Consider the following 57,433-nt stretch of genomic DNA (forward strand, 5'->3'; position numbering starts at 1 on the left):
CCTCGAGGACGTGCTTCGGGAGCGCACCGCGGACGAACTGCAGCTGGTAGGGGGCATAGGGCTCGCGATAGTGCACGACCGCTGTCAGCGAATCCGGTGTGTCCACCGACGCGATACGGTCGAAGCCGTCGGTGCTCTCCGGGTTGTAATCCGGGGAGTTGATCGCGTCCACGGTGAACTTGAGGTCGGCGGAGGTGAAGGGCACGCCGTCGTGCCACCGGATTCCCGGGCGCAGCCTCCAGGTGACGTCCATTCCCCCGTCCGCACGCAATACCACGCCGCCATTGGCAATGGTCGGCACCTCTGTGGCCAGGACGGGGACGATGTTCATCTGCTCATCGTTGGTCACGAGCCCTTCGATGATGCAGGTCTGTACGTCCTCGAGGATGTGTGTGCTGAAGCGGTTCAGGGTGTCGGGCTCCCGATCGTAGCCCACGACCAGGAGGTCGTTGCTGGCGGCGTTGCGTGACGCCGATCGTTCAGCGCACCCCGTGAGCAGGAGGCAGGCGAAAAGGCGAAGGGGGGTGCGGATCACGAGGAGAGGCCGTTCGGGAAGGCGGGACAATGGGCGAACGTTGGCTTGCTCCGCGCTGTGCGGGAAGGGAGACCAAGCCGCCTCCGCGTCGCCAAGGCTGAACGTCTGGCCTGCCAGCTGGCGCCCCGGCGTTTCAGCCTGTACGGCGTTCGCCCTCCGCGGCGACCAGTCGCTGGACCAGGGCCACCGGCAGGGCCCCGTGTGCGAGGAACCGGTCATGAAAGCTGCGCAGGGAGAATGCACGTCCCTCACGGGTCGCCGCCGCCCGGCGTGCCTCATGGACTCCTTGCGTCCCAAACCAGTACATCATGGCGGTCCCAGGGAACATGCTGTTCTTGGTCGCCTCGGCCCGCGCCATCTCCGGCGTCATCCCCACGGTATCGACGTAGAGGTGGATCGCGTCGTCGAAGGAGCGGCGCCCCGTGTGAAACTCCAGGTCCACGAGGGCACGGGCCAGCATCCGCACGCGCGTGTGCTGCTCGGCGACGCGCTCCTCTAGTGTGAGGAACCCGACCTCTTCCATGAGGTCGGTGGCGTAACACGCCCAGCCCTCGGCCATCGTGCCACCCTGGAGCATGGCAATTCGGCTGGCGCAGTCGGCCGCCGCGATGCGCCCGACCCGCGTGGGCGCGCGGTAGGCATACCAGTTCTGGACGTGGTGGCCCAGCGCCCCATGATGAACGACATGGTTGAGCTTGATCGTCGAGTGGTTCCACGCGCGGAGGTGCCGCGCGCGGGAGTCATCGTCCAGGCCGTCGACTGGCGTGACCACGTAGTCGTAGACCGGGTAGGTGTCGAAGGGCGCTGGGGAGCGGTAGTACAGGTAATACAGGGACGGAGCGGCCATCCGCGTCCATTCGGGGATGGGCACGTACTGGATCGGGGCATCCGGCCAGGTGACGAGGTCGTGGGCGTCTGAGGCAGCGCGACAGGCGTCCCAGCATTGGTGGAATGCGGCGAGGTAGTCTTCCGCGGACGGATGGTCCTGCGAGAGTCGCTCTTGCACCTCGGCCAGGGAGCTGGCACCAGCCTCCCGGATGCGCGCCGAGAGGAGCGCCTGATGCTCCGGCAGGGCGCCCAGGACCTCGCGGCGCAGCTCGTCCGCGGATCGGCCGATCCAATGGCCCCGATGAATGCAGGCGTCGAGCAGTTCCTCCCCGGCGGGTCGGGCCACATCGCTGGTGCGCGTGACGTCGTCGAGCGCAGCGGCGGCGGCGTGTACGGCCCCCGCGGCGCCCTGGGCGGCGTCTACCAGTGCCTGGGTGCGATCGTCCGCGAATGCCATCGCCTGACACCACCGCGGGATGCCGTCGGTCAGGAGGCGTTCCATCGCCGCCGCCTCGCGACGTGCGCGGTCCGCCCACGTGGCCGGGACGGGGTGTGCGGCGACGGTGGCCATCGCCCCGGCGAGGAACCGGGGGATGGCACGGAGGCGCTGCAAGAGGAACGAGGCGCGCTGGGTGGGTGGTGCGAAATCTCGGGTCACCAGGCCAACGACCGAGAACGCCGCTTCACCGATAACCAACGATGGATTGCCGCGCGTGAAATGGGGCGAGGCCAGTTCTGCGAGCGTGAGGTCGACGTGGGAGCGAGCGACCGCGCGATCGATCGCCGGCCAGTCTTCCGGCATCAGGTGGCGGTCGAGAGCGTCGGGCTCGCCGAGCGCTTGTCCGACCACCCGCCACCGGTGGATCGCCCGCTCGTGCCCGTCCGGGGACCAATCCGGGAGCCGGTGGTCGTGGGCATGGACGCCGATGAACGTGGCGTCGACCGGGCGTAAGTCGTAGAGCGTCTCGAAAAACGTATCGAGCGCGTCTGGTGAAGGGGACTGCGCGGTGGTCACGCGATCCGGCCCTGGTGGTGCGCTCACTGCGGCAGGGGCAGGGAGACCCATCGTCGCTGCCGGAACGACACCTCGACGGCGTTGATCACTTCCTGCACGCGTGCCCCGTCCATGAAGTCGCCCTCGTTGATTGGGTCTGGCGACTGGATCTCGCCGAGGAACGAGGAGATGAGGTTGGCATAGAAGAGCGTGCGCCAGGCCTCGCGCTTGTGCCCGCCGACCGGGTAATACGCCGCGGGAACCTCGAGCTCCTTGAACTCGACGTCGTCCGGACGCGCGGCCTTGAGCACCTCGCAGACCCCGAATTCCTCCACCAGGCGACAGATCAGCGCGCCGTGGCTTCCGTAGACCCTGGCTTCGATGCCGGGGTAGTTGCCGACGGTGACAAAGGACGTCTGCACGCTGCCTAACGCGCCGTTGGCGAACTCGCCGATGAAGATGTCGCCATCGTCAATGTTCATGCGCATCATCCGCCCGGTCGCGCGCACCATGCGTTCGGGGATGAAGTTGCGCATGGTCCCGACCACCTCGCGGTAGGGGGCGCCCACCGCCCACATCCCAATGTCAATGATCGGCGCGCCATAGCCTTCGAGGGACGACACCTGGATGACGGCGGGATCGGCGTCCGGATCCACCTGGCGGAGGGGGTTCATCGGGTCGAGCCACTGGGAATTCTGCTCGTACCCGTTGAAGATGAACGGCGTGCCGATAAAGCCATCGTCGATGAGCGCCTTCATGTACCGCATGGCCGGCGCGTATCGAAAGGTGAAGCCGAGCTTGGTCTTGAGCCCCTTGGACCTGGCGAACTCGGCCGCCCGAATGGTCTCGCGAAAGTCGTAGGCGACGGGCTTCTCGCAGAGAACGTGTTTCCCTGCGTCCAGGGCCCCCCACGCCAGGTCGAAGTGTGTGGCGGACGGCGTGCAGACGTCGATGAGGTCGATGTCCTCGCGGCGAAAGAGTTCGGTATGATCGGTCGTCACCACCGGAATTCCCATGTCGGTGGCGAGCGCGTCGGCCAGGTCACGCTGCGGGTCGCAGATCGCGACAACCTCGCACCGCGGGTCCCGCTTGAAGCCGGGCACGTGGGCCAGTCGTGCCCATGCACCAGCGCCAAGGACGGCGACACGGACCTTTCTCGAGGGATCGACGTATGTCATCAGGGGAGGGTGTAGCGTGGCGGCCAATGTATTCGTCTGTGGGGGGCGGGGCCAGCGAGCTCCCGGACTTGCCTTACCGATACGACGTTCACGAGACTACAGCATGACTCTCCTACCTCGATTCCTCCGCTACTTGCCGGCCTTCGCGCTTGTCGTAGGCTGCATCGACTACGAGGCCAAGAAGCGCAACGAAGCGGATGTCCGGGCCCAGCGAGCCACCAATAGCATCGAAGCCAAGCGAAGTGGCGCGGGCAAGGCCGGTGGGTCAAACGCGAAACTCCAGGGTATCAATCGCGCCACCGGCGAGGCGCTCTCGCCCAAAGGCGAGGCGCCGTTCGAGGAGGTGCGCGGCTACATCGTCCGCGGAACGGACGAGTCCTCATTCCGCCGCTGTGGATCGTCGCGGGTGTACTACACGCGCCTGGCTCCACCTGCCGCGGCCCAGGTGGCGCAGCGCTACCGGTTTCGCGCGAACGCGCTCCTTTCACCCGTCTACTTCGCGGTGATGGGACGCATGGTGGACGATACCGTGACGGTCGGTACGCACACCTACACCGCGGTCATCGAGATCTCCGATATCCTGGGGGACAAAAGCGAGGGCACCCCGGCGTGCGCGCCGCCCCCACGCGGCAGCATGATCGCGAGTCGTTAGGCTTCGGTCCGGCCGGCCTCGCCGAGGAGCACCAGCACCTGGCGCCGCTGCAGGTAATACAACCATCCGCCGTAGACGCCGGCCAGCGTGACCAGCACCCCGCGCGCCAGGCTGGCGCCGTGCCCGATATGGAAGCCGCGCAGGGACTCGACGAGCAGTGCCCCGGCCAGGGAGAAGGCCAGCAGGCGGGGCGCACCGTTCGAGAAACGCTGCAACGCGCGACCGCGATGTTCCGCCACGGCGTATCCGCCAAGGGTGAACGCGGCCACCAGTTCGAGGAGTCGCAGGATCTCCGTTCGCGTCCACTCGGACGCCACGCCGGGAAATCCGATCCCGATCTGCCACGTGCCAACGCCTTCGATCAACGGGCCGGCCCCCAGCAGCAGGGCGTACGCCACGAACGTCGGCACACACGACAACAGCACCAGCACCTCATACCGACGCTCGCGCCCGTCCACGCGCCCACTGTCCAGTCGTCCCCGCGCGAACGTGGCCAGGACCGTGCACACGAGACCAACGGCCACAATCACCCCGTGTCGTGCCAACAGCGGGAACGCGCCCGCCAGATACCACATCCCGGTGAATAGTGCGGTGGTTCGTGACGAGACCCGTCGGTCCGGCCCGAAGTGATGTCGCTGGAGCCCGCCGGCGACCAGCGCGCCGGTCAACCCGACGAGCAGTGAGAGGGCGGCGTGCTCAGGGGCGTCGCCACTCGCGAGTGCGTTCAGCCACAACAACGGCACCATCAGGTAGATCAAGCCCATCAGGGGCAGCTCCAGTGACAGCCGGCCGACCAGGTCACCTTCGCCTGCGAGGCGCCGGAGCGTGAGGTCGCTGAGGGCTGCCCCCAACCACGCCCCCATCGCGTTCGCCGCGACGTCTGCCACGGACGAATACCGTTCGACTTCGAACAGCTGGGCCACCTCGATGGCCGTGGAGACCAGCGCCCCGAACCACAACACGCGAAATGCCGAATGCCGTCGGTGATGTTCGCTGGCCACCCGGTACAGGAAGCCGAGGGGGACGAACAGCAGGACATTCGCCGTGATGTCGAGCGCACTGCCCGTGAACAGCACCCGCCAGGCGAGGGGACGGGAAAACTGGAACGGGAGCAACGTGATGATCAACGTCACCGCGAACAGGTACCCCAGGACAGCGAGCCCGAGCTGGGACAGGGACCGCCGCGGCACGCCGGGGTGCGTCAGAGGGGCCGCGTTCGGGCCAACGGACGGAGTCCCGGCGGGGGTCGCCAGGCGCGCGGGGGGTCGGTGGAATTCAGGCATACGGCAGCCGTGAGTATCGGCGCCTATGATCGTCAATATTGAGTAGCCACCTTCCGGCTTAATTCCGGACAGAATGACCGCGCCAGCCTTCCCGACCGCACCGAGAGTAGAGTTGCCTGGTTCCCCGGCCCACCTGGGGATCACGGCCGTTCTGTTTGCCGCCCTCTTCTGGGCGCCCTTTGCCAATACGGCAGCGGCATGGTGGAACGATCCCGATTCGTCACACGGCCTGCTGCTCGCCCCGCTTTCCGTCTGGCTGGCGTGGCGCGCGGGGCGCGTGCCCAATGCCAAGGGGCAACGCGCCCTGGGCCTCGCGCTCATCGTCGTCGCCATCCTGTTTCGGTATGTCGCTGCCCTCGCGGCCGAGGCCTTTGTCGGTCGCGCAGCGATGCTGCTCGCCCTCGGCGGCCTCGTGACGTGGGGTTGGGGGCTTCGCCAGTTGATGCACTGGTGGCTTCCCGTGCTGCTCCTTGGGTTGAGCATGCCGCTCCCTGAGATCGTCCTGGGTTCCCTCGCGCTCCCGCTGCAGTTCCAGGCGTCCAAGCTTGGCGCCGCCCTGCTGGCCACTCGGGGCATTCCAGTCCATCTCGACGGCAATGTGATCCGGCTCCCGGGGCATGATTTGTTTGTGACCGAGGCGTGCAGCGGACTGCGGTCATTGACTGCCTTGTTGAGCCTTGGAGTGCTGCTTGGTGGGCTGGTGTTGCGTCATCCAGTCTCGCGCGTGGCAATCGTTGCGCTGTCGATCCCCGTGGCCGTCGTCATCAATGGCGTGCGGGTGTTCGGTACGGGTTTCCTGGTGGCCTTCGTGGATCCAAAGCTCGCGGAGGGGTTCTCTCACATGACCGAGGGCTGGCTGCTGTTCCTGGTCGCGTTCGGTATCCTCGGAATCATCACCTGGGGCGCCCTGAAAGCCGAGGCGCGCTGGTTGGGAGCGCCGCGTCGAGAGGAGGCAGCCCATGTCTAGGTCTGGTGCGTGGGTTCCAGCGGGACTCTTGGGCCTCGGGCTCGCCCTGGTCCAGTCCGCTGGCCGACAGGAGACCGCGACGCTTGCACGTCCCCTGGCCGAGCTCCCGCGGCAAATTGCGGGAGCCGCTGGAGACGAGCGCCCACTGACCCCGGAGGAGATTCGCGTCGCGGGGGTTTCCGACTACCTGTTCCGAATCTTCCGTCGCGACTCGACCAGTGCGTTCTCCGTGTACGTGGGGTACTACGCGTCGCAGGCGACAGGCAAGACCATCCACTCGCCTCGCAACTGCCTGCCGGGGGCCGGGTGGCAGGTGGTGGAGTCGGGGACGCAGCAGGTGGCGCTCCGCGGCGCCCCCGTCACGGTGAACCGGTACATCATCGCGAACGGCCCGCTGCAAGCGGTGGTGCTGTATTGGTACCAGGGACGCGGGCGTATCTCACACTCGGAGTACGGGGTGAAGTGGGAACTGCTCCGTGACGCAGCAACGCGCGGCCGGACCGAGGAGGCGCTCGTGCGGGTGATGGTGCCCATCGCCCCATCGAAGGCCTTCACCGAGACAGATTGGCGTGAGCGCCGCCTGACCGCCGAGGGGTTGGCGCTCGAGGTCGCCGGCGAAGTCCTGCCCCTGCTGGACGGCGCCCTACCGCCGTGGGTGACGGCAACCTAGGTCGGGTTAAACAGCGCCATCCCGGGGCCGATACTCCCCGGCATGAAGTCCCGATCCTTCGTCCTCTCGGCCGGTGCGGCGCTCCTCCTGACTTCGTGCGGGAAGGAAGCCGTGGTGGTACAAACCCCCGGGTCCATCAGCCTGGTGCAGGGGAACCTGCAGTCGGTCCAGGGGGGGCTCGAGCTTCCCAACCCGATCGTCGTCCGGCTGCTCGATACGGAAGGGCTGCCGATCGCGAAAACGGCGATCGGATTCTCCGTGGTTATTGGTGGCGGCGCGGTGGCTCCGGGAAGCGCCATCTCCGATGAAAACGGGGAAGCCAAGACCAAGTGGATCCTGGGTACGTCCGATGCCAACCAGACATTGCAGGCTCGGGCCCCAGGACTCGACCCATTGAGCATCAACGCGATTGCCCTGCTGCCCACCGACATGCTCGTGGCCCAGGGTGGCAACCAGACAGCCAAGCCCTCGGCCGCGCTGCCCAACCCGATCGTGATCCGGGTGGTTGGCCCGAACAACGCGCCCATGAAGGGCGTCGCCGTGGCGTTTCAGGTGATCGTCGGCGGAGGGCTGATCTCGCCGCAGTCCGGCTTGACCAATGCGTTAGGCGAGGTCACTGCGCGGTGGAGTCTCGGTTCAGCCGTGGGCGCACAAGCCCTGGCGATATCGAGCGGTAACCTGCAGCCGATCACGCTCAACGCCATTGCGGTGCCGTGAGCGCAAACCTCCCCACAACGACACGAGCGGCTGCCGGAAGGCAGCCGCTCGTGCGTTGAGGCTCCAGCACTGATGAACTGCGCCGATCAGAACGAGTACTGCAAGCGCGTCAGGAAGAGCCGACCGATCAGCGGCGCGCCCGGCATCGTGCGGTAGCCCTGGTCAAAGACGTTGGTGCCGTTGACGGAAAGCATGACTTCCTTGGCGCCCGCGATCGGCAAGCGGTAGTTGAAGCCGACGTCAAACACGGTGGCGGCCTCGACCTCATCGTACCGGTACGAGGTGGTGGTTCCCGGGCGCTGGAAGGTGATCGGGTTGCCCTGCAGGTTCGGCCCCGCGGCATACACGCCGGAGTTCACCGGGTAGGCGTCGTTGAATCGCGTGCGCGCTTCGAATCCGATCCCCTTGCCCTCATTGCGGTACTTCAGGGTCAGGGAGCCCTTGTTGCCCGGGGAGTTGAGCATCAGCGCCGTCCCATTGCTGCTGGTCACGTCCTCGAAGATGGTCTTGCTGACGTAGCTGTACATGCCGGCGACGGTGAACTTGTCATTCAGGACGATGTCGAGCGCCGCATCGAGCCCGCGCACCGTGATCTCCTGGTCGCTCTGCGAGGTGTAGGTCGCGTAGAGGTCGGTGCCGTTGGCAAAGCGGTCGTCGTTGAACTGCACGATGCCCACCGGCAGCGAACCGGCCAGGGTCGCGATCTGGGTTGCGATCTGGGTCGCGGCCGCGGCCGCCTGCTGCGCCGGGAGGCCGGCTGCGATCAGGGCCTGGGCGATGTTCGGGCCCAGGAACGCACCGAGCTGTGGACCGTTGAAGAAGATGTTCGGCGTGGACAGGCCGGCCGGGTTGCCCACGTCACCACGCTGCTGGACCCACGCGTCGATGGCGAGCCGGGCACGGTTGCCCAAGATCCCCTTGTAGCCGAGTTCGTAGGTCTTGTTGTACGAGGCATCCAGCGGCCGAATGTCACCGATCTGGGCTGGCGTCAGGGCAGCCGTAGGCGCGTTGAGGAACGACATGCGCGAGCCGACCTGTGCATCGGTCGGGCGCAGCGTGCCGAGGAAGCTCACCAGCTGGTTGGCCACGGTAGCGCCGACCGCTGGGGTCAACTGGGCCACCAGGGTCGAACGCAGCCCGGCGACCACGCCCGGGAACATTGCGGCGGCGGAGGACGGGACCCAGTTGTTGCCGCCGGAGAAGCGCGACTTCATGCAGAGGCCACCGTTGGTCGCGCCGCAGGTCCGGTTGAACGTCCATCCTTCCTTGGGCGGGTTGCCCAGCGCGCGGATGTTGTACCCGGAGTTGCCGATGTTGCGCGCCTGGATCAGGTCCAGGAAGTAGGAGAAGTTCGCCGGGGTCGAGAACGCGCGGTTGAACGTGGCGCGGAAGTTCTGCGTGGCGCTCGGCTTGAAGATGAGGGCGACGCGCGGCGAGATCTGGTTGCCGTCGATGCGGTTGTTGTTGTCGGCCCGGAGTGCAGCGATGAAGTCGAACTTGCTGGTGAGGTTGGTCGTGGACTGCACGTACCCACCCATCTCCGTGATGCCATCGTTCTCCTCGTTCCGCCCGTTAATGGTACCGCCGGTGCGAGCGTCGGTCTTGATGTAATCGAGGCCGTAGACAAAATCCTGCTTGCTGCCCCAAGCGAAGCCATGCTGCAACTGCGCGGCAAAGACGCGCGACTGGTCCACGATCGGCTGGCCGGAGCGCAGGAGGAACGTGCCGTCGGTGTCGAGCGAATCCTCGTTCCCGGCGTTGTTCACGTTCAGGAAGGCCTGGGCGAACCAGCGGCCCACACGTGCCCGCTGCTGAATGCTCCGGTACAGCCAGTTCTTGATCTGGCCCGTACCGTTGGCACCGGTGTAGTCCAGCCCGCTGGCGAACATGTTCACGCCGGCCGTCGTGACGAACTCCTTGTCTGCCGATGGGCGGTAGTCGATGCGCGCTTCACCGGTGTACTTGCGCAGGTCAAAGTCCCGGATATTGGGCTGGCCGCGACGCGCCGCCGGCGCCTCTGCCGGGAACACGTCGGGCTCGCCCGGATCGTAGACGGGACGGCCACCTGCACCAACGATGCGGTTCCCCAGCGTATCGCGGGCCGTCTCGCCGGCCCACTCGTTCGCCGTGAACGCTTCACCAGAGATCTTGTAGCCGAGCTTGGGAGTAAAGAGCCCCGCCGTCCGGAAGGAGCCACGGAGCAGCGACCGTTCGCCGCCGTCGATGGTGACCGTGGTCCCCTGCGAAGAGAACGGCGATTTCGTGATCACGTGCAGCACGCCGTTCGCCGAGTTGGGGCCGTAGAGCGCAGAGGCCGGTCCGAGCAGCACCTCGACGCGCTCGATGTCCTCGTTGGTGGCCGTAAACAGGAACGGGATGTTCACGCGGAGCGAGGGCACCGCAGCGAAGCGGTAGTCCTGCAAGGTGAGGATGGATCCGGAGAAGGCGTTGTTGAATCCGCGGGCCACGATGTTGCTCTGCGCCAGGCCGCCCGTCTGGATGTCCACGCCGGGAAGCCCCTTGAGGTGGTCCGCCACCGTGACCGACGGCCGCTCCTGGATGTCGCGCACATCAACCACGGAGATCGAGGCAGGAGCGTCGAGGGCCTTCTCCGGCTTGCGTGACGCCGTCGTCACCACCGGGTTGAGTTCGGTGATGACGGCGACCAGCTGAATGTTCGCCGTGGTCGTGCCATTCGCACTGACAGCAATGTTGTCCACGCGCTTCTCGCCGTAGCCCAGGCGCCGGGCGACGAGACTATAGGTCCCGGCCGCCAGGTTGCCGATGCGGTAGGTGCCGTCGTCGCGCGTGAGGACGGCGGCGACCGCCTGGCCATTGCTCGCCAGTGCCTGGACGCGCACGCCCTGGACCGGAGCGCCACCGTCACCGGCGGTCACCGTCCCGGCGATTCCGCCTCCCTGGGCCATGGCCGGCACCGACAGGAGGGTGGCGGCTGCGGCCAGGAGGACGTGCCTGACTCGTAGTGAGAACATCAGCTGATCCTGAGGAAGGGTGGGGTAGTGCAAGCGCCCCGAAGATACGGCTGGGCTGCCCGGCCGGGCTAGACTCCTCCTCCCCGACAGGGCCGACGACGGCGGTCGTCTAGTTTCCCGGCGAGACGGCTCCCGGGAGGGCAGCATCCACGTCGTCCAGGTTGACGAAGGCGCCACAGAGCCCGCGCCAATGCCCAAATGGAAGGCCGAAGGCCTGTTCGCCGGGAAGCACGTGTATCATCGTCCGGGCGGCGACGCCCTCCGCGGCGTCCACCCACCAGCGGATGCACACCGCGCCACTTTTTTCCATCTTCACGTAGGCGTGTCGCACGAATCGCACTTTCCCGGTTGCGGGACCCGATCTCCCAGTGAACGGCGCTTTGCCGGTCGCGGTTCCACGGGATGGTTGATCGTGGGGTCCTTCCTGATCGCATCGGGCCTGCAGGGGCAAGCCCCGCCCCCGACGACAGGTTGGCGTAACCTTGTTGGCCGTACGGTGCTGGATGTCCGGGCCCAGCCCGGTGAGGTTCGCGTGGGCCTTGCAGGAGACACGGCCGAGGTCGCCCTCGTTTTTCGTGCGTCCGACGTCCGCCGGACAGTGGACAGTGCGATCACGCGCCTTGCCCGGCGCCGTCCGCCGCCGACCCCCTGGTCCGCTCGTCTCGAAGAGCCCGGCGTAAGATCAGGAGTCCTGGAATTCCGCCGGTATCGATCCGCCAAGGGAGCGGTGTGGTTTTCCCTGTTCGCGGCCGAGGACGTCGTCGGTGGGATCCGGGACTCCCTTGGGCTGGCCGAGGTGCGCCTCGTGCTGGGCGCCCTGCGCACAGCGGCCCGGGCCGCGACGCCCCCCCCGCGCGCACCTCGACGGTCGCGATAAAGCCGGAGCGACCAGGCGCCGATACTGCGGATACTTGTCCCGCCGCCCCGACATGAGCAGCAGTCCGATCGCCCGCACCGCGCCGTCCACGCACGCCCTGGGAGTGTCTGACGAGCCCACGGCGCTGGAAGTGCGGATGCGGCAGATCCTGGCACAGGCCGACTTTCCGGCGATCTCGCGAGATGCGCTCGAAGCGCTGAAAGCGACGCCGGACAACGATGCGTCACTCCAGCGGCTGGCGAACATCGTACTGCGCGAGTACTCGCTCACGCTCAAGGTGTTGCGCACGGCGAACTCGGCGTACTACAAGCGCGGGGGGAAGCCGGTGCAGAGCGCCGCGCACGCGATGTTGCTCCTCGGCGCACGGACCGTGCGAAGCCTCGCAGCGAGCCTCCTCGTCTTCGATCACTATCGCAAGCGCTCGCCCGGACTCAAGGAGCAGATGCTCCTCAGCATGCTGACCGCGAACCATGCGCGTGAGCTGGCCATGCTGCGCAACCTCCCGGATCCGGAAGAAGCCCACCTCGCCGGGATGTTCCGCAACCTCGGGGAGGTGCTCGTGGCCGGCTACTTCCCCCGCGAGTACGCGCGGATCATCAACCAGATGGAAGTGAACCGCAAGGCGCCCGGCATTGCCGCGTTTGAGGTCCTGGGCTTCACCTTCGAGGACCTCGGGGAGGCGCTCACGCGCCACTGGGGGATGCCCGAGGCGGTCGTGGGCTGCACCCGAGCGGATGGGCCGGCGGGGGTGACCGAACTCGGGGCCGTGGTGGCCTGCGCCCACGACCTTACCACGGCGGTGTACCGGCGCGACCGTGAGGTGCGCGGCGACGGCGTTACCGACGTGATGGAGCGCTATGCCAAGGCGTTGAAGCTGTCGCGTGCCGATGTGGGGGCCGTCATGAAGGCGGCATTGCGCGAGACCAAGGAGATCTTCGCGAGTGCCAAGGTCAACATCGATGATCTGCGCCTGCGCAACCAGCACGACGCCGCGATCAAGGAGCTTGGTGGCTGGGTCGGGATGGCGACGCCGCCGTCGACGGATTCCGTGACGGGCGACCCGGTGGATGGGCTGCGGCGGACGTTGGTCGAGGAGGTACGTCGGGCCGCCGAGCCAGCGTCCGGGGAGGACGTGAACCGGGTCATCCTCACGACGCTGGAGGCGATCTACCGCGGCGGGCCGTTCGACCGCGTGGTGTTCTGCATGATGGCCCCCGACGGGCGGTCGGTGAAGGCTCGCTTCGGCCTTGGGACGGCGGTGGAGCCGCTGCTCGAGTCGTTTCGCTACGACCTCTCCCCGCGCGAGGGGCCGGTGGCCGTCGCGATGTTGCGACGACAGAGCCTGTTTGTTCCCGTGGATCGCGACTTCACGGCCCAGGAGCTGCGCTTTGCGCAATCGTTAGGCGCCGGAAGTTTCGGGATCCTGCCTGTGGTGGTTGCCGGTCGACTGATCGGGTGCGTGTATTGCGACCGACCTTGGAACGCACGCATTCCCGACAAGCCGACCGTGGCGTTTGCGCGCCAGGTCTGTGACGGCGCGGCTCGCGGGATCGCCGCGCGCCGGCATACACCGCTGGCCACCTCGGTCGTGCCGACGCCGCTCGCGACCACGGCCATCCCGGCGTACCCCGCCTCGGTGAAGAGCGACGCAGTCCTGCGGATGCTGCGCGGGAGCTCGGTAGATGCGCTGTCGACCGAGTTGTCTATCCCGGTCGAACAACTTGAGATGTGGCGCCTCGATTTCCTGAGTGGCGCCATGAAAGGACTGGGCGGATAGGCCCGCGTGAGGTCGGGACATCCGCCCCCCCCCCCCCTGCGCGCGGCGCGCACCCGGCCGGGTCGGCCCTGCCCCGGTCGGCGGGGGGGGGCCGGTCGCAGCGCCGTGCCTTCAGCTCACTGACGCGCTCCCCAGCCGACAACACCGCGTGATCTTCTGCCAGATCTTCCGCGAGAGCCCGCTGGTCAGGTCCTCGATTTCGTTGACGGACTGGTAGACGGCAGGATCCTGCAGATGCTGGACATACAGCGCGGCCAGCTTGCCAGTGACCGACAGCAGCTCGGAGCAGTAGTCCAGGTAGCGCCCGAGGTCCGCGCGTGACATCCGCCGGTCAGGCGAGGAAGCGGTGTCCGGCGTTGGGGCGAGCAGGCGATCCGGGTCCTTGGTCAGCTGGTGCATGTCCACCACGTGCGCGATGGAACGCAGGACGTGGAGCTGTCGCAGTGCCTCGCGCCGCTTGAAGCGCCCCTCGATCGAGGCCAGGAACCAGGTGCCAATGCCGAGAAAGACAAACTCGTTGATGACCGACTCCACGCCGGAGAGGAAGTCGTCGATCCCGATCCCCTGGCCGGTGTCCACCAGCCGCGCGGCGCGCACCAATCCCCAGACGATGGCGATCAACGCCAGCAGCCCGATGGCGGTCGTGCCAATGCGCAACGGCCAATGGGGCCTGCCTAACGATGCGGCGCCGGACGCACACTCGCGCCCGACGCCGCACAGGTCTGTCGCCACCCGGCCGAGGCCGGACCCGGGGAAGCGTTCCTCGATCCGCTGGCGCAACCGCTCCAGCGTGCGGAGGATCTCCCCGGCATCCAGCGCGCGGAAACTCACTGCGTCGTGGCCGGCGCGCCGTGGGTCCAGCGCTCGAACCAGGAGCGCAGGTACAACTGCGTCCGCAGGTAGTTCGACGGCTTGCTCGACGTCCCATGCCACTCCTCATTGAACCGGATCATCGCCGTCGGCACCTTCCGGAACTTGAGGGCTTCATAGAACTCCTCGGTCTGCGGCATCGGCGTGCGCAGGTCCTGGACCCCCGTCATCAGCATGGTTGGCGTCTTCACGTTGCCGACGTACATGATCGGCGAGCGGCGCAGGTGCTCGCTCGGGTCATCCCAGAACGGCTTGGCGAAGTTGCGGTACCACCCGGGCCCGTCCGTCGTGCCAACAAAGGACAGCCAGTTGATCACCGGACAGTTGGAGCTGGCCGCCGCAAACCGGTCCGTGTGTCCCACGATCCACGCCGTGAGGACGCCGCCGCCGGAACAACCAAAGACGTACATCCGCTTGGGGTCGATGTACCCGCGATTGACCACCGTGTCGACGCCGGCCATCAGGTCGTCGAAGTCCTTGTCCGGGTACGCGTTGTTGATCTCGTTGCCGAACTTCGTGCCATAGCCCGTGGATCCGCGCGGGTTGGTGTACAGCAACACGTAGCCTTCGGCGGCGTGGTTCTGCCGGGCGAAGTTGAAGGCGCCGTTGTACATGGAGTGCGGCCCGCCGTGGATCTCCAGCATGAGCGGGTACTTCTTGGTGCGGTCGAAGTCGGGCGGCTTCACGATCCAGCCCTGGATCTTGAGCCCACCAACCGACGTGTACCAAATCTCCTCCGTTTCACCGAGCTTCTTGCCGGCCAGGATGTCGTCATTGACCGACGTGAGCTGCGTGAATCGTGGTGCTGCGATGGGGAACGTGACGATGTCCCCGGGGCGAGTGGCGTCCGCTAGCGTCCCGACAGCCACCCCTCCGACCCTGGAGATCTCCTCAGTCGACAGCATGTGCTTGCCCGTCGTGACCGGCTTGACCCCACTGCCGTTGGCCGCAGCAAAGTACAGGTTGCGGTACCCTTCACTCTCGGCACTGAAGTAGATCCCCGATCCATCGGTGGCCCAGATGAGTCCCTGGGGCGAGCGATCGAAGTTGCCGGAGATCTGCCGAGGGTTGGACCCGTCAGCACCCATGACGTATAGCTCGGCGTCCTTCCAGGTCTGCCGCACGGAGTCATACCCGGTGTAGGCGATCAAGCGGCCGTCCGGCGAGGGCGTGGGGGAATTGTCCGGTCCGCTGCGGCGCGTCAACTGCGCGATGGCGCCGCTGGCCACGTCCACCTTGTAGATGTCACTCTGCCGCCAGCGATACTCGGCCTCCGGGACGCGATCGGCGGTGAACACGATGCTTCGTCCGTCCGGCATCCACTGCGGGGCGGTGTGGTTCCAGTCACCGCTGGTCAACTGTCGCGGCGACCCGCCGTCCGCGCTCACCACAAAGATGTGCGTGTGTCCCGATGGGGTGAACCCAACGCCGTCCTGCCGGTAGTCCAGTTGCGTGACAACCCGCGGGGGCTCCGTCCACTTGGCGCCATTGGGCGCGGCGGGCATCGGGATGTTCCACCGCTCCACCTTCGGGACCAGCATGTTGAAGGCAATCCACTTGCCGTCCGGCGACCACTGGATGTTGCTCGGCGCCTGGGTGAGCCGCGTCAATTGGGAGACGGCACCTTCGGCATCCATCCACTTGACGAAGACCTGAGCGCCGCTCGGTTGGCCTGGCGCCGTGTAGGCGATGCGCGAGCCGTCCGGGGACCACTCGACCGGCCCGCCGCTCATGAGCACGCGGTTCTTCGTGCCGTCCACGTTCATGATCCACTGGGTGGTTTCCCAGCGGTCGTTCATCTTGTCCGCCCACCGGCGACCATAGACGATTTGCTTGCCGTCGGGTGAGAGCCGTGGAGACGAGACGGTCTCCCATTCGAGGTACTGTTCGAGCGCGAGCTTGGTGCTGGGCTGGGCGGCCAGGGTGCCAACGCCGAAGGCGAGGGCCGCGATCGAATGACGCAGGCGCATCAGGGGTTTCTCGCACGTTTGGGGACAACGGATAATGCGGGCCGGTCCCGGCAGGCGGAAGGAGGCTGGTTGCGGAGCTGCCCGTCGCCCCGCATCGTCCGCTGATGCGTACCGAGTGCAGACGCCGCTCCCTCCGCTGGCTGGTGCCCGCGGTGGTGACGCTCGTGTCGGGGTGCAGCCTCGACGTCGGGCGGCCGCTCGCCCCCGAGTTTGACGCGGACCTCATCGCTGAGGTGACCCGACTCCTCCGCGACGTGCGTGAGGCACCCTCGACGGCAGACTTGTCGCGCTTTGGGTTGCCGGCGGACGTGAGCGTCTTGCAACTCGCGTGTTTCCCGGTCATCTCCGGGGACACGACGCGGAATGCGAGCCGGGTTCCGGTCGATCAGGTCAACCTGTGGCCCACCGGGCGTTGCGCCCGGTCCGACGTTCAGGTGCGCGCGTTCAGCGGGAGCGTCCGGGTGCAGGACCTGGGCGACCGGTTTTCGGCGCGGGTCACGCACGGGGTGAGTGGCGTGTTGGGGCGCGGGTCTGTCGACGTCCAGGTGGACTTCCAGGGCACGCTGGAGGTCCGGGCGGTCGACGACACCACGGGTGAAGCGCGGGTGGAGCGCCGGTTCAGCGAGCGTTCAGTCGCCCCGGCTGCGCCCGAGGCGAACCTGCGAGTGCAGGCGTTCACCTATCGCTGGGTGGATCGCCTGGGGGTGCCTCGCGGCACGATCGGTCTCGCGCCAACGCGCGTCCTCCTGTCTGGTGCCCTCACCCGCGTGACGTCAGGAACGGCGCAGGACTCCGTGCGCGTGGACTTTTCGTCGGTGACGCCGCTGGAGCCCGATGCGCGCTGCCTCGTCGGCTATCGCGTCGGTGAGGTGGAGATCCGGGTCACAGGGACGCGGAGCGGGATCACGCGCTTCCAGCTGTCCTGCTGACCATCAGTCGGGGCCAACGCCTCCGCTCGCGGCGCCTGACGCGGGGTGTGCGCTAACTTGCGCGCGCCATGATCGCCCCCGATCCCTACGCGGCGCTGCGCGTCCGCGCGTTCCAGTGGTTCATCGTCTCGATGCTGGCGATGACCATGGTGGCCCAGGTGCAGAACGTCGTGCTCGGCTGGACGGTATACCAGGTGACGCGAGATCCCCTCGCGCTCGGCCTGATTGGCCTCGCCGAGGTGGTGCCGTATGTCGCGGTGGCCCTGGTGGCGGGGTACGTGGCGGACCGCACGGACCGCAAGCGGGTGTCCGCAATATCATTAGGTGTCCTGCTCGCGGCGACGGTGGTGTTGGCCGTGTATGTCGCGGTAACCGATGAGTCCCGCCCGATCTGGCCGTACTACCTGGTGATCGGCGTCTGTGGGGTCGCGCGGGCGTTTCTCCAGGTCTCCCGATCAGCCCTGGTCTCCGAGATCGTCCCCCGGTCCACGTACGTGAACGCGGCGACCTGGCGCAGCTCCACCTGGCAGCTGGGGTTGGTGCTCGGTCCCGCGGTCGGAGGGCTGCTCCTTGGTGGCATCGGGATGCGGGCCACCCTGGTGGTGAACGTAATGCTGTCGGTGGTGGCGCTGGTCGCCATGCTGGTGCTGCGCCATGCGCCAACGCCACTGGAGCGCGGGGCAGGGAGCGTGCTGCGCAACGTCGCCGAGGGGCTGCGGTTTCTCCGGGTCAACCAGGTCATCCTGGCCGCCCTGAGCCTGGACCTGGTGGCGGTGTTGTTTGGGGGAGCGGTGGCGCTGATGCCTGTGTTCGCCGTCGACATCCTGCACGTGGGGCCGCGGGGCATGGGGATCCTGCAGGGAGCGCCAGGCGCTGGCGCCGTCCTGATGGCCGTGTACCTGGCGCACCGTCGACCGTTCCTGCGCGCCGGGCGGGCGCTGCTCCTGGCCGTCGCGGTGTTCGGTGCCTGCATGATCGGGTTTGGGGTCTCGACGTCGTTCCCGCTGTCCGTGGCCCTGCTCTTCGTCTCGGGAGCGGCGGACAACATCAGCGCGGTCATTCGTTCCAGCCTGATCCAGGTGCTGGTCCCCCCGGAGATGTTGGGACGGATCTCCGCCGTCAATGCGATCTTCATCGGGTCGAGCAACGAACTCGGCGCCTTCGAGTCCGGCGTGGCGGCACGGTGGCTCGGGGCGGTGACCACCGTGGTGCTCGGCGGTGTGGTCGCCCTGGTGACCGTTGGGATCACCGCCTGGCGTGTCCCAGTCTTGCGACGCCTGCGAGAGATCGCGCCTCCCTGACGCGCGCTCCGCACGCGGCCATGCACCGGAACTTGCCCGCAGCACTGTTGGCGCAGGAATCGGGTCGCCGTCACGCCTGCTCGATGGTACGATCCCTCATGCCATTGCCGCTCGACCCCCGCTATGCCGACGTCGTGCACCGCCGCCGCTCCGCCGACGGCGCGTTCTGGATTGGCGTGACGACCACCCACGTCCTCTGCCGGCCGTGGTGCCCGGCGCGAACCCCGCGGCCCGAGCACCTGGAGTACTTCGCCAGCCCAACCGCGGCGCTGCAGGCGGGATTTCGGCCATGCAAGCGATGCCGTCCGCTCGGCGATCGATCCGTGGTGGCCCTGCGCGAAGGACGGGTGGGCACGCCCCTCGGGGAGATGGTGGCCATCGGGAGCGACGACGGGCTCACGCTGCTGGAATTCGCGGACCGCCCGATGCTGCGGACCCAGCGGGAACGCGTCCGTCACCTGTTTGCGAGCGAGATCCTCCCGGGAGAATTTCCGGCACTCCATGCCGTGCAACAGCAGCTCGATGCGTACTTCGCACGCCTCCGGACCACCTTTGCGGTGCCGCTGCTGCCGCTGGGCACGCCGTTCCAGCGTGCCGTTTGGCGGGCGTTGTTGGCGGTGCCGGTGGGGTCCACCACGACCTACGAGCGGCTTGCAGTTGACGTTGGCCGGCCAGGGGCCGCGCGTGCTGCCGGTCGGGCCAACGGCGACAACCGGCTCTCGATCCTTGTGCCGTGCCATCGGGTCGTCGGAAGCGATGGCGACCTCACCGGATATGGGGGTGGGGTGTGGCGCAAGCAGGCCTTGCTCGAACTGGAAGGGGCAAGGACGCCCTGACGGCACAAGGGCCCCGGCGGGTGGCCGGGGCCCTTGATGTCCGTTCAGCTGTGGCCGGTGGCTAGTTGTTCACAAACACCTTGATGGTCATGCGCCCGTCGTTGCCGGCGGAATCGGTCGTGCGCATTTCCAGGACGTGCCAGCCATTGGTCACGGTGGACGAGCTCCAGGTGGGGCGGTACGTCCCGGAGGCACCGGCAAGGGTGACGAACCGGTTGCCGTCCACCGAGAACTTGGCGTCGACGATCGTGCCGCCCGTGCTCGTGGCGGTACCCAACATGCTGACGACACCCGAGACCGTGGCCCCATTGGCCGGAGCCTGCACCCACGAGGTGGGATAGGTGCCCTTGCGGTCCTTGTCGATGCCGTACACCACGATCGGAACGGTGGCGATCCCTGGGGCCGACAGCGTGAGCGTCCCGGCATTGTCCACCTTGTCCGAGTCCCGGATGGTCGCAAAGGTGACCGTCTGGGCCACGTTCCAATTGGCCGGCGTGAAGGTGAGCGCGGCCGGGGAGAACGAGACGTTCATGGTGCCGGCGAGGTAGGCGACCGCTACCGTCACGTTCGCGGTGGGCGGCTGCGAGAGGCGGACCGTGAAGGACCCTCCGCTGCCTTCGTTGATGCGGTGCACGGTCTTGGAGACAACGTAACTCTGCGGAAGGACCGTGACGGTGGCCGTTGCCTGGTCGCAGTTCCCCGGAGCCGGGCTCGCGCTCTCGCAGATCTGGTAGGTGACCGCGTAGCTGCCTCCAGGCGTGCCGGCCGCGACATCGACCGAGCCGTCCGTCAGGTCAAGGGTGATCCCTGCGGGTGCGCTGACTTGCGCGAGCGTCACCTTGGCCAGCGTCGCGGCCGCCCCATTGAAGGTGTCATTCGAGAGGACGCTCGCGATGGCGGTCCCTCCCGGGTAGCTCGGGACACTTCCGGCGTCGTTCACCGCATCGATGGCGTAGGCGGTCACTGTCACCGTTGCCGTCGCTTGGTCGCAGTTGATGGGGTTCGCCAGCTCGCAGATCTCGTAGGTGATCACATACGTGCCGACCGGGGTGCCGGGATTGACGCGGAGCGCACCCCCGGGCTGCAAGGCGAGATGCGGGTCGGGCGCGACCTGCGTGAGGCTGACAGTCTGCAGGGTTGCTGTCGCCCCACCCAGCACGTCGTTCGCGAGCAGGTTGGCGATCGCGATACCGCCGCCGGTCTTCCCGGCGCCCTGGTCGTTTACCGCGTCGATGACATTCCCGGTGACGGCGATGGTGACGGTCGCTGCGTCGCAGTTGGTCGCGCGGCCGGTCTCGCAGGCGCGATAGGTTAACGTATAGGTGCCCACGCGGGTCCCATACGCCACGGTCACGCTGCCAGTGGCGGCGTCCAGGGTCACCCCGGGGTGCGTGGTCGTGAGGGGCGTGATGGTGACGGTGGCCAGCGACGCCGGCGCACCCGCGAGGAGGTCGTTGTCCAGCACATTGGAGACCACCACACCGTGCTGCGGAGAGGCGATGCTGCCGGAGTCATCGTGCGCGACGAGCGCGGTCCCGTTGCTGTTGTCGTACTTCCAGAAGAAGTGCCCGATGACCTGGTTGGCGACACTGGTGTTCGGGTCGCCAAGGATCTGCATGCGGGACGGCGCGCCAAAGCCGACCTGGACCTGGGCCTGAACCGCCGTGCCCGGGACGGTGGAGCTTGCCGTCCACCCTCCCGTGAAGCCGCCAAAGCTGCACGACCACCCGGAGCATCCGCCGGTGGCCGTGGTGAAGAAGTCGGCAAAGAATGCCGACGCACCGGCATCGGCGGCCGTACCAACCAGCAGCGGCGTTGTCGCGATAGCCGGCGCGTACCGGGCCAGCAGCCCCGTAACCTGTGCGTCCGTGGCCCAGACCCAACCCGAGAGGTCACGGCTGTTGAGCACGCCATAACACGGGGTAAAGCCGTCCCGCGGGCAGAGGGCTGCGACCTGCGTCCAGCTCAATCCGACGGTCTCGGTAAGCTGTCGCCAGATCGCGCCCTGACCATCGCCGATGTTCGCCATCGCCATTTCACGCGACGACGGGACCAGATGCGGGCGGCCGGTGCTCGGCGCCGACGGGCCGTCGGCACAAGCAGCCGCGATCAGTGCGAGAATCGGGAATGACCTTCGATGCAGTGACATGGGGGCTCCGCTGAGGGGGATCATTCCCAACCGGAGCAGATGCCATGCCCACTGTAAGGGATTCTTAACCCTCTGTCAGGCAATCGCTTACGAAGTTCGCAGATTTCCTCTCCCTGAGCGACCGGTATCAGATCGTTCCATGTGAGTGCCGTTTCGATGCAGCGCCGTCCCCGACCTCACCCGCGCCACTGACGTCCTGAATCGGGATTCGCAGGCGAGCCATGGCTCCGCGGCGGTCGCCACGGTTCTCCAACACCAGGGAACCGCCGTGGCCCTCGGCGATCTGCCGGGACAGGACCAGCCCGATCCCCGACCCCTCCGGCTTCGTGGTGAAAAAGGGGATGAACAAGTTGGCAGTCCCGTCGATCCCAGGGCCCTCATCCACGACCTGCACCTCGGCCCAGTGGCCATCCTGCGACCACTGGATCTGCACGCCCCCCTGCGTCCCCACGGTCGCGTCCGCCCCATTGCGCACCAGGTTAATGAGCGCTTGCTCCAGCTGATCCGGATCCCCGCGCACCTCCAACGGCGGGCCCTCGACGACCCTGACCACCACCCGCCCCTCCAGGCCGGCGGCTCGTCGCGCGAGGGCGCCGAGGTCAAAGGGGCGTCGCACCGGCGCGGGAAGCCGTGCCAGGCGTGCGTAGGAGGACATGAAGCGCTGTAGTGCCTCCGCGCGCGAGGAGATGACCTCGAGTCCCCGGGCCATGTCGTCGCGAGCCTCGCCCGTGACGGTCCGATCGGTGATCCCCTGCAGGGTTCCGGCAATGGACTTGATTGGGGTCAGCGAGTTGTTGATCTCGTGGCTTAACACGCGCACGAGTCGCTGCCACGCGAGGAGTTCCTCCTCCCGGAGGCTCTTGGTCACGTCGGTGACGACGAGGAGCAGGTGCGGGCGCCCTTCCTGGCGAAACGTCGTGCGTCGGACTTCCCATCGTCCGCGGCGCTCCGGGAAGGCGCGTTCGTGCACCCTGGGGGTACTCCCCGTGAGGAACTCCGCCATACCTAACGCGTCTGCCGCGCGGCCAGCGAGGCGGTCGTACGGCTGCGCCAGCAGGCGCTCACCCGCGCGATTCGCAAGGCGCAGGCGATTACCGTCGTCAAAGGCGAAGATGGCCACGTCGATCTCCGACATGACGGCGCGGAGCAGGGAGGTGGCTTCGAGCGCCCCCAGTCGTTGCGAGCGCAGGGTATCCCCCAGGAGGTTGATCTCCATGAGGGCGAGGCCAAGGGCGTCATCGGAATGGGAGAGCCGTGCCCGCAGCGAGAAATCCCCCTCGCGCAGTGCGGCGAGCATGTTGGACAGGGTCTGCAGAGGCCGGACGATCCGTTCGCGCAAGACGAGGGTGACGATGATCCATGTGCCCAGGACGAAACCGCCGAGGGTCCAGGTCACTCGGGGCGCATATTCGCCGTTGAGCAGCAGGGCCACGGTCGCGACGACCCCGGGGAGCCCTGCGGACAGCGCCAACAGGAAGACGCGGCGCTCGTGGGGGGCAGGTGGCCGTGGCGGCCGCGAATTCACGTCGCGGTCTCCGACACCTCGATCTGGAAGTGCTCGAGTCGGCGGTAGAGTGCGCTGCGGCTGAGGCCGAGTGCCTTCGCGGTGCGCGATACGTTGCCGCCATGCCGGGCGAGCGCCTTCCGGACCAGGATTTTCTCCACGTCCTCGAGGGGCAGGTCCTCGAGCCGAATGGGGGTCGAGGCGCTGCCGCGCAGGGCGAGGTCCCCGAGCCGGATCGTGTCGCCCTGGGCAAGCAGGACGGCGCGCTCGACCACGTGGCCGAGTTCGCGCACGTTCCCGGGCCACGGATGCTCGAGCAACGCCTGCATGGCCGGCGACTCGAACGCCTGCGCGGACTTCCGGTAGCGCCTCGCGTGCGTCTCCAGGTACGCATGGGCCAGCGGGGCAATATCCTCGCGCCGGTCCCGCAACGCCGGTAGGCGCAGCTCAATGGTGTTGATGCGAAAGAGCAGGTCCTCGCGAAAGCGGCCGGCCCGCACCTCGGCGTCCACATCGGCGTTGGTGGCCGCCACGACGCGGACATTCGCCTGACGCACCCTGGACGACCCCACGCGTTCGTATTCGCCGGACTGGAGCACGCGGAGCAACTTGGCCTGCTGCGCTGCCGAGAGGTTGGCGATTTCGTCGAGGAAGAGGGTGCCTCCCTCGGCGACCTCAAAGCGTCCCGCGCGGTCCATGCGGGCGTCGGTGAACGCCCCCTTGACGTGCCCGAACATCTCGCTCTCGAACACGCCGTCCGCGATCCCGCCCAGGTTAACGGCCACGAACGGCCCCGAGGCGCGGGCGGAGGACCGGTGCAGGAGGGTGGCGACCAGCTCCTTGCCGGTGCCGTGCTCGCCTGTGACCAGGACGTTGGCGTCCGAGGGGCCGACGCGTTCCATGAGCTGGAGCACCGGTCGCATCGAGGGGGCCGTGGCAATAAACGCCGTGCTGCGTGCCGCGCGCAGGGTGGCGTTTTCGCCTTCGAGTCGCTGGTTGCGACGTGTGGCCCGGCCGAGCTCGACCGCATTGCGCACGACGGTGAGCAGTCGCCCATTGTCCCACGGCTTCTCGATGTAATCCTGCGCCCCCCGCCGCATCGCCTCCACCGCCGTGTCGATGCTCGCCCACGCCGTCATGACCACGACCGGGAGGCTGGAGTCAAAAGCGCGGATGCGTTCCAACAGCGCGAGCCCCTCCCGACCGGACGTCGTGTCCCGCGTGTAGTTGAGGTCGATGATCGCGGCGTCAAAGTCCCGCGCGCCCACCAGGGCCGCCGCGTCCGCGGGGCTGTGCGCGGCCTCGATGGTGTATCCCTCCCCCTTGAGCAGCAGGCGCAACGCCTCGACGACATCCGGCTGGTCGTCGGCAACGAGGATTCTGGGGGTGGGCATGGCGGGAATATCGTCCAACCGCGGGGGACGAAGAAGACGCGGGCCGGTGGCACCGGTCAGCGCGGGTCGGCATACTACGGTGTGGCCGGTCCTGCTGATTCGACCCGGCCGCCCCTGACCACACACTCCACGGCTCGATGCCCCTGTTCGACTATCGCTGTGTCGCCTGCGGTCACCAGTTCGAGGTCCTGGTGCTCCGTGGGAAGGAACCGGACGCCTGCGCCGCGTGTGGCGCCGCGCGGCTTGAACGGCTCTTGTCCCTGCCCGCCGTGAAGTCGGAGTCGACCCGAGCCAAGGCGATGGCTGCGGCGAAGCGGCGCGATACGGCGCAGGCCAAGGATCAGGCGCACGAGCAGCGCAAGTACGAACTCAGTCACGACGACTGAACCGTAGATGTCGACGCCTGCCGCTGCGGTCCCGCGCGGCCACTTCACGGAGATGTGTGAGGCCCTCGAGGAGGTGCTCCGTGGCCCCGCGCGCGCGGAGATCCTGGAACGGTTGACTGGCGTCGCCCGCGATCCTGCCGCGGCGTTGCGAGAGGCCATGCGTTCGCATCACTTCCGCTCGTCCCGGCCCGTGGCCCTGCGCGGTATGGTCGAGGCGCTCGACGCCGCGACCATCCGGGATGGGTTCCACGTGTTGCACACGTGGGACCCGGTCGCGCATCGCTTCCTCCCGGACAACACGCCGGCGCTCCTGCTCGGCTACCTCCAGGCCGTTCGCGGACGTGATCCTCACCGGGAACAGGCATTGCTACTCGATGCCTATTTCCTGTTCCTCCTGGTGCTCCTGGCGACGCGCGCGTGGGATACCGAGGACCCGAACGCGGCGCTGGACCAGCTCGACGGTTTACTGCAGCTCCTGCAGGGCGATCGGGGAAGCGGGCGTCCGTTCGTGCGCGGATGGCCAATGCTGATCGGACTGGCGATCGCGCAGTACCAGCCGGATGAACGGGGATTCGATCCCCTTTTGGGGAAGTTGCGCGCGCTTGATGCCGCGCACGAGCGGGCGATGGCACTGAACAACGCGGCGAACTTCGGCGCGCACCTGCGGTGGGGCTCACACTTCATGTACGAAGGCGACGTGGAGCGGATGCGCGTGGACAATGTCGTGGACTACCCATGGGTGATGCATGCGGCGGCGACGCTCACCCGCGACCTGGCGGCCGGTGACCGGTCGCCATTGCCGATTGAGGGGCTATTGCAGGTGCTGGGGGCCGACCCCGGTGTCGTCCTGATACCCGGTGAGGCGCCATCTGTCGTGGCGGCGCAGGGCGCCGAGCGTGCCGCATGCGCGGCGACGCTGCGCGAGCACCGGACGGTGCTCGCGGAGGCCTGTGTGGCGGCGCGTCCGGTGCAGGAGCGGTACTCGCCACTGGGGTTCCACTTCAACTTCCTTCACAACGTCCTCACGGCCGCCCTGGCGGTGGTCGTCGTCGATGGTGCGCCGCAGGTGCCACTGGACGACCTCCTGCATTCGCGCCCCGCGGGTTCGCGTCGTCTCGCCGACAGCCCTGACGTCTTCGCGCACCAGCTCGGCATGTACGCGGCACACCCGGACCGTCTGGGGGCGAAGCGTGCGCCGCTGATCGTCTACGACGCGTCGCTCGGGGCGTCCTGTTTGGCTCGATTGGAACATGCCCTCGCGACTTGAGGGGTATGGCCGCCGAGCGCCTCGCGCCTGGCAGGGCACGGGGCGTGCCGTGGTGGGTCCGCCTCCGCTGACGCGCGGTCGGTATCAGCCACCATGCGAAAACGGCCCCGGAGCGTATCCGGGGCCGTTTTCTGATACGTCACGGGGGTCGGTCAGCAGCTCTTGCACTTGTTGCTGTTCTTCGACCCGAGTTTCTCCAGCTTCTTGACCGTCTCGACAAACGGCGGGATGCGCTGCACGGGGCCGTTGGCCATGTCGGCGACGGTCTCTCCCTTGCGACTCACCGCCGTGATGTCGACGCCCTTGGCGACGAGGTAGTCGATCAACTCGTCGTCGCCGCGCGAGGCGGCATTGTGCAGCGCGTTGTAGCCGTTCATGTCGCGTTGGTTGGGGTCGTGGCCGAGTTCCTCCACGAGGTACTTCACGGAGGCGAGCCAGGACTCCGGGGCATGCACGTGCGAGTTTGCTGCGAACCCCTCGCCGTACCCGGCGCCCGAGGCGGCATGAATGGGATACACCCCGGGGCCGCCGATGGGCGCCGGCGGAAGTCCACTGGGATCCTTGCCTGGGGTACCGTCATCGGAGGGGGCATCCTCGGTCCGGATGCGGCCGGCCGGCTTGGTGGTCGCCACCTTGTGGTCGGCCCCATGCTTCACGAGCAGCTTCATCGCCGGGACGTCGGTGGCATAGGCCGCGCGCCAGAACGGCGTTGCCCCCTGGGTGTTCACGCCCAGCAGGTCAAAATTGTACGACATGAACCAGAGGTGTTTCGTCAACCGCGCGTTGACGTCTGCCCCCGCCTCGATCAGGTCTTCCATCAGCTGCAGGTAGGTCGTCTGCTGCTGCTTTTGGGCGGTGGGCTGCGGGTACATCGACTTCGCGGCCCACTGCACGTTCAGGGCGGTGTACAGCGGCGTCGCCCCGGCGTGGTTGGCGATCTTTGGGTCGGCCCCGCGCGTGAGCAGGGCTTTTGCGAGGTCGAAGTGGCCGTTGATAGATGCCAGCAAGAGGGCCGTCGAGGAGTCGCCGCCGGTGCGTAGGTTGATCTCGGCGCCAGCGTCCAGCAGCATCAAGGCGGCCTCGGTGTTGCCGTCGCGCGCGGCGAAGTGCAGCGGCGCCAGTCCCCCGCGGTTGCCGAGCAGGTCGGTATAGCCCAACGGACGAACGGCGCCCGTGTTCGAGGTGTCCGCCGCTGGTCGGGCGCGCACGCCGGAATCGGGCCGTGCGGCGAGAGAACGCCCGGAGTCCTGTCGGACGGCAACAGCACGCCCGGAGTCCACAGACGGGCGCGGGAGGCGCGCCGGCATCGAATCGCGCCGCGCCGCACTATCCGGACGCGCCACCACCGTCGTCGCCCCCGGTCGCTCGAACCCCGGTGCCGCTGCCGCACCCACGGCCGCCTGCGGGCGCTCCGCCTGCTTGAGCGCCGCCACTCGGCGAGCGCGTGATGTCATCGACGTGCGGTCCGTCGCTTCCCTCGCCTTCGTATTCTCCACCAGCGACAGTTGCTTCACGCTGGCACCGCGCGCCAGCAGCAGCTCAATGGCCTTGGTGCGATTGTAGGCCGCCGCCCACATCAGTGGCGTCTGCTTCCAGGCCCCTTCCGGAGCGTCGACGCTGGCCCCCTTGTCCAGGAGCGCCTTGATCGTGCCCGGGTCGCCCTGCTGGACCGCGAGGTGCAACGGACTCGCCCCCCCAGACGACGTGGGCTGGTTCACGTTCGCCCCCGCGTCGAGCAGGGCTGCTACCACCGTGGCGCGGCCGGACCGGGCCGCCAGGTGCAGCGGGGTGTAACTCCCGTTGCGCGTGATCGCGTCGAGTCGAGCGCCGGCGAAAACGAGCATGCGTGCCTGGTCCGCGAAACCGTGCTGGGCCGCCCAATGCAGCGCGGTCATCCCGTCGCCCTGCGCGGCGTTCACGTCGGCGCCCTGCTTGAGCAGGGCGCGCACGCGGGCCGTGTCGCGCTTCATCGCAGCATCGGCGAGCGGAGCCTCCGCGCTGGTCGCCGGCGCCGCGGCGCCTAACGCAAGCCAGGTGGCGCCCGCGACGACGCCCAGGCGCAGGAACGGTCGCATGCGGCGCCTCACGAGTGACCGGGCGCGACAGACGCGTCCGACGAGCGGAGGGAGAGGACGCCGGTCGAGTCACCGAAGGTCTTCATGTCGTCAAACCCGATGGCATGCATCATCGCGAGCTGGGCGTTGGCCATCGGGGTGCCATCCGCCGCCTTGATGTGACTCCCACCCTCGATCTTCCCGTTGGCATGCCCGAGCAGGATGAGCGGACAGCGGCGATGGTTGTGCAGGTTCCCGTCTGCCATCGGCGAGCCGTACATGATCACCGTCTTCTGCAGCATGTTGGCTTCCCCTTCCTGGATGTCCTTGAGCTTCTGCAGGAAGTAGGGGAGCAGGCTGACGTGGTACTTGTTGATCAGCTGGAACTCCTTCACGCCGCGTTCGTTGCCGCCGTGATGCGAGGCCGGGTGGAACGGCCGCTCGGAGCCGGACTCCGGGTAGACGCGGCTCGAGCCGTCGCGGCCCATCTTGAACGAGAAGACGCGCGTGATGTCGGCCGCAAAGGCCAGGGCCTGGATGTCGAACATCAGCTGCACATGTTCGGAGTAGGAATCCGGCACCCCGGCTGGTGCGCCCGGCAGGGCGCGCTCCTCGCCACTCGCATTGCGGGCCTCGATCCGCTGGATGCGCCGCTCCACCTCGCGAATGTCCTCGAGGTACCGATCCATCCGCGCCTTGTCGTCGGCGCCCAGGAGCGCCTTGAGGGACGACATCTCGCTCGACACGAAGTCGAGGATCGACCGCCGCGTGCGTCGCCGCGACGCACGTTCCTCGGACGAGCCACCGACGCCGAACAACTTCTCAAAGGCCACGCGCGGGTCGCGGATCACCGGCAACGGTTCGTTGGGCGATGCCCACGAGATCGAGTCGGTGTACACGCAGGCATAGCCGTACGCGCACCCGCCGGCCTGGTCGACCGGCTCAATGCAGAGCTGCATCGAAGGGATTGGCGTCTCCTGACCAAATCGCTGCGCATACATCTGGTCGAGGGAGGTGCCCACCTTGACGTCCGACCCCTCGGTTTGCTTGGGATGGCACTGCGTGAGGTACACGGCGCTGGACCGGAAGTGGTCGCCGCCGATCTCCTTGGCGGTGGTCGGCTCGGCCTCACGCACGTCCGTGTTCGAGATGATCGTGAGGTAGTCGCGCCACGGGTCGAGCGCCTGGAGCGCGGAGGGCGACAGGTCGAACTTTTTCCCAGTCGCGGCGGGTGCCCACATGTTGAGCTTGGCCCCGAGTTCGTTGGAGCCCGCCGCACCGTGCACCATTTCGATCGCGACGAACCGCGTGCGGTCGGTCGGGCCGAAGCGTGAGGCCGCGCGCCCGACGGGGATCATGGCGTCCAGGTAGGGCAGGGCCACGGTGGCACCCATGCTGCGAAGGAAGGTGCGGCGCGGCAGGGGTTGGCCAGGGACGAAACGCATGGAGGGGTCTCCGGGTGCGGTGAGTTAGTGGGAGCTGGGGGACGCGTCGGCTGCGACCGGCGCCCGTTTCATGCGGAACGCATCGGACGAGACCACGCCGATCACGAAGTCGCCGAACCGGTATCCGGTGGTTTCGGCCTCGCGCACGATCTTCCGGATGGCGGGTTGGTCGAAGTACTCGATGCGGCGCCCGGTGGCGTACGCCATCAGGTTGGCGGTGAAGTTGCGGACCACGGGGGCCGGGCGCTTGAGCAGGACCTGCTGCAGCTGCGCGGGCGTGGAGATCTCGGTGCCGTCGTAGAACGTACCCCGCGTGTCCAGGGGCGCGTCAAACTCTCGAATGCGCCAGCGGCCGGTGACGTCAAAGTTGTCGAGGGCCAGGCCGATCGGGTCGATGAAGTTGTGGCACGAGCGGCACGAGGGGTTGGCGCGGTGGATCTCCATGCGCTCGCGGGTCGTGAGCATGCGGCCCTCCTTCGCCTCGCCGGTCTTCTCGAGGTCGGGCACGTTGGGCGGTGGGGCCGGGGGGGGAGTCCCCATCAGCACCTCCATCACCCACTTGCCGCGCAGCACCGGTGACGTGCGGTTGGCGTGCGAGGTCAGCGTGAGCACACTCGCGTGTCCGAACAGTCCGCGACGACGGTCATCCGGGTAATTCACCTTCCGGAACTCCTCGCCTGTCACCCCCGGGATCCCGTAGTGGCGCGCCAGGGCCTCGTTCACGAAGGTGTAGTCGGCCGACAGCAGGTCCAGGACGCTGCGGTTCTCACGCACGATGTGCGAGAAGAACCGCTGGGTCTCCTCCTTCATCGCGGTCGCCAACTGCTCGTGAAAGTCCGGGAACTGGAGGGCGTCGGGGTGGACCTTGTCGATGTCCTGGAGTCGCAGCCATTGCGCGGCAAATCGCGCGGCGAGTGCCTCCGAGCGGGGATCCGCGAGCATGCGACGCGTCTGTGCCGCGAGGCCAGCGGGGGTGGACAACGTCCCGGCCCGGGCCGCAGCAAGCAGTTTGTCGTCAGGCGGCGTACCCCACAGGAAGAACGAGAGGCGCGTGGCGAGGTCCGCGTCGCCGACGGCATACCGGGCGCCTGGACGAGCCCCGGCGGGCAACTCCTCGAACCGGAACACGAAGTGCGGGCTCGCCAGCACCGCCTCGAGGGCGGTCCGTACGCCAAGCTCGAACCCACCTTCCTTCGCTCCTTCGTCGTAAAAAGCCAGGAGCGAGGACACGTCCTTGGACGTCACCGCGCGGCGATAGGCCCGCGTCGCGAGCTGGCTCACGATACGCTCGGCGCAGGGGCGCGCCTCGGCCGTGGTCGTCGGACGGCAGGTGAAGATCCGCTTGCGGCTCTCGGTCTCCGACACCCCGGTCGGGTTGTACGGGCCACGCACGGCCATCGAGCTCAGGTGGGCAATGTTGGTGATGCCTTGCTCCGACCCGATCTGTGTGTCCGCGATGGAGTGACCGATCTGCTTGATATTGTCGTTGACCGGACCGTCGAAGGTCTGGGTAAAGGCGGCGGCGATCCGATGGGTACCTGCCCGCACCGGGATGGCCGGTGTCTTGATGTCCATGCCATCAGGATCGGCCTGGGACATCCAGCGGTCGATGTCCAGCATGGCCACCCGTTCGCCGTCGACCGAGATTTCGATCTTTTCGTCGAACGGGGCGTCCGAGCCGTAGAGCTGGCCCGTCGGGATGGCGTGCAGCGTCACCTCGAAGACGTACTCGCCGTCCGCCGGGAAGATGTGCTGGGCGGACATCCCGCCGCGCGTGCCCATCGGGGCGCCTTCCGCGCGCACCCATTGCGAGGCCAGTCGCGGCAACTTGTACGTGGTGGTGGTGACGCTGGCCTTGGGGTCGCCGATCGCGAGGCGGGCGATCTCACTCGCTGCGTCGAGGTAGGAGTCAAGGGTGGTCGCCGACGGCATCTGCACATCGGCGATGTTGTCGAAGTTCGCGCTCTTGGTGTCGAGCGGGAGCCACTTGTCCGCCTTCACCTCAAGGGTGACCAGGTCGCGGATGGAACGCTCGTACTCGGCAATGTTGAGCCGCTGAAAGGTCTTGGTCCCCGGGTCCGGCTGCGCCGCAAAGCGCAGGTCCATGGCACGTTCGAGCGCGTCCGCAACCTGGGTGAGCGTGTCACCGGCCGGCTTGCGCGTCCCGGGCGGGGGCATCATCCCGGCGCGCAGCTTGAGGATGATCTTCTCGGCGACCTCGGGAGCGGCCGTGGCCTTCGCGACGTCAAAGGTGGCCAGCGAGAGGTCGCCGGCCTTGCGGCGCTCGCTGTGACAGCTCGCCGCACAGGACTTCTGGACGACCTCGGTCAGGGCCGCTGGAGCCAGCGCGACCGGCGCGTGCCGTCCGTCCGGCCTCGATGGGGTCGGGAGCATGTCCGAAAGCGCGTACGCGCCACCTGGCAGCCGGGCGGCGTCCGCGTGTTCCGTCGTCCACCAAACAGGGGAAAGCACCGCCAGCGATCCCGCTGCCGCCGCGAGCGCCATCATTGACCTCATTCCAGACCTCCGCCCGTCCGGGCCAGGTGATTTCGTCCCAGCCTTTATAGTGGGACCAGGGCCGCGGTCGGGCAAGGGAAGATGATGCCGGACAACGGGTTGCGCCTCGGTGAGAAAACTCGCGGTGTCCCTGCGTTACTGGCCGTCACCTTCCCTGGACCACCGTCAAATGCTCCGTCTCTCTCGCTGGGCCGTCCTGGTCATCGCCGCGATTCCATTAACGCACGCCGAGGCTCAGGGGTTGGGGCGATTGGTCAAGAAGGCCAAGGACAAGGCGGCGGACGCGGCCAAGGCGCTGGATCCGAAGAAAGTCTCAGCAGACAGCACGCGAGCCGTGCCCTCGGACTCAGTCGGCGGGGTGGTCAAGCCCGGTGGAGCGGCCCCGGGTACCGCCTCCGGCTCAGCATCGGCAGCTGTCACCGCCTCTCCGTCGCCTCGTCCGGCAGGTCCTGCCAAGCCTGCGCACACCCCCCTGGTCCTGACCGATGAGACGTATGCCCTCTTCCTGCCCGTCCTGCAGGCCGATGCGCAACGACGTCGAGCCTTGCTCGACTACCGGAAGGGCATCACGGCCTACAACGCGTGCAAACGAAAGGCGATGACCGAGCCCTCGCGTTCCCCATCGAACAAGGCCGCGCTGGCGGCGGCCGAGGCTCGTCGGGACTCCGTGCAGGAGCGGTGGAGTGTAGAGCTCAACAAGAAGCCGGGTGAGCGCGATCTCGCGAAGGTCGACCTCCTCCGAGACTCCGTGGACTACGCGCAGGAAATCGTCTTTCAGCACACCATGCCCGCGGTTCTCATGTGCGGCACTCGCCCCTTCCGCCAGCCCGGCTTCATGTCCGACGGTACACCGAACGGGGATTCCTTCCGGGTGCCAAAGCCGGATCCAGTGCTACCGGCCGGGATGTCGTGGAAGCAGTACGGGCTGCTGCGCGAGCGGGTCGGGATCTGGGTGGTGAGCCAGGGAAAGGCCGGGGCTCCGCTGCTGGACGCCGCCGAGGTGGCGCTCCTCAAGGCGCACGAGACCGAGTTGATGCCATACGCCGACTACTTCTCGATGAAGGCGATGGAATACCTCAACTGGGGCGACGTTGCGAACTGGCGCTAGGGGAACGCTCGCGCTGGGGATCCAACTCCTGTGCGCGACCGCCCAGGCGCAGGAGGCCATGGAGGTGCGCGTTGATGGGCAGTGGCAGCGGCTCTGGCAGGCCGCGGCAGCTCCGGCACGTTGGGTGGGGTGGCCCCCGTCGTGGGCCAGGGCTCTCGCGTGGGAGGACGCGGGGGCCGGGGTGGAGCGGGGGCGCCTCGACCTTCGGACGGCAGGCCGGGCGCGTCATGTCCGCGTGCACCTGGTTCGGGTGGACCCAGCCCGGGTGCGGCTGTCCCTGCACACCAACGTGGGCGATGAGGGGCTGCTGCCTGGCATGTCGAGGCCGCCCCGGGTGGCGCGGTGCTCGCGGTGAATGGTGGTCAGTTCGTGGACGACCGGCCGTGGGGTTGGCTGGTCCACCGCGGGCGGGAGCTCCAGTCGCCGGGCACGGGGAGCCTTGCGATGGCGCTCGCCGTGGATTCGGCGGGAGGCGTCCACCTGCTGGGCCCGTCCGAGATCGAGGGGTGGCGGGGGAGGTGCGCGAGGCACTGCAGTCCTACCCGATGCTCCTGGACCAGGGTGGACGGGTGCCGGAGGCGGTCCTTGGCCTGGCGCCGGGGCTCGACGTCGGCCATCGCGACACCCGACTTGCCGTCGGGCTGCAACGGGACGGCAAGGTGCTCTTTGCACTCACCCGCGTCGTCGTGTTCGGGCACGAGCTGGGGCCGTCTCCCTGGGGCTGACCGTGGGCGAGACGGCGGCGCTCATGGGCGCCGTTGGGGCCGATCGGGCGATGATGCTCGATGGTGGGTTGTCCAGCCAGCTGCTCGCGCGTTCTGCCGCGGGGAGCTCGGACGTCTTCCGTGGGCTGCGTCGCGTCCCGCTTGGGATCGTTGGGGTCAGCGTCATGGAGGGTCATCCGCGACCTGGCCATCCCTGACACCAAATCGAGGTCTTGCCGGCATCACGGCATCCGGACCTCAATCGATAGGACGGCGACCGCGATTGGCGCTGGCGCCAATCCGCCGTCTCCGTGCTCGATAGTGTTACGGCGGACTTGGACGCTGATCTTCCCGGAGGAACGGACCAACTGGAGTTGCTCGACCGCGCGTTCCACAAGTTCGTTCCCGTCATCCCACCGGGGTGTGCCGATCACCCAGTTGGTAAGGGACATGATCCAGGAGCATGCCGGCTCGGCGTCGTGGGCGAAGATGAGGTAATAGACCCCAGGGGCTGAGGGGGCGCGCAGCGCAGCCGAATCGAGGCTGACCCGTCGCATGAGGTCCCGTGCCGGTGTGGCGAGAGGAACGACCGTCCAGTAGCCCTGCGCCGCGGGTTCCCACGAACGCGCCGCGCAGAGCGTGACGGAGGCCGCCACCCACGGGGAGCGGTAAGCGAGTTCGAGCCAGCCAGAGAGGTCTGCGCCCGGGCGCACGCTGATGATCGGGTCCTCCGGCCTCACGGCTTGCCCGCCAACGATTCCGCCAACGATGCGAAGCTGTGTCTGCAGGCCCGCCCCCACCTCAAGCACTTCGGTTCGCACCGACCGAAAACCGGGGCTGAAGAATTCGAGGACGTAGCGGCCATCCTGCGAGACGCCTAGTTCGGAAAACTGGGCTCGGCCGCCTAGCACTGGCCGCGTCGTGGGACCCAGGAGGTCGCCCGGCCCCTCGACCTTTTGCACGCGAACGCTGTCTGGCACGCCTGGGGCCCAGCGCCCGCGCATCCCTCGCAGCTCCACTGTGGGCGCAGGGGTTAGCGGGTTCGTAGGCAAGGGCTCGACCACGAGGGCCAGCGAAGGCTCCTCCTGACTCCATGCGGCCCAGGTTAATACACTGACTGCGAGGCACGCGACGAGCGACCAAAGGAGCCTGGTGCGACCGGCGCGACGGAAAAGCGAGTTTCGGCGCAATACCCGCCCGATGACGGGGTCCCGTGGGTCAAGGCAGAGGAGCTCCGCTGCGATGTGCCGCAGCGGACGAGGGTCGCGGCGGCTCCGCGCGAGCAAGGCGATGGTGGTCCCCACGCTTGCCAGAAGTTCCGCGTTGGCGTTGTGACGTGCATGACGAAAGGCGTGTCGCAACGCCCCAACGTCATCGGCGGCACGGCCCAACCAAGCCCGCGCCAGGGCGGAGTGGTCATTCGCCGGGTCGCCATCCCCTTCGAGCGCGGCCTCGCTGATGAGGTCATGGGCCACCTCGCAGTCCCCCCCGTCACAGGTGATCATGCCGTGATCGACCAGGACGTCGAGGTCGCGCGCCACGTCAGCAAGCGGCGTCGTGAGGGAATCCGCGAGGAGGTCACGCTTAAGTGGTGTGCCGGCTCGCGCGAGCATGCGGAGGACGCGCCGCGCCGTCGGAGGCAGCGCGGCCACCACCCGCCGGGTACCTGATCCGGTGTGCGCCAAGGCATCGCAGGCCCGTGGGTCACGAACCTCCCATACCTCCTCAACGATCGCAATGGTGTTGGTCTTCAGCAGATCCTGGAGCACGGCGAGGATTTCCTGCGGCACGCCTCCGCTTCCGGTGGCGACGGCATCCACAAGGACCGAAGCGGCGGGTGTCTTCGGAAGTGCGGCGATGTTCCCCAGCGCCATCTCAACGTCCGAACGTGAAAGTCCCGCCAACACCACTGGCGATACTGACAGGCCGGACACCTCACGCCCGTGGGGCCGCGACCCAAGGACACAGAGGAGAGATCGCGTCGGCTCAAGTCGTTCCAAGGCGATCTGCAAGCACCAGATCGAGGCCTCGTCTCCCCAGTGCCAATCGTCAATCAGGAGGGCCAGCGGTGCCTCCTGCACCACGGCGTCCAACAAGCCAAACGTGGCCGTGCTCCGACGGCGCGTTTCCTCGCCCACGCCGCGCGACGCAGCCGCGTGGGGAAACCGGTCCTGAAGTGCGGGCGCGAGGGCAATCAGATCCGGCACGACATGAGGATCGACCGCGGCACTTCCGGCACTCTGTCCCAATGCCTGCACCACGTCGGCGAGCAGTGACCACTCCAACTCCCGCTCTCCACTGCGTGCACGAACGCCGATGACGCGTGCTCCCTCGGCCCTCAACCTTCCCCGCAACTCGCCAAGCAAGCGTGACTTGCCGACGCCCGCGATCCCGCGGAGATCCACGATGCTCTTGTGCCCGGTCGCGGCGCGTTGCCAAAGCGCAAGCAGCGAGGCGAATTCCGTCTGACGACCGACTAGTTCGAGCGTGAGGCCCACGCCTTGTCGTTGACGTGTCGGCTGTGGGCCCGGCAGCCGTCGCAAGAGGGCGACGGTCGCAGCCTCTGGATCCCGACCCTCCGCAGCGAGGAATTGGCGCAGCGCCTCCTGTTCGGACGCAACGGCAAGCCAATCCCCCGCGGCCCCAAGGGTCTGAAGCAGCAACCGCCACGACGGCTCGCGGTCCGGATCTTCGTCGCGCATTCGGCGCGCCAGGTGAACGGCTTCCGCGGGTCGTCCGCGACGGTGTGCCTCGCGCACGAGTTCCTCCGTCGCGCGCAGGAAGGCCGCGCGGAGCCGCTCGCGCTCCCATCCTGCCCATTCTTCAAAGCGTCGGGTCCCAGGCTGGGCGAACGATCCCAGAAACGGCCCTGCATACAGGTGAACGACAGACGCGGCGTCTCCGCGATCGATCGCGTCGGAAAGGGTACCTCGGTCGGATGTGACGCTCTGGCCGAGTCGGATGGCCTCCTCCGTCGCGTCGAGCGCGAGATGCCCAAAACGGCGGCGGGTCGCGTAGACCAGCTGCCGCAGTGCGTTCCGTGCGTGCGTCGGATCCTTGTCGGACCACAGCATGTCCAGGAGTTCGTCGCGCGAGGCCGCTCGCGCACGCGCGCCATCGAGGTAGGCCAGCAACGCGAGCACCTTGCCCCCGTCATAGCGCGTCACGTCGGCGGGGCCGCGAAGTTCAATCGCGGCCCCGCCGAGGGTGATGAGGTGAACGGTGTTTCCTGACGTGTGCTTTTTCACCGTTCGCCGTGTCCGCCGGTCAGGGCAGGTGCCTGACCCAAATGTCGTCCTGCCAACCGTCAACACCGTGCCCGCTCACGAGGATGAGGCGCCGACGTGCCGCGTCAACATACAGTCCAGACAGGTAGCGTGCGCTTGGTTTGGGGCCGGCTTCCGGCACGAACTTCCAACTCACTGATGCAGAGGACGGGAGGCCAACACGCAGGTCATTTGAAGGTGTGGAACACAGACCCGGGTCCGTGATTGGGGCGCATCCGCCGAACCGATACAGTCGACCCGTCCGCGTGTCGAACGCGAGAGCGCTCATGATGCGGGCATCGCTGTCGGTCGACGCGGGAATGAGCTTGCGCCAATTTCCGGAGCGCAGGTCGATCCCCCAGAGGTCGTCGTGGTTGCCAGGGGCTGTGCCAAGGCTGCGCTGTCCGAGATATGCTCGCATCCTTGAGGAGTCCACCGCGACCGAGGATGTGCCATTCCCAAACCGAGGCTCCGGTCGTGTCACGCTCGACGGTGGTTCCGACCAGTTGGTGCCGTCCCATTCCCACCACTGGTCCTTGAACGTCCCGAATCCATAGCCCCCGAATACGTTCAAGCGTTGCGTGAGTGGGTTGAAGAAACTGTACGCCTCGTAGAACTGGTCCTGATTACCCGCAACTCCTTCGGGCGACCAGGTCCCACCCGTGTCAGGAATGCTGTACACCTGTCCGAGGCCGTCCCAGTAGGTCAGGAGTCGTCTCCGAACGGCGTCGTGCACGAGCCGCCGATACTTGCCCTGCGGCCACTGATCCGCGCGAAGACGGCGCCACCGGTTGGTCTTGAGGGAGAATCCCCACAACTCTCCTGCACCGTAATCAGGCATGAACGCCGCAACCACCGCTTCCAGTCTCGCGACGTACGCGGAGGCATTGACGATCGTCGGGCCACTGCCGCGCGCGGCGAGCTGCCTCCAATCGGAGGCCGAGGCCGGTGTTACGTCCAGCTCAGCCGATGCAACTTCCGTTGATAGGACCCGTGCACCCGTGTCACCGGCGCATGCTGCCGCAAGCGCCGAACCTGCTGCCAGGCCGGCCAACCTTTTCCACCGCAACATCCAGCCACCTCCGTTGATGAGTTACCTCCGCGAAGCGCGGGAGTGGCTGGAGTGTCGCTGCGGGGCGTCATTCCGCCGTTAGTTTCATGGCGGAGGCGCAACCCCAAGGGGGAGCGCCACTTGGGTGGTGCAGGGTCAGTTCGCCGGCCGGTCTTCCACGATCCAGCCATCCCGGACGGTGATGACCCTGGACCCGAACCGCGCGTTCTCCTCCGAGTGCGTCACCTGGACGATCGTCGCGCCCGCCCGGTTGAGTTGCTGGAACAACTCCATAATTTCCCGCGCCTGCGACGAGTGGAGGTTCCCGGTCGGCTCGTCCGCCAAGAGCAATGACGGCTTGGCGATCACCGCACGGGCCACGCCGACCAACTGCTGCTGACCGCCGCTCAGCTGCCGCGGATACAGGTCCTTCTTGCCCACGATCTGGAACCGGTCGAGCGCATCCCCACGATCGCCGCGCGCTCATCGCGCGGGACATCACGATACGACAACGGGACGTCGAGGTTTTCGGCCACGGTCAGGTCGTCCAGCAGGTGATACTGCTGGAAGACAAATCCGACATAGCGCCGATTGATCGCCAGGCGTTCCTTGTTGGCGAGCGCATGGATGGCGTGCTGGCGGAAGTGGAACTCACCCGCCCACTGGCCATCGAACATCCCGAGGATCGCGAGGAGGGTCGACTTGCCCGCCCCCGACGGTCCCATGATCGTGATGAACTCGCCAGGCTGGATGTCGAAGGAGATGCGCCGCAAGACGTACGAGCGCCCGGCCGCCGTGTCGTAGTACTTCTCGATGCCGCAGGGGAGACGAGCGGGCCGACGTGCGGCGCCTCGTCGACGGGGAGGGCGGGCTTGCTGGTCTTGAAGAAGGCCACAGGTCAAACCGGATATCGGGAGACGGCAGGCGGCAGCATGCGCGCCGAGTCGGATAGCCTAGCTCGGACGCGTTGGATCAACAACATACCGGACTACTCCGCGCGGAGCGCCTCCACGGGATCCACGCGCGTCGCGCGACGTGCCGGCACCGGGAGGCGAGGAGACCCACCAGCCCAAGGACGAGGGGCACCATGAGGAAGGTGAGCGGATCGGTGGCGCGGATCCCGTACAGCGTGCCGCGGAGCAGTTGGGCCAGCCCGAAAGCGGCAGGGACTCCGATGACGACCCCGAGCAGGATCAAGCGCGCGCCGCGCCAGGACCAACCCAAGGACGTCGCGTACGTGGGCGCCGAGTGCCATGCGGACCCCGAGTTCCTGGTACGCTGCGCCACGCCGTACGACATCACGCCATAGAGGCCGATCGAGGCCAGCAGCAATGCGACGACCCCGAAGACCGCGAACATGGCGCCATAGACGCGACCTCGAACATGCGATCGCGAATTACCCGATCCATCGAGAAGAGGCGGCTGATGGGCAAGTCGCGATCGAGGGACGCCACCGCACTCCTCACTGCGGTGACCGCGCTTTCCGGCGCTCCGTCGAGCCGGATCATGAAGGCGGCGTTTGTCGTCCATCCCTGATCCAGTGGCACGTAGACCTGCTCGAGGCGGGTGCGCTCCGTGAGCTTGCGAACCACGAGATTCGCGACCACCCCGACAATGGTGCGCGGAACGGTGTCTGATCCGACGTACAGACTCTGGCCGACGGGGTCACGCCCGGCCCACTCGCGCTCGGCGAGGGCCTGGGAGATCACGACGACGTTCGGTGCGCCGCGTCGATCGGCCGCCGTGAACTCGCGGCCACGCAGCAGCGGGGTCTCGACCGCGGCAAAGAAGCCTGGCGAGACGGCGTTCCACGTCGCCGTCGGGCGATCGCCTGGCGCCGCCTCGGAGCCGGGAAGGTGGTAGACGTCCGACATGCAGCACTCGCCGACCGGCAACCAGGCGGCCATGCCCACCGATCGTGTACCGGGCACCGAAGCCAGCACCCGCAGCAGTTCCCCGCGGGCCACGGCCCGGGCGCTGTCGTTCGCGTACCGTTCGCCGACGAGGGCCACGGAGCCGGTCAGCACGTTCGTGGTGGCAAAGCCGAGTTTGGCTTTCTGTGAGCGCAGGAAGCTCTGCACCATGAGGGCCGCGCCGGCGAGGAGGACCAGCGAGACCGAGTTGCGCAACCACCAGTCCGGAGCGCCAGCGACCCAGCGAGGCATGGGCGCTGCCGCCGCGCCCCCCGGCCTCACGTAGCGCGACGGCGAGGTCGGGGCGGGTGAGCGCGAGAGCGGGGACGATGCCGAAAATGACCCCAGACACGACGGTGATGGCCGTCGCGAGCAGAAGCACCGTGCGGTCGACCTCGAAGTGCATGAAATACGGCACCTCGGTGGGCAGCCCCCAGCGGATGAAGGCGTCCACCCCCCAGGTGCCGAGGAGGATTCCCGCGATGCCTCCAAGTACGGACAACATCACGCTCTCGGTCAGCAGTTGCACCACCAGGCGTCGGCGCGTTGCCCCCATGGAGAGCCGCACGGCGAGCTCGCGTTGGCGCGCTGATCCGCGGGCGAGCAGGAGGTTTGCCACGTTGGAGCAGGCGATCAGCAGCACAAAGGCCACGGCGCCGACCATCGTATAGAAGATCGGGCCGACTTCGGCGGCGAGGTCGTCATTGGTCGGCAGGAGCCAGGCGCTCTTGGTGCGGTTCGTCTCGGGGAACCGGGTGGCGAGCGTGGCCATCGTCGCCTGGACCCCCTGTTCGGCCTGCGTGAGGCTCACGCCCGCGGCGAGTCGTCCGAGGAACTGCCACGCGTGAAAGTCGCGGTTCGTTCGCTGGTCCGGCGTGGGCTCGGCGGGGAGCCAGAGGTCCTCCGTCTCAGGGAAGCGAACCCCCTCCTCCATCACCCCGACCACGGTGTACGGAAGCCCGTTGATCGTGACGGCTCGACCCACCACCGAGGAATCGCCGCCGAACTTGCGCTGCCAGAGCCCATGTCCGAGGACGGCGGTGCGTCCCTCCAGCTCCTCGGCGTCCGTGAAGAAACGTCCGAGAGCCGGCTGGAAGCCGAGCATCGGAAGCAGGGCCGAGGTGACGCGCGCCCCCGAAACGCGCTCCGGTTCGGCCAGGTTGCCAACGTTCCACTGGCCCACGCGATAGAGACCGGTCGCGGCGAAGTGGTCGGTGGATGCCGCCCGGACGTCCTGGTAGTCGGTCCAGGACCAACTCGACCAGTTCTGCCGTGACTCCTCGGTGCGCCAGGTGTTCACGCGCATAACCCGGTCGGCGTCGCGATACGGCATGGGCCGCAGGAGCAGCGCATTGAACGGGCTGTAGACGAAGACGTTGGCCGCAATGCCTAACGCCATGCAGAGGACGGCGACGATCGTGAAGGCGGGCGAGCGCCCCAGCGATCGCAAGGCGAACCGCAGGTCCTGTCGCAGGGAGTCCATGGATTACGAGGTCGGGGCCCCGCGGGGGGCGGGGCCGGTCAGGGCTGGACGAGCGCGGTCGTTCCGAGGGTGGTGGCCGCGCGGGGGGCGCACCGGCGCGGTGCTCCACGCCAAGGCAGCCACGATGCAGCACCCCAGCGCGGCGGCGACAATTGCCGCCCGCACAGGAGACAGTCGGTGCCCGGCAGCGGCCTGTTGGGCCGCTACCAGGGAGAGGTGCCGCGGCGGCGTGACGCGACGCGGCTCGGGCATCACGCGGGTGCGCCGGCCATCTCGTCGACCACGCGCCCATCAAAGAGGTGGATCTGGCGGTCGGCTTGACGCGAGTACCGCGGGTCGTGTGTGACCATGCAAATCGTCGCGCCACCGCGGTGCAGTTCGCGCAGCAGTTCCATCACGGCTTCGCCGTTGGTGGAGTCGAGGTTTCCCGTCGGCTCGTCCGCGAGCAGGATTGCCGGGTCGCCGGCGACGGCTCGTGCCACGGCTACACGTTGCTGCTGGCCGCCGGAGAGCTGCGACGGGTAGTGCTTCATGCGGTGCGACATCCCCACGCGCTCCAGCGCCTCCTGCACGCGCTTCTTGCGCTCGGCGGTCGCCATGCCACGGTATGTGAGCGGCAGCTCGACATTCTCGTAGACCGTGAGGTCGCCGATGAGGTTGAACGCCTGGAAGATGAAGCCGATCTGCCGGTTGCGGATCCGGGCGCGGTCGGCCGCAGACAGGTTGGAGACATTCTCGCCGCTCAGCATGTAAGTGCCGTCGGTCGGCGTGTCGAGCAGGCCAAGGATGGAGAGCAGCGTGGTCTTGCCGCATCCGGACGGTCCATTGATCGAGATGTACTCTCCGGGCCGAATTTCCATGTGGATATCGGCGAGTGCGTGCGTCTCGACTTCGTCCGTGAAGAAGATCTTCTTGATCCCTTCCATGCGAATGAGGGCGTCAGCGGAGGGGGGCGGTCATCGGAGTGATGGGGGTTGCGGGTGTCTGGTAAGCTGCTGCGTTTCGCACGGGTCTGCCGTCTACCTCTGGATCCTCACCTTCTGCACGTTGTCGAATCGCGACATGTCGGAAACGATCACGCTGTCACCGGGCTGCAGTCCTTGCTGGACCTCGATCGTACTCACCGACGCTCGGCCCAGTTTCACGCTCAGGCGCTCGGCGGTCTTGCCGTCGGCACTCACCTTGAACAGGCCGACCGTGCTTTCCGGCTGGCCATAGGCCGGACGGGCGACGTAGAGCACACTCTCCAGTCGCTCGAGCTCGATGACCCCATCGACCGACAGATCGGCCCGCGCGCCCTTTGGCAGCTCACCCTCGAGCGCGACCTCAACGGTCACCGTGCCGTTCTGCGAGATCGGATCGACGCGCATCACGCGCCCGTCGATCAGCCCGTTGCGCGTATCGATCGAGGCTTTTGTCCGAGCACGACGTCCTTCACCTGCGTCTCCGGCACACGCAATACCGCCTTGAGCTTGCCGGGCTGGGCCACCCGTGCGAGCTCCTGCCCGGGGTTTACCCATTGGCCCAATTCCCAGTTGAGTGACTGCAGCACGCCGTCCTCGCCCGCGAGCACCCGCATGGACGCGACCCGCTCGGCCTGGAAACGCGCGATGGCACGAAGGCGATCGACGTTGGCTTGGGCCTTCTCCAGTTGTTCGTCGAGTGCGCCGGCGAGCAAGTCCAGCCGCTGTTCCTCGTACTTCACGCGCGTGGCCAGCTCGGCCGCGGATTCCTTGGCGCGTTCCACCTCGTTCTTTGAGCTCAGGTCCTTGGCCGCCAACCCTTCCATCACCGTCGCCTCACGGACCGCGTTGGCATGCTGGGCCTTAAGCTGCGCAACGGTCCCGGCCTGGTTGAGGCGATTGCTCTGGAGCGTGGTGCGGAGTGTGACGAAATCCTGCTCGGCCTGGGTGAGCTGCCGCTGCGCGTCGAGCGCCTGCAGCTGCACCTCGGGGTTGCTCAGCTCGAGGATGACCGTCGTTCGCGTTACCGGGGAGCCCGGGCGCAGCGGACGAGCCTCGACGCGGCCGGCCGTCACTGCGGCGACATATCGCATTTGTTCGGGCACGAGCGTTCCTGGAGCACGGACCTGCCGCACCATCGTGCCGCGAACGACCGAGTCAATCCAGAGCTCGGCGCGTGCCACACCCTGCGGCCGGGCCTCTAGGTTAGCCAATGCCACCGTCGTCGCCACAATGGCAACGGCGCCGACGGCGAAGAGCACGTTTCGCCTGGTCTTCTTCTGTGGTGCGCGCTTGACGTCCATGACGGGGGGTTCGACAGCGTGAGGGCGCGAAGGGTTCTCAACGGCCATAAAGGAAGAACCGTGCCGACCATCGCACATCGGCAACCCGTTGCGCCGCAACAAGATGACGCGCAGTGGTTCCCCGGGAGGGTGTTCACATCCGGGAACCAGTGTCCGAAAACGAACAGCGCGAACCGATCAGGGTTCGCGCTCGTGGCTTGGGCCGTGTGTGACTAGCCCGTGGTGTCGGCGACCTCGGTCGTCGCGAGCAACCGTCGGACACCCACCCAGTTCTTGCGGAACCAGGTCCCAGGCTGGTCGATGGATGCCTCGATAACCCGGCGCCTTGACGTGCTGGCGTGGACGAATCGCCCCTCGCCGATGTACACCCCGATGTGGGTGACCCGAGCGCCGCGCCCAAAGGTCAGCAAGTCACCCGGACGCAGGGCACGCACCTCGCGCTCAACCAGTTGACCTCGCTGGGACTGCTCATGTGCCGTCCGGGGGAGGTCGATACGCAGGGCCGACATCACGAAGCGGACCAATCCGCTGCAATCGAACGCAACGCCCGGGCGCTCGGCGCCGAGGATATAGCGAGTCCCGAGCTGTGAACGCGCCGCGCTCACCACCGAGTCATGCGCGATCGCTTCCGGAAGATCCACGGTCACCACGCTGTCTCGCGGTGCCTCACGGAACCCCAGTCGGTCGGCCGCTGTCTGCTTGAGTCGCTGCGCGCTCTGGCTCAGCGCCTCGAACGGCTTCTTTCGCGGCGTCCGGGCACGCTGCGCCTCCGCATCGGTCGCAAGGACCGATGCTGCGAGGAGGGTCAAGCACAGCGTGAAGCGCCAGGACATCGCCAGAAAGGGTGCCGGAGAATCGGTCAATCTACCGCTGGACCCATCCGGGCGGCACCCTCCCCGCGGTAGATGCACCCAGAGGTGCAGGTCTCCCGGACCTCGATCGAGGCCAGCCCCGCGAGCTTCGGAGCGATCCGATCCCACAACCAGATGGCAATCACCTCGCTCGTCGGATTCTCCAACCCCGGGATCTCGTTCAAGTAGCGGTGGTCCAGCGAGTCAATGATCGGCGAGCAGGCGGCTTTGAGGTCGGCGAAGTCCATCACCCAACCGGTGGTCTCCCCAACGGGGCCCGCGACGGTCACGCGGACGTGAAACGAGTGGCCATGCAACCGCGCGCACTTGTGCCCTTCAGGTACGTGCGGGAGCCGGTGGGCCGCCTCGAAAGAGAAGTCCTTGAAAAGCAGCACGTGACGGTGACGGTAGATGGAAGACGGCACACAGCAGACGAAAGAAAAAGGCGGCTACCGCAAGCCCAGCAGCTTGTGCGTCTGGAGGCTCAGCCGCCATTGCGGGTGCGCCAGGCAATACGCCACGGTGGCGGCCGTGTTGGCCTCCCGGTCCGGACCGTCCATGGGCTGGAGGGAGAAATAGCGGAACTTGAGGTTGGCGAATGCTTCCGGCATCGCCAAGGGCTGGGGGTAGACCAACTTCAGTTCGTCGCCGCTCGTGATGGTCAGCTCGGCCCGCGCCTTGGGGCTCACGCACGTCCAGTCGATCCCGAGGGGGGCTGGCACCGTCCCGTTGGTCTCCACGGCCACTTCGAACCCTCGCGCGTGCAAGGCAGCGATCGCGGCATCGTCGAGCTGGAGGAGCGGCTCCCCGCCCGTGCAGACGACGAGCTTCTTGCCTGGTGAGCCGGACGGCCAGCGAGCGGCCACGGCCTCCGCCAGTGCGTCTGGATTCGCGAAACGCCCGCCATCCGGGCCCATCCCCACAAAGTCGGTGTCGCAGAAGGTGCACACCGCGGTCGACCGGTCGACCTCACGTCCGCTCCACAGGTTGCAGCCGGAAAAGCGGCAGAACACCGCGGGCCTCCCCGCCTGCATCCCCTCGCCCTGCAGCGTGTAGAAAATTTCCTTGACCGCGTACATCAGCGCCCCTGGTACCGGGTGGGGTCGTTGACCCCGGCCTCGGCGAAGCCGCGCGAGCGCAACAGGCACGCATCGCAGTGCCCGCAGGCGTGACCCGTGGTGTCCGGGTCATAGCAGCTCAACGTTGCGGCGTAGTCCACGCCGAGCCGCACCCCGGTCGCGATGATCTGGGCCTTGGACATGTGGATGAGGGGGGTCCGAACCCGAAGGGGCGCTGCGCCCTCGACCCCGGCCCGCGTCGCGAGATTGGCCATGCGCTCGAACGCCTCGATGAAGGCCGGCCGGCAGTCCGGATAACCGCTGTAATCCAGTGCGTTGACTCCGATGAAGATGTCCAGGGCGCCGAGGACCTCGGCCCAAGCCAGCGCGAACGAGAGGAAGATGGTGTTCCGCGCGGGGACGTACGTAATGGGGATGTGGTCGTCCCCTACGGAGTCCTTCGGGACATCGAGGTCCGCAGTCAGTGCCGAGCCGCCAAACATGCGCAGGTCGATTTCGGCGATGCGATGCTGGGCGACGCCAGCCGCCTTCGCGATCTTGCTGGCCGCCTCGAGTTCGCGGGCATTGCGTTGCCCGTAGCGGAACGAGAGCGCGTGCACGGCGAAACCGTCCGCCCGGGCCATGGCGAGCAGGGTGGTGGAATCGAGCCCTCCACTCAGGAGGAGGACGGCAGGACGCGGGTCGGTCACCGAGGGGGGCGGCGCAGGTTCACGAGACGGGCGAACAGGAAAGGGGAAAATGGCGCGCCGCGCAAGGGACCACCCCATCCGCCCCGTGTGGCCGCCGGGTCCGGCGCGGCCTTCCGACTACCCCTTGAGCCCGCCCACCAACTCGCGGAGCTGCATGGCGCCGTGCAGGAGCTGCGTCGAGGCCGAGCTCATCTGCTCGCACGCGGCGCTCTGCTCCTGGGTGGAGGCGCTCACCTGCTGTGCGGCGGCGGCATACCCTTCGGCCGTGCGGGCGGCGGATTCCACGCTGCGCGCCGCGCTGGACACAAACTGTGCATTGCTCCGCGCCAAGTCGGCGGCGCTCGACGCGGCCTGCCGCGTGCGACTCGCCGAGAGGGTGATGGTGTTGAGCGCGCTGTCCAACTCCCGGGACACGCTCTCGATCTCGGCGACCTGCAGCACGCCGGCTTCCATCGCCCGCGTGGTGCTCTCCACGCGCGCGGTGACGGTGCGGGTCAGCTGCGTCACGTCGTCGGCCGCGGCCTGCGCCTGTTCCGCGAGCTTGCGGACCTCATCGGCGACGACGCCGAAGCCGCGCCCGGCCACGCCGGCACGGGCCGCCTCGATCGCGGCATTCAGGGCCAGCAGGTCCGTTTGTTCGGCGATTCGCCCCACGGCCGCTACCAAGCGGTGGATCTGTTCCGCGGTGCCCTCCAGCGCATGCACCTCGGCCGCTGCAGCGCCCACCGTGGTGCGCACCGTGCCCAGGATGCCCAACGACCGATCGATCTCGGTGCGACGCGCCCGGGCACTGGACTCGATGTCCGCCGCGAGCGTTCCCACCTCGTCCGTGCCTTGCAGCACCTGGGTGGCGTTGCCCTGGATCGACCGCAAGGCGTCGTCCACCGCCCGCAGCTGCCGCACCTGGGAATCGGCCCCCGCAGAGATCTCCGTCATGGACGCCGCCATCTGGCTCGCCGATGCCGAGATCTGCTCGGAGACGTTGGCGAGCTCACGCGCAGAACCGGAGACGTCGTCGGCGGTGTGCGAGCTGACCGAAACGACGCGTGAGAGCGAAGACGCTGCCCCGTTGAGTGCATCCGCAAGGTCGCGAAACTCGAGGGGGATGTCCTCGTGCGGTTGCACGGTGAAATCGCCCGCGGAAAGCGCGCGCGCCTGCGCGGCGAGCTGGCGCAGGGGGCGAGTCACGGCGCCGGCGGTCGTGACAACGACCGTGAGCCCCAGCAACGCTGCTGCTCCCATGATGATCAACACCCACAGGGATCGCGCCTCGGCATCGCGCCGCAACGAACGAGAGGCGGCATCCACAGCGCGTGCCTTCGCCGCGTCGATGGCTTGCAGGTTGCGCTGCAGCTCGCCACCACGCGCTTGGGCGTCGTCTGCGGCACGTAGCGCCTCAGCCTGGCGACCAGCGTCGGCCAACTCATGGGCGCGGGCGTAACGAGCGGACACGTCCCCGAGTTGCACGCCGATGGCGCGGAGCAGCGAGTCGCCCCCGCCTTCGCGCTGCTGGCGACGCGTCATCTCGTCGTATGCCGCTTGCGCGATGGCCGACGCACGTCCGACGGCGACCCGCGAAAGGGTGTCGCGCGTGGAGAGGTACCGCTCGGCCGCGCCGAGGTGGGCGGCGACCGCGCCACTCAGTCGACTGGAGAGTTGGGCATCGACCTGGACCTCCTGCAAGGTCTCACCGATCACCTCGGACAAGCGACCGACGGCTCCGCGCGCAGCAATCCCCGCCGCGCCGAAGAGGAGCACGAGGGCACCGAAGCCGGCCAGCAGGCGATGCCGGAGGCTGCGCAGGGAGGTCACGCCGACCGGCATGGATCAGCGCCGCCGGCGTGGTGGTGAACGATCAGGGGGAGTCACACTCTACAGACGTGCCGGCGGGGAGGGCGGCAACGCCTGTGACCCGGATCACCTCAGCGCGGCGCGATGGCCGTCCCCATCCGGTCGCGGGGTACGAGGCGTTCGGGGTCGACTGACCATTCGTCCAGGTGCGCCCACCACGCGTCGGCCCGGATCGCGGCCGGCCGGATGCGCCGGTGCATCCCGACGACCGTCCGTGCTTCGTAGAGCCAGATGCCCGGCGCGTCGTCGATGAGGAACTGTCCGGCGCGGGCGTAGTGCTGCCGCGCCTCGCGTGGATCGATGCTGCTCGCCGCCGAATCCAGCTGGCTGTCGAACGCAGCGTTCGAGTAGCCTCCCCAATTCGTCCCCTGGGCACCTGCCGGGCTTCGCCACGGTTGGCTCACGTCACTGGCGGCAGCACTCCCGGTGAATCCCAACAGGGAGATGTCAAAGTCCCCGGCCTCGTTGCGGGCCATCATGGTGGGATTGTCCGTCAGCTCCGGGGTGACGCGGGCGCCGATGGCCTTCCACGAATCGATGATCAGCGTTTGCATCCGCACGCGGCCGGTGCTGCTGCTGGGGGCGTTCAGGCCGAAGGCGAGCGGGGTTCCGTTCCGCTCGACCACCCCGTCGTTGTTGCTATCGGTGAACCCGGCCTCGGCGAGGAGGGCCCGTGCGCGGTCTCTCCCCGACGGCGGGAAGGCGAGCCCGCGCACACCGGCAATGGTGAGGTAGGGTGAGGTCATGGCGTCGCCCAGCGTATCGAGGACGCTCTGGACAAGGACGCGTCGATCGAGGGCGGCCGTGAGCGCGTGGCGGACGCGCGGGTCCCCGAACAGGGGATGCTCGCGTGCGCGCGACTTGCGCTCCCGCAGGTTGAACTGCGCCACGACGTAGTCCACCGCTGGCCGCTGAAGGAAGGCGAGGTTGGTGTCCGCCAGCGCCTGGTCCAGGGCCGACCCGCGCAGGGCCTCGACCAGGTCTGCCTCGCCCGCGAGCAACTGGGCGAGCTGCGCGGTTTGCTCCGGCACGACGGTCCAGATCACGCGGTCGAGCCCTGGGCGCCCGAGCCAATGCGCGGTGTCGGCCACGACCTCCACGCGTAGCCCGGCTTCCCACCGGGCAAATCGGAACTTGCCGCTGCCGATCGGTGCGCGGACGGCGGCGCTCGCACGAAGCGACTCGGGATGGATGGTCCCGTAGACGTGCTGCGGAAACGGGATCAGGTGGTTGACCAGGTCGTAGAACTGCGTCGCGCTGCGGCGAGCGAATCGCACGGTGAAGCGCAGCGAGTCGTCGGCGGTGATGCTGCTGATGCCGGCGAGTAGTGGGCCAAGGTCCGCCCCAACGGCGGGCGACCGATATCGATCGAAGCTGAACACCACGTCATCGGCGCGCAGCGGGTGGCCGTCGTGCCAGCGCGCCGCGGCGTCGAGCGTGAAGGTGATCGCGAGGGAGTCTGCGGACCATTCCCAGCGGTCGGCGAGGATTCCGACAAATCCTTCGTCACCGAGCATGTTGAGTTCGTCCCCGACGCGAGCGATGGGGAGGAAGAGGGCATCGCTGACCTGCTTGCCCACGCTGGTGGCCACGAGGGGAGGCAGGACTTGGTCTGCCTCGGCGCCCGTGGCGATGATCAAGGTGCCGCCGGGCGTGCCGGACGAGGTCGGGGCATCGGGCTTCGTGCACGCCACAAGGAGCGCCGCGAACAGCAGGGAGCGAGACATGGTCACCGGGCGGGGAGTGGCTCTTGCTGCGTGAGGCAGTGCAGGGTCCCGAGACCCCACACAAGGTCCAAAGCGTGGATGCCGACAACGGAGCGTCCCGGAAAACACTCGCTAAGGGTGTTAAGCGCCACCCGATCGTTGGGGTCGTTGAACGTGGGGACGATCACCACGCCGTTGGCGATGTAGAAGTTGGCGTACGACGCCGGCAGGCGCTGGCCGTCCATCATCACCGGCCGCGGATACGGGAGCGTGATGACGTGAAAGCGTCCGGCACCCGCGTGTTGCAGTCGGCGGAGGTTGTCCTTCGACCGTCGGTGGTTCTCGTCCGCCGGGTCTTCCTCGTGGGCCAGGACCAGGGTGGTGGCGTCGACAAACCGGGCAATGTCGTCGACGTGGCCGTGGGTGTCGTCCCCGACGCAGCCTTCCCCGAGCCAGATCGTCTCGCGCACCCCGAGGACCTCGCGGAACACCTGCTCATACCCCGAGCGGGACAATCCCGGATTGCGCTCCTGGATGTTGGAGAGCAGGCACTCTTCGGTCACGAGGAAGAGCCCGGCGCCGTTGGTCTCGATGGCGCCGCCTTCCAGGACGACACGCCCCTTGCCATCCGGGCGCATCGGCTCGAAGCGCGTGTGCCCGGTCAGCCCGGCGACGACCTCGCCGAGTCGCGCATCGTCCGTGTAGTTGTCGTACTTGGCCCAGGCGTTGAACTGCCAGTTGGCCAGGTGGCACCGCCCCTCGCCGTCGTGGACCACGGTCGGCAGCGAGTCGCGGAGCCACCCGCGGTCGTAGGGGACGAGATGCAGGCGGACGCGGGCGGGGTCGCAATGGTGGGCGTGGAGCTTGGCCCGGGCGTCCTCGCGGATGTCCTCCGAGTGGCAGAGGATCTCCACGCGTTCGTGCGCGTGCAGGACGCGGACGATCTCCGCGTACACCCAGGGGATGGGCTCGAACTTGCCGGGCCAGTCCGGTTCGTGGTGCGGCCATGCGATCCAGGTGGCGGCGTGGGGTTCCCACTCCGCCGGCATGCGGTAGTTGGTCATTGTCCCAGGAATCGGGCCGTCAATCCGCCGTACGCGTCGATGCGACGGTCGCGCAGGAACGGCCAGTTGCGTCGCGTGTCCTCGATGCGGTCGCGGTCGCAGGTGGCCACGAGGACGGCGGGATCGGTGCCGGCCTCGGCGAGGATCCGTCCGAACGGATCGTAAATCGTGGAATGGCCGAAGAACTCCAGGCCGTTGGTCCCCGGCTCGGCCTCGAACCCCACCCGGTTGGGCGAGGCGACGAAGACCCCGTTGGCGATGGCGTGTGCGCGCTGGATCGTGCGCCATGCCGTCACCTGTGCCTCGCCGAATTCGGCCTTCTCCGCCGGGTGCCAGCCGATCGCGGTCGGGTAGAAGATCACGTCGGCCCCCAGCATGGCCGTCAGGCGCGCCGCTTCCGGATACCACTGGTCCCAGCAGATCAGGACCCCAACCTTCGCGTAGCGGGTGCGAAAGACGCGGAAGCCGTCCTGCTCGATCACGGCACCGGGCGCCTTGAGCGCGCGGTCGTTGGTGTCCCCCGGGGCGAAGTAGTACTTCTCCTCGAAGAGCGGGTCGTGCGGGATGTGCATCTTGCGGTACACCCCAAGCAGCGACCCGTCGGCGTCGATGACCGCAGCCGAGTTGCGGTAGAGGCCCGGCGCCTCGCGCTCGTAGATCGGGACGATGAGGACGACCGCGAGCTCCCGTGCGAGCGCCTGCATCTGGTCGGTTGTCGGCCCCGGAATCGGCTCGGCGAGGTCGAACCACTCCATCTTGAGGCTCTTGCAGAAGTACGGCGCGTTGAACAGTTCCTGGAGACAGATGACCTGGGCGCCCCGTGCATGCGCGGCCCGAACGCCGGCGACCGCGCGTGCGACGTTCGCGGCGATGTCCGGTGACCCGGCGCTCTCCTGCACGAGCCCGACGGAGAAGGTGTTCGACATGAGGGAAAGGAGATCAGGGAAGGCGACAAGGGCAAGTCTGGACCATCCGTGCCGAGGCGCCGGCTCGTCCCACAACCTTACGGCGCTCGTCGCACCGCGATGACCAGGTCATTGACGTTCGTCCCGGTTGGCCACGAAGGAATCAGGGCGCCGATCGCGGAGAGCGCAGCGTACGATGCATGGGCACCAAGGTCCGCGCCGGGGTCGCGTCCCGCGGCCAGGATCCGGTCCCAGCTGTTGCCGTCCACAATGGCGCCCGCAGCGTCGGTCGGTCCGTCACGACCGTCGGTTCCAGCGGCGAGGAGCGTCACCGGCAGTCCACGGATTTCGCGGGCGGCCGCGAGGGCAAGCTCCTGGCAGCGCCCGCCGAGCCCTGAGCCTCCCGCCAAGGTCACCGTTGGCTCGCCGCCGAGCACAAAGGCGCCTGCGGACATGGTGGCAAGGTGGCGGCCCAGCACGATGCCCGCATCGCGAGCCTCGCCCGCGAGGGTGGGCATGGGTGGCGGGCTTTCGACGAGTCCGGCGGCGGCGATGTGCGACCGCACGGCCGCAACGGCGGACGCGTTGTCGAGGATGATCCGCGCCGTCACCGCGTCGCGCGCTGGGGGGAGGGGCGACCGCATGAGTTCCTGCACCGAGGGCGGGAGCCCCTGCAACAGGTCGGCGGGGACAAAGGTGGGCGCGTCGTCAGCAATGCACGGCCCGGACCCAATCGACGCGAGGTCGCCCGTCATGACGTCCGAGACGGCGAGGCACGACACCCGCCTTGGGGCGAGGGCGGCGGCAAGTCGTCCGCCGCCCCACCGGAGTATCCGGCGTCGGACATGGTTCATGACGTCGATCGGCGCGCCACTGGCCAGGAGCAGCTCAAAGGTCGCATGCAGCTCCTCGGTCGAGACGGGAGCGACTGGTGCCGCGATGAGGCTCGTCGTACCGCCGGAAACCAGGACAAGCGCGTCGGGTCCGCGGGGGCTGGCCGCGACGACTTCGCCGATGGCGTCCGCCGCCGCCGCGGACCGTGCGCCGGGAACGGGGTGATCGCCGGCGAGGTGCGCGAGGCCATGGTACGTGGGAGGAATCCCGGTCGGTGAGACGATGAGCCCACCTGCCGGCGCCTCGCCGAGTGCCTCGATCGCCCCCTCCGCCATCGACACGGCGGCCTTGCCGACGGCTACCAGGAGTGGAGGGGCGGTGAAGGCGAGCGCGCGCACGGCCTGGCACGTGGCCTCACGCGGGTCACACGCGCGTACCGCGTCGCGATACCACTGCTCAATACGAGAAGAGTCGGGCACGCAGGGGAGGAATGCGAACGACCCGGCGGGAGCCGGGTCGTCGCGGTCTGCGGTCAGGGTTTCGCCTCGGGTGGCGGCGAGACCTTGTCGATCGCAGCTGCAAGTTCCGTGTAGGCATCTTCCGCCATCTGCCGGAACGGCTGGGCCTTGTACACGATCCGGCCGTCCGGCCCGATCACGTACAGGGAGCGATTGTCGGTGTTGCGTGCGGCATCAAACGCGCCGTACGCCGTCCCCACCTTGCCCCCGGGATCAGAGGCAAACACCATCGGGAAGTCTGCATCGCGCGCCCAGGAATACAGTGCGGTATCTGCATCGAGACTGATGCCGATCACCGTCACCTTGCGGCCATTGTTGAACAGCGTGGCGTACTGATCACGGTACGCCTCCATTTGGACTGTTCAACCACGCGTCCTCGCCTTGAAGAAAAAGGCGAGGACCACCGTGTTGCCACGGTAGGTTGAGAGTTTGAGTTGGTCCCGGAGGATGCCATACCGCGTGGCACCTCCGAGGGTGAAGTCGGGGGCCATGTCCCCCACTTTCGGGCCCGTCTCGGCCTGCTGGGCATGCAGCCCCACGGGGGCGGCAGCGAGCAGTGATCCCGCGACGACCCCGGCGAACGTGATGCGGCGCATCCGGTCTCTCCAGGAAATGTTCCGGGGAACGAAAGGTGGCGGGGAGGCGGGAAGCAAGAGGCGACGGGATCGAACCGTCGCCGGCGCACGGGCTTCGGCGCCTGCAGGGAAGCGAGATCACCCCTCGTGAGGAGCGCCTCGCTTCCACGACCGCTGCGGCGCCGAGGCGTTACGGCCGCGGCACCTTGGTCAAGTCGACGTTGTTGCCGATCGCACCTCCCAGGACTGCACCTGCCACGGCGCCGATGACTGCGCCCTTCATCCGGTCCTTCTTTGAGGTGGTCACTGCACCAATGGCCGCTCCGGTCACGGCACCGATGGCCGCGTCTCTCCGAGTGTTCTTCCGCACGGTGGACCCGCTCCCCGAGGCGGCGCCGCTGGTGCCGCCTGCTCGTCGCGTCGTGCGCGCCACGGGGCGCGGTGCCGTCGCCGCGGGGACGTATCCCGCCGGGACATACCCTGCGGGCGCGTAGGCGTTAGGCATCATCCCGGCCTCGAGCGGCGAGACGAACTGCTGGGGGGCGAAGGCCTGGTTGGCCAGCGAGAGATCCTGCTGCAGAGCCGCGTCCATGGCGGGGGTGGGGCTTCCACCACAGGCCATGAGCGCCACGGCGGCGAGGACGACCAGCGGACGAGTGGTGAACATCTGGGACTCCCGGTGCGAGGTGCGCCCAATGGGTTGCACTCGCCGTGCCCAGCCACCCGTCGTTGTTTTCACGGCACTTACGTCGCCCACCGTCCTGCGGCGAGGGCAGGGGGGCGTCCTCGATTGCGGGCACCGCACCCCACGCGGGCATTCAGCGCGATGCCCCGCTGCCGCCGTCGGGGTCCCCCCGAGCCCTTATCGGCCGACGCCGTCGCGGGGGAGGCGTTCCCCGGCAGGAATCGTCCACTCGCGAATACCGGACCACCATGCGTCGGCGCGGAGTGAGGTGAACTTGATGCGGGAATGCGCCAGGGCGAAGCTGCGGGGCTCCCAGAGGAAGACGGCGGGAGCGTCCGCGACGATGGCCGAGGCCGCTGCTGTGTACAGGGGACGGGCGACCGCCAGGGTGCGCGCTGCGCTGGCCAGTCCCAGGAGCGAGTCCACCGTGGCGTTGGCGTACCAGCCATAGTTCTGCGACCGGCCCAGGTCATTGCTCCCCCACGCCTGGACCAAGGTCGAGGGGCTGGCATCGGATTGCCAGACATGGATGAACGCGTCGAACTTCCCGGCATTAAGTTGCGGGAGCAGCACGGAGGGCTCGAGCACCTCGACGGCCACCTCGATCCCAACGGCCTTCAGCTGGTCTGCCACGACGGTGGCCATCTGACGTCGCGTAGCGCTGACGCTCGGGACCATGAGCGACAGCCGCAGGCGTGTCCCCTGCCGCGCACGAATGCTGTCGCCCGGGGCGAGGACCCATCCGGCGGTCTCCAGGGCGGCACGCGCGGCGGCCACGTCAAAGGGGAGCATCGCGACGCTGGTGTCGTAGGCCCACGAGGTGCGTGGCAGGGGACCGCGGGCCACCACAGCCAGGGAATCCATGGCGTTTCGCACGACGACGGCGCGATCGATGGCCTGCGACACGGCGCGGCGCACGGCGCGATCACCCAGCACCGGATGCTGCTGCTGGCGGTTCGTCTGCGCGCGGGTATTGAGCAGGAGGTAGCCCACCATGGGCGCGGCGTACGGCACCGTGCGCGCCGGACCGTCCGGCGTCACCATGGCCATCCCCGCGGGGGGGACGGTCTCGGCGAAGTCAGCCTCGCCGGCGACCACGGCCCGGATGGCGCCGATGGCGTCAGCGGCGGGGCGCCACACCAGACGATCAAGCGTGGGACGACCCTCGACATTGGCGGTGTCGGCGGCCAACTCCAGTGCCGTGCCCCGCTCCCATTTCACAAAGCGAAAGGGGCCGCTCCCCACTGGGGCCTGGGCGGGCGCCGACGCCGCGAGTGCGTCACGCGGGAGTCCCTCCAGCAGGTGCTTCGGCAGCAGCACGAGGTTGGTCGCAAACTTGAAAAACCGCTCCGGCATGCGGTCGGCAAAGTGCACGCGTAACGTCATCGAATCCACGACGACGAGCGAGTCAACCGGCGGAAAGGCAGAAAGGTGTGGCGACGCCACCGCCGAATCCGCGAACAACGCGTAGGAAAACTTGGCGTCAGCGGCCGTGACGGGAACACCGTCATGAAACCGGGCGCCGGGGCGCATGTGAAAGTCGATGGCGCTCGAGTCCGTGGACCAGGTCCACCGGATCGCTGCACGCGGGACGAATCCAGCGTCACCCAACGTGCCGGAATTGGTCCCCGGCTCCGCCAATGGCGCGAACACCTGGTCAGCGATCTGCTTGGCGGCGATCGTCTGGATGACCGGCGGCATCAGGTGCTCGGCTTCCCCAGGCGTCGCGAAGACGACAGTTCCCCCGGAAGCCGTGGCGACGCGCTTGGATGGCTCCCCGCAGGCGGCGGTCAGGAGGCACAGCACGACCCACGGTCGCGCGGACAGAACAGGGGAGGGCGATGTCGTCATGGTGTGAGTGGGGGCGGTTTTCAGACGATTCAAGGGCTCCACCGGGAACGCGTTCTGTAATGATGTGGCCTTCAGCGCGCGCCGTGCGTCTGGGATGTGTCCCCTCTGTCGGGGCATCCCGCCCGTACCATCCCCCGCCTCCTGTGCATACACCCGGTTCGAGCTCGACGCTCGATGCATGGCCCACGTCGCCGATGGCTCCCGAGCGTTCGGGGGAGTCCGGCCTGGGGTTCCGCGAACGGTGTGACGAGGGGCAGCGCCTCGAGCGCGAAGGCAACTTCGAAGCTGCCCGCACGGCGTACGAGCAGGCGTTGCGCCTCCTTGAGCCAGGGCACGGAGGGGCGAGCGCCTCGACCCTGTTCCGATGGATCGCCAGGACCTGGCAGGCGGACGCGCGGTATGAGGAGGCGCTCGCGGCGATCGAGGCGGCCTACGCCGCCGCGGAGGCAGAAGGCGATGAACGTGCGATTGGTCATGCGCAGAACCTGCACGCGATCGTCTGGTGGCGCCTGGGCGGCCTCGACAAGGCGCGCGATCTCTACCTGACCGCGCGCGAAGGGGCGCTCCGCCACGGGGACACGCTGTTGGCGGCCATGACGGCGCAGAACCTCGGGGTGATCGCCGCCATTCGCGGCGAACACGACCAGGCGCTGGCGTACTACGAAAGTGCCCTGCGGGAGTATCGACAGCTGGAAATGCACCGGGATGCGTGCATTGCCATGAACAACCGGGGCCTGTTGCTCACGCGGATGGGGCGCTGGGATGACGCGCGCGGCTCGTTCGAGGAGGCCTTTGCGCTGGCGCGTCGCGTGCGCGACGACGATGTGCGCACGCAAATCGAGGTCAACATCGCCGCCCTCACGGTCGCGCGGGGTGACTACGAAACCGCGCAGCGCGAGGTCATGCATGCGCTGGCGCGTGCGCGGGCGCGTGACGACGTG

At 67.8% G+C, this 57,433-nt stretch carries 50 protein-coding genes and 1 pseudogene (2 of these 51 running past the window's edge); 16 read left to right on the forward strand and 35 right to left on the reverse strand.

Features of this window, described 5'->3' with window-relative positions:
- From IPK85_12730 to IPK85_12740, 3 genes are all read right to left on the reverse strand, one after another.
- Window positions 1-535 carry the 5' end (the start) of a peptide ABC transporter substrate-binding protein gene (locus IPK85_12730; GenBank protein MBK8248253.1) on the reverse strand. 1,067 nt of this gene lie to the left of the window's left edge, so only the first 535 of its 1,602 coding nucleotides appear in the window; the start codon lies at window positions 533-535; the stop codon falls past the left edge of the window.
- Between the two features lie 133 nt (window positions 536-668).
- Complete coding sequence (locus IPK85_12735) at window positions 669-2,405, reverse strand: DUF885 family protein (protein ID MBK8248254.1); 1,737 nt, start codon at window positions 2,403-2,405, stop codon at window positions 669-671.
- Entirely contained in the window at window positions 2,402-3,535 is a 1,134-nt protein-coding gene (locus tag IPK85_12740) for a Gfo/Idh/MocA family oxidoreductase (GenBank protein MBK8248255.1), read from the reverse strand. Before IPK85_12740 ends, IPK85_12735 begins: the two co-directional genes overlap by 4 nt.
- Before the next feature lie 103 nt (window positions 3,536-3,638).
- On the opposite strand from IPK85_12740, the gene IPK85_12745 reads away from it, so the two are divergent.
- Entirely contained in the window at window positions 3,639-4,187 is a 549-nt protein-coding gene (locus tag IPK85_12745) for a hypothetical protein (protein ID MBK8248256.1), read from the forward strand.
- Here IPK85_12745 and IPK85_12750 read toward each other — a convergent pair.
- Window positions 4,184-5,377, reverse strand: a complete 1,194-nt coding sequence (locus IPK85_12750) for a VanZ family protein (GenBank protein ID MBK8248257.1) — start codon at window positions 5,375-5,377, stop codon at window positions 4,184-4,186. The genes IPK85_12745 and IPK85_12750 overlap by 4 nt on opposite strands.
- A gap of 205 nt (window positions 5,378-5,582) precedes the next feature.
- Here IPK85_12750 and xrt point away from each other — a divergent pair, with 205 nt between their 5' ends.
- Genes xrt through IPK85_12765 form a run of 3 tightly spaced genes read left to right on the forward strand, consistent with a single transcriptional unit; the run spans window position 5,583 to window position 7,824 of the window.
- Window positions 5,583-6,437 (forward strand): exosortase, encoded by an 855-nt coding sequence (gene xrt, locus IPK85_12755; protein ID MBK8248258.1) that lies wholly within the window; start codon window positions 5,583-5,585, stop codon window positions 6,435-6,437.
- On the forward strand, window positions 6,430-7,107 hold the full coding sequence (epsI, locus tag IPK85_12760) for an EpsI family protein (GenBank protein ID MBK8248259.1): 678 nt from the start codon (window positions 6,430-6,432) through the stop codon (window positions 7,105-7,107). The genes xrt and epsI overlap by 8 nt, the downstream gene beginning before the upstream one ends.
- A gap of 42 nt (window positions 7,108-7,149) precedes the next feature.
- The gene (locus IPK85_12765; protein ID MBK8248260.1) at window positions 7,150-7,824 is read left to right on the forward strand and encodes a hypothetical protein; all 675 of its coding nucleotides are present in this window, start codon (window positions 7,150-7,152) and stop codon (window positions 7,822-7,824) included.
- An 86-nt stretch (window positions 7,825-7,910) separates the two neighbouring features.
- On the opposite strand, the gene IPK85_12770 is transcribed toward IPK85_12765, so the two are convergent.
- Both IPK85_12770 and IPK85_12775 read right to left on the reverse strand, forming a co-directional pair.
- Window positions 7,911-10,817 (reverse strand): TonB-dependent receptor, encoded by a 2,907-nt coding sequence (locus IPK85_12770; protein ID MBK8248261.1) that lies wholly within the window; start codon window positions 10,815-10,817, stop codon window positions 7,911-7,913.
- A gap of 109 nt (window positions 10,818-10,926) precedes the next feature.
- The gene (locus IPK85_12775) at window positions 10,927-11,148 is read right to left on the reverse strand and encodes a hypothetical protein (GenBank protein MBK8248262.1); all 222 of its coding nucleotides are present in this window, start codon (window positions 11,146-11,148) and stop codon (window positions 10,927-10,929) included.
- A 598-nt stretch (window positions 11,149-11,746) separates the two neighbouring features.
- On the opposite strand from IPK85_12775, the gene IPK85_12780 reads away from it, so the two are divergent.
- A complete protein-coding gene (locus tag IPK85_12780) occupies window positions 11,747-13,471 on the forward strand; it encodes an HDOD domain-containing protein (protein MBK8248263.1) in 1,725 nt (574 codons plus the stop codon).
- Between the two features lie 111 nt (window positions 13,472-13,582).
- Here IPK85_12780 and IPK85_12785 read toward each other — a convergent pair whose 3' ends face one another.
- Both IPK85_12785 and IPK85_12790 read right to left on the reverse strand, forming a co-directional pair.
- Window positions 13,583-14,302 (reverse strand): hypothetical protein, encoded by a 720-nt coding sequence (locus IPK85_12785; GenBank protein ID MBK8248264.1) that lies wholly within the window; start codon window positions 14,300-14,302, stop codon window positions 13,583-13,585.
- The gene (locus IPK85_12790) at window positions 14,299-16,311 is read right to left on the reverse strand and encodes a S9 family peptidase (protein ID MBK8248265.1); all 2,013 of its coding nucleotides are present in this window, start codon (window positions 16,309-16,311) and stop codon (window positions 14,299-14,301) included. Before IPK85_12790 ends, IPK85_12785 begins: the two co-directional genes overlap by 4 nt.
- A gap of 104 nt (window positions 16,312-16,415) precedes the next feature.
- Between IPK85_12790 and IPK85_12795 the strand changes: the two genes are divergently transcribed.
- The 3 genes from IPK85_12795 to IPK85_12805 all read left to right on the forward strand — a co-directional run bounded on the left by IPK85_12795 (window position 16,416) and on the right by IPK85_12805 (window position 19,377).
- Window positions 16,416-17,240, forward strand: a complete 825-nt coding sequence (locus IPK85_12795; GenBank protein ID MBK8248266.1) for a hypothetical protein — start codon at window positions 16,416-16,418, stop codon at window positions 17,238-17,240.
- Window positions 17,241-17,308: 68 nt separating this feature from the next.
- A complete protein-coding gene (locus IPK85_12800; GenBank protein MBK8248267.1) occupies window positions 17,309-18,541 on the forward strand; it encodes an MFS transporter in 1,233 nt (410 codons plus the stop codon).
- Window positions 18,542-18,639: 98 nt separating this feature from the next.
- Window positions 18,640-19,377: a methylated-DNA--[protein]-cysteine S-methyltransferase gene (locus IPK85_12805; protein MBK8248268.1), complete on the forward strand. Its 738-nt coding sequence runs from the start codon at window positions 18,640-18,642 to the stop codon at window positions 19,375-19,377.
- A 61-nt stretch (window positions 19,378-19,438) separates the two neighbouring features.
- Here the strand turns inward: IPK85_12805 and IPK85_12810 are convergent, their stop codons facing one another.
- The 3 genes from IPK85_12810 to IPK85_12820 all read right to left on the reverse strand — a co-directional run bounded on the left by IPK85_12810 (window position 19,439) and on the right by IPK85_12820 (window position 24,424).
- Window positions 19,439-21,526: a hypothetical protein gene (locus tag IPK85_12810; GenBank protein MBK8248269.1), complete on the reverse strand. Its 2,088-nt coding sequence runs from the start codon at window positions 21,524-21,526 to the stop codon at window positions 19,439-19,441.
- Window positions 21,527-21,653: 127 nt separating this feature from the next.
- On the reverse strand, window positions 21,654-23,051 hold the full coding sequence (locus tag IPK85_12815; GenBank protein ID MBK8248270.1) for a PAS domain-containing sensor histidine kinase: 1,398 nt from the start codon (window positions 23,049-23,051) through the stop codon (window positions 21,654-21,656).
- Complete coding sequence (locus tag IPK85_12820; protein MBK8248271.1) at window positions 23,048-24,424, reverse strand: sigma-54-dependent Fis family transcriptional regulator; 1,377 nt, start codon at window positions 24,422-24,424, stop codon at window positions 23,048-23,050. Before IPK85_12820 ends, IPK85_12815 begins: the two co-directional genes overlap by 4 nt.
- Window positions 24,425-24,561: 137 nt before the next feature.
- Here IPK85_12820 and IPK85_12825 point away from each other — a divergent pair, with 137 nt between their 5' ends.
- Window positions 24,562-24,810, forward strand: coding sequence for a zinc ribbon domain-containing protein (locus IPK85_12825; GenBank protein MBK8248272.1), 249 nt, complete (start codon window positions 24,562-24,564; stop codon window positions 24,808-24,810).
- Window positions 24,811-24,817: 7 nt separating this feature from the next.
- Entirely contained in the window at window positions 24,818-26,077 is a 1,260-nt protein-coding gene (locus IPK85_12830; GenBank protein ID MBK8248273.1) for a hypothetical protein, read from the forward strand.
- 152 nt (window positions 26,078-26,229) lie between these two features.
- Here IPK85_12830 and IPK85_12835 read toward each other — a convergent pair whose 3' ends face one another.
- The 3 genes from IPK85_12835 to IPK85_12845 are packed head-to-tail and all read right to left on the reverse strand — an operon-like array spanning window position 26,230 to window position 32,093.
- Window positions 26,230-28,152, reverse strand: coding sequence for an ankyrin repeat domain-containing protein (locus IPK85_12835; protein MBK8248274.1), 1,923 nt, complete (start codon window positions 28,150-28,152; stop codon window positions 26,230-26,232).
- An 8-nt stretch (window positions 28,153-28,160) separates the two neighbouring features.
- Window positions 28,161-29,576, reverse strand: a complete 1,416-nt coding sequence (locus tag IPK85_12840; GenBank protein MBK8248275.1) for a DUF1552 domain-containing protein — start codon at window positions 29,574-29,576, stop codon at window positions 28,161-28,163.
- A 24-nt stretch (window positions 29,577-29,600) separates the two neighbouring features.
- Window positions 29,601-32,093 carry a DUF1592 domain-containing protein gene (locus IPK85_12845; protein ID MBK8248276.1) on the reverse strand — a complete coding sequence of 831 codons (2,493 nt, stop codon included), beginning with the start codon at window positions 32,091-32,093 and terminating at the stop codon, window positions 29,601-29,603.
- Between the two features lie 169 nt (window positions 32,094-32,262).
- Here IPK85_12845 and IPK85_12850 point away from each other — a divergent pair, with 169 nt between their 5' ends.
- The 4 genes from IPK85_12850 (at window position 32,263) to IPK85_12865 (ending at window position 34,123) form a co-directional block, all read left to right on the forward strand.
- Window positions 32,263-33,201 (forward strand): hypothetical protein, encoded by a 939-nt coding sequence (locus IPK85_12850; GenBank protein ID MBK8248277.1) that lies wholly within the window; start codon window positions 32,263-32,265, stop codon window positions 33,199-33,201.
- A complete protein-coding gene (locus IPK85_12855) occupies window positions 33,185-33,556 on the forward strand; it encodes a hypothetical protein (GenBank protein MBK8248278.1) in 372 nt (123 codons plus the stop codon). The genes IPK85_12850 and IPK85_12855 overlap by 17 nt, the downstream gene beginning before the upstream one ends.
- A 163-nt stretch (window positions 33,557-33,719) precedes the next feature.
- The gene (locus IPK85_12860) at window positions 33,720-33,926 is read left to right on the forward strand and encodes a hypothetical protein (protein ID MBK8248279.1); all 207 of its coding nucleotides are present in this window, start codon (window positions 33,720-33,722) and stop codon (window positions 33,924-33,926) included.
- A 2-nt stretch (window positions 33,927-33,928) separates the two neighbouring features.
- The gene (locus tag IPK85_12865; GenBank protein MBK8248280.1) at window positions 33,929-34,123 is read left to right on the forward strand and encodes a phosphodiester glycosidase family protein; all 195 of its coding nucleotides are present in this window, start codon (window positions 33,929-33,931) and stop codon (window positions 34,121-34,123) included.
- Between the two features lie 24 nt (window positions 34,124-34,147).
- On the opposite strand, the gene IPK85_12870 is transcribed toward IPK85_12865, so the two are convergent.
- The 4 genes and pseudogenes from IPK85_12870 to IPK85_12885 form a co-directional block, all read right to left on the reverse strand.
- Window positions 34,148-37,153: an AAA family ATPase gene (locus IPK85_12870; GenBank protein MBK8248281.1), complete on the reverse strand. Its 3,006-nt coding sequence runs from the start codon at window positions 37,151-37,153 to the stop codon at window positions 34,148-34,150.
- 19 nt (window positions 37,154-37,172) lie between these two features.
- Window positions 37,173-38,012, reverse strand: a complete 840-nt coding sequence (locus IPK85_12875; protein ID MBK8248282.1) for a hypothetical protein — start codon at window positions 38,010-38,012, stop codon at window positions 37,173-37,175.
- Window positions 38,013-38,378: 366 nt separating this feature from the next.
- A pseudogene (locus tag IPK85_12880) lies at window positions 38,379-38,947 on the reverse strand (ABC transporter ATP-binding protein).
- 247 nt (window positions 38,948-39,194) lie between these two features.
- Complete coding sequence (locus IPK85_12885) at window positions 39,195-39,581, reverse strand: hypothetical protein (protein MBK8248283.1); 387 nt, start codon at window positions 39,579-39,581, stop codon at window positions 39,195-39,197.
- A 24-nt stretch (window positions 39,582-39,605) separates the two neighbouring features.
- On the opposite strand from IPK85_12885, the gene IPK85_12890 reads away from it, so the two are divergent.
- Window positions 39,606-39,758 carry a hypothetical protein gene (locus IPK85_12890; GenBank protein ID MBK8248284.1) on the forward strand — a complete coding sequence of 51 codons (153 nt, stop codon included), beginning with the start codon at window positions 39,606-39,608 and terminating at the stop codon, window positions 39,756-39,758.
- Between the two features lie 129 nt (window positions 39,759-39,887).
- Here the strand turns inward: IPK85_12890 and IPK85_12895 are convergent, their stop codons facing one another.
- The 17 genes from IPK85_12895 to IPK85_12975 form a co-directional block, all read right to left on the reverse strand.
- Complete coding sequence (locus tag IPK85_12895; GenBank protein ID MBK8248285.1) at window positions 39,888-41,618, reverse strand: ABC transporter permease; 1,731 nt, start codon at window positions 41,616-41,618, stop codon at window positions 39,888-39,890.
- 251 nt (window positions 41,619-41,869) lie between these two features.
- The gene (locus tag IPK85_12900) at window positions 41,870-42,544 is read right to left on the reverse strand and encodes an ABC transporter ATP-binding protein (GenBank protein MBK8248286.1); all 675 of its coding nucleotides are present in this window, start codon (window positions 42,542-42,544) and stop codon (window positions 41,870-41,872) included.
- Window positions 42,545-42,637: 93 nt separating this feature from the next.
- Window positions 42,638-42,988 (reverse strand): hypothetical protein, encoded by a 351-nt coding sequence (locus IPK85_12905; protein MBK8248287.1) that lies wholly within the window; start codon window positions 42,986-42,988, stop codon window positions 42,638-42,640.
- A 14-nt stretch (window positions 42,989-43,002) separates the two neighbouring features.
- Window positions 43,003-43,884: an HlyD family efflux transporter periplasmic adaptor subunit gene (locus tag IPK85_12910; GenBank protein MBK8248288.1), complete on the reverse strand. Its 882-nt coding sequence runs from the start codon at window positions 43,882-43,884 to the stop codon at window positions 43,003-43,005.
- 212 nt (window positions 43,885-44,096) lie between these two features.
- Entirely contained in the window at window positions 44,097-44,717 is a 621-nt protein-coding gene (locus IPK85_12915) for a C40 family peptidase (GenBank protein ID MBK8248289.1), read from the reverse strand.
- 26 nt (window positions 44,718-44,743) lie between these two features.
- A complete protein-coding gene (gene queD, locus IPK85_12920; GenBank protein ID MBK8248290.1) occupies window positions 44,744-45,130 on the reverse strand; it encodes a 6-carboxytetrahydropterin synthase QueD in 387 nt (128 codons plus the stop codon).
- Between the two features lie 54 nt (window positions 45,131-45,184).
- On the reverse strand, window positions 45,185-45,814 hold the full coding sequence (queE, locus tag IPK85_12925) for a 7-carboxy-7-deazaguanine synthase (GenBank protein ID MBK8248291.1): 630 nt from the start codon (window positions 45,812-45,814) through the stop codon (window positions 45,185-45,187).
- Entirely contained in the window at window positions 45,814-46,581 is a 768-nt protein-coding gene (queC, locus tag IPK85_12930) for a 7-cyano-7-deazaguanine synthase QueC (protein MBK8248292.1), read from the reverse strand. Before queC ends, queE begins: the two co-directional genes overlap by 1 nt.
- A gap of 39 nt (window positions 46,582-46,620) precedes the next feature.
- Window positions 46,621-48,327: a methyl-accepting chemotaxis protein gene (locus tag IPK85_12935; protein ID MBK8248293.1), complete on the reverse strand. Its 1,707-nt coding sequence runs from the start codon at window positions 48,325-48,327 to the stop codon at window positions 46,621-46,623.
- A 98-nt stretch (window positions 48,328-48,425) separates the two neighbouring features.
- Window positions 48,426-50,081, reverse strand: coding sequence for a hypothetical protein (locus IPK85_12940; protein MBK8248294.1), 1,656 nt, complete (start codon window positions 50,079-50,081; stop codon window positions 48,426-48,428).
- 2 nt (window positions 50,082-50,083) lie between these two features.
- On the reverse strand, window positions 50,084-51,124 hold the full coding sequence (locus IPK85_12945) for an agmatine deiminase family protein (protein ID MBK8248295.1): 1,041 nt from the start codon (window positions 51,122-51,124) through the stop codon (window positions 50,084-50,086).
- Window positions 51,121-52,050 (reverse strand): carbon-nitrogen hydrolase, encoded by a 930-nt coding sequence (locus tag IPK85_12950; GenBank protein ID MBK8248296.1) that lies wholly within the window; start codon window positions 52,048-52,050, stop codon window positions 51,121-51,123. The genes IPK85_12945 and IPK85_12950 overlap by 4 nt, the downstream gene beginning before the upstream one ends.
- Before the next feature lie 77 nt (window positions 52,051-52,127).
- Window positions 52,128-53,342 carry a DUF4147 domain-containing protein gene (locus IPK85_12955; GenBank protein MBK8248297.1) on the reverse strand — a complete coding sequence of 405 codons (1,215 nt, stop codon included), beginning with the start codon at window positions 53,340-53,342 and terminating at the stop codon, window positions 52,128-52,130.
- Between the two features lie 53 nt (window positions 53,343-53,395).
- A complete protein-coding gene (locus IPK85_12960) occupies window positions 53,396-53,734 on the reverse strand; it encodes a redoxin domain-containing protein (protein ID MBK8248298.1) in 339 nt (112 codons plus the stop codon).
- Window positions 53,735-53,743: 9 nt separating this feature from the next.
- Entirely contained in the window at window positions 53,744-53,977 is a 234-nt protein-coding gene (locus IPK85_12965; protein ID MBK8248299.1) for a hypothetical protein, read from the reverse strand.
- 169 nt (window positions 53,978-54,146) lie between these two features.
- A complete protein-coding gene (locus tag IPK85_12970; GenBank protein ID MBK8248300.1) occupies window positions 54,147-54,461 on the reverse strand; it encodes a glycine zipper 2TM domain-containing protein in 315 nt (104 codons plus the stop codon).
- A gap of 357 nt (window positions 54,462-54,818) precedes the next feature.
- The gene (locus IPK85_12975; GenBank protein ID MBK8248301.1) at window positions 54,819-56,492 is read right to left on the reverse strand and encodes a hypothetical protein; all 1,674 of its coding nucleotides are present in this window, start codon (window positions 56,490-56,492) and stop codon (window positions 54,819-54,821) included.
- 194 nt (window positions 56,493-56,686) lie between these two features.
- On the opposite strand from IPK85_12975, the gene IPK85_12980 reads away from it, so the two are divergent.
- Window positions 56,687-57,433: the beginning of a diguanylate cyclase gene (locus IPK85_12980; GenBank protein MBK8248302.1), read on the forward strand. 3,990 nt of this gene lie beyond the right edge of the window; only the first 747 of its 4,737 coding nucleotides appear in the window; its start codon is at window positions 56,687-56,689; the stop codon falls past the right edge of the window.

This window comes from Gemmatimonadota bacterium (assembly GCA_016712265.1).
Lineage (GTDB): Bacteria > Gemmatimonadota > Gemmatimonadetes > Gemmatimonadales > Gemmatimonadaceae > RBC101.

What these genes read in the sequence shown, in the direction of transcription:
- IPK85_12740 (MBK8248255.1), bottom strand. Translation starts at nt 3,535, where the DNA reads ATGACATACGTCGATCCCTCGAGAAAGGTCCGTGTCGCCGTCCTTGGC.
- IPK85_12745 (MBK8248256.1), top strand. Translation starts at nt 3,639, where the DNA reads ATGACTCTCCTACCTCGATTCCTCCGCTACTTGCCGGCCTTCGCGCTT.
- epsI (MBK8248259.1), top strand. Translation starts at nt 6,430, where the DNA reads ATGTCTAGGTCTGGTGCGTGGGTTCCAGCGGGACTCTTGGGCCTCGGG.
- IPK85_12765 (MBK8248260.1), top strand. Translation starts at nt 7,150, where the DNA reads ATGAAGTCCCGATCCTTCGTCCTCTCGGCCGGTGCGGCGCTCCTCCTG.
- IPK85_12770 (MBK8248261.1), bottom strand. Translation starts at nt 10,817, where the DNA reads ATGTTCTCACTACGAGTCAGGCACGTCCTCCTGGCCGCAGCCGCCACC.
- IPK85_12780 (MBK8248263.1), top strand. Translation starts at nt 11,747, where the DNA reads ATGAGCAGCAGTCCGATCGCCCGCACCGCGCCGTCCACGCACGCCCTG.
- IPK85_12790 (MBK8248265.1), bottom strand. Translation starts at nt 16,311, where the DNA reads ATGCGCCTGCGTCATTCGATCGCGGCCCTCGCCTTCGGCGTTGGCACC.
- IPK85_12795 (MBK8248266.1), top strand. Translation starts at nt 16,416, where the DNA reads ATGCGTACCGAGTGCAGACGCCGCTCCCTCCGCTGGCTGGTGCCCGCG.
- IPK85_12800 (MBK8248267.1), top strand. Translation starts at nt 17,309, where the DNA reads ATGATCGCCCCCGATCCCTACGCGGCGCTGCGCGTCCGCGCGTTCCAG.
- IPK85_12805 (MBK8248268.1), top strand. Translation starts at nt 18,640, where the DNA reads ATGCCATTGCCGCTCGACCCCCGCTATGCCGACGTCGTGCACCGCCGC.
- IPK85_12810 (MBK8248269.1), bottom strand. Translation starts at nt 21,526, where the DNA reads ATGTCACTGCATCGAAGGTCATTCCCGATTCTCGCACTGATCGCGGCT.
- IPK85_12820 (MBK8248271.1), bottom strand. Translation starts at nt 24,424, where the DNA reads ATGCCCACCCCCAGAATCCTCGTTGCCGACGACCAGCCGGATGTCGTC.
- IPK85_12825 (MBK8248272.1), top strand. Translation starts at nt 24,562, where the DNA reads ATGCCCCTGTTCGACTATCGCTGTGTCGCCTGCGGTCACCAGTTCGAG.
- IPK85_12830 (MBK8248273.1), top strand. Translation starts at nt 24,818, where the DNA reads ATGTCGACGCCTGCCGCTGCGGTCCCGCGCGGCCACTTCACGGAGATG.
- IPK85_12835 (MBK8248274.1), bottom strand. Translation starts at nt 28,152, where the DNA reads ATGCGACCGTTCCTGCGCCTGGGCGTCGTCGCGGGCGCCACCTGGCTT.
- IPK85_12840 (MBK8248275.1), bottom strand. Translation starts at nt 29,576, where the DNA reads ATGCGTTTCGTCCCTGGCCAACCCCTGCCGCGCCGCACCTTCCTTCGC.
- IPK85_12845 (MBK8248276.1), bottom strand. Translation starts at nt 32,093, where the DNA reads ATGAGGTCAATGATGGCGCTCGCGGCGGCAGCGGGATCGCTGGCGGTG.
- IPK85_12850 (MBK8248277.1), top strand. Translation starts at nt 32,263, where the DNA reads ATGCTCCGTCTCTCTCGCTGGGCCGTCCTGGTCATCGCCGCGATTCCA.
- IPK85_12875 (MBK8248282.1), bottom strand. Translation starts at nt 38,012, where the DNA reads ATGCCTGATTACGGTGCAGGAGAGTTGTGGGGATTCTCCCTCAAGACC.
- IPK85_12885 (MBK8248283.1), bottom strand. Translation starts at nt 39,581, where the DNA reads ATGTTCGCGGTCTTCGGGGTCGTCGCATTGCTGCTGGCCTCGATCGGC.
- IPK85_12890 (MBK8248284.1), top strand. Translation starts at nt 39,606, where the DNA reads ATGCGATCGCGAATTACCCGATCCATCGAGAAGAGGCGGCTGATGGGC.
- IPK85_12895 (MBK8248285.1), bottom strand. Translation starts at nt 41,618, where the DNA reads ATGGACTCCCTGCGACAGGACCTGCGGTTCGCCTTGCGATCGCTGGGG.
- IPK85_12900 (MBK8248286.1), bottom strand. Translation starts at nt 42,544, where the DNA reads ATGGAAGGGATCAAGAAGATCTTCTTCACGGACGAAGTCGAGACGCAC.
- IPK85_12905 (MBK8248287.1), bottom strand. Translation starts at nt 42,988, where the DNA reads ATGCGCGTCGATCCGATCTCGCAGAACGGCACGGTGACCGTTGAGGTC.
- IPK85_12910 (MBK8248288.1), bottom strand. Translation starts at nt 43,884, where the DNA reads ATGGACGTCAAGCGCGCACCACAGAAGAAGACCAGGCGAAACGTGCTC.
- IPK85_12915 (MBK8248289.1), bottom strand. Translation starts at nt 44,717, where the DNA reads ATGTCCTGGCGCTTCACGCTGTGCTTGACCCTCCTCGCAGCATCGGTC.
- queE (MBK8248291.1), bottom strand. Translation starts at nt 45,814, where the DNA reads ATGTACGCGGTCAAGGAAATTTTCTACACGCTGCAGGGCGAGGGGATG.
- queC (MBK8248292.1), bottom strand. Translation starts at nt 46,581, where the DNA reads ATGGGGTGGTCCCTTGCGCGGCGCGCCATTTTCCCCTTTCCTGTTCGC.
- IPK85_12935 (MBK8248293.1), bottom strand. Translation starts at nt 48,327, where the DNA reads ATGCCGGTCGGCGTGACCTCCCTGCGCAGCCTCCGGCATCGCCTGCTG.
- IPK85_12940 (MBK8248294.1), bottom strand. Translation starts at nt 50,081, where the DNA reads ATGTCTCGCTCCCTGCTGTTCGCGGCGCTCCTTGTGGCGTGCACGAAG.
- IPK85_12945 (MBK8248295.1), bottom strand. Translation starts at nt 51,124, where the DNA reads ATGACCAACTACCGCATGCCGGCGGAGTGGGAACCCCACGCCGCCACC.
- IPK85_12950 (MBK8248296.1), bottom strand. Translation starts at nt 52,050, where the DNA reads ATGTCGAACACCTTCTCCGTCGGGCTCGTGCAGGAGAGCGCCGGGTCA.
- IPK85_12960 (MBK8248298.1), bottom strand. Translation starts at nt 53,734, where the DNA reads ATGGAGGCGTACCGTGATCAGTACGCCACGCTGTTCAACAATGGCCGC.
- IPK85_12965 (MBK8248299.1), bottom strand. Translation starts at nt 53,977, where the DNA reads ATGCGCCGCATCACGTTCGCCGGGGTCGTCGCGGGATCACTGCTCGCT.
- IPK85_12970 (MBK8248300.1), bottom strand. Translation starts at nt 54,461, where the DNA reads ATGCCTAACGCCTACGCGCCCGCAGGGTATGTCCCGGCGGGATACGTC.
- IPK85_12975 (MBK8248301.1), bottom strand. Translation starts at nt 56,492, where the DNA reads ATGACGACATCGCCCTCCCCTGTTCTGTCCGCGCGACCGTGGGTCGTG.